At 44.6% G+C, this 57671-nt stretch carries 49 protein-coding genes and 1 riboswitch (2 of these 50 cut by a window edge); of the genes, 24 read left to right on the forward strand and 25 right to left on the reverse strand.

The features are described 5' to 3' along the window. Window positions 1–15: riboswitch (Fluoride riboswitch) on the reverse strand; it reaches 52 nt to the left of the window's first position. A gap of 81 nt (window positions 16–96) precedes the next feature. Next, window positions 97–954 carry a DUF2071 domain-containing protein gene (locus tag QTA56_RS12140; RefSeq protein ID WP_267981201.1) on the reverse strand — a complete coding sequence of 286 codons (858 nt, stop codon included), beginning with the start codon at window positions 952–954 and terminating at the stop codon, window positions 97–99. Between the two features lie 136 nt (window positions 955–1090). Here QTA56_RS12140 and QTA56_RS12145 point away from each other — a divergent pair, with 136 nt between their 5' ends. Continuing rightward, a complete protein-coding gene (locus QTA56_RS12145) occupies window positions 1091–1423 on the forward strand; it encodes a HopJ type III effector protein (RefSeq protein WP_267981202.1) in 333 nt (110 codons plus the stop codon). A gap of 49 nt (window positions 1424–1472) precedes the next feature. On the opposite strand, the gene QTA56_RS12150 is transcribed toward QTA56_RS12145, so the two are convergent. From QTA56_RS12150 to QTA56_RS12165, 4 genes are all read right to left on the reverse strand, one after another. Then, entirely contained in the window at window positions 1473–2075 is a 603-nt protein-coding gene (locus QTA56_RS12150) for a flavin reductase family protein (protein ID WP_267981203.1), read from the reverse strand. Window positions 2076–2093: 18 nt separating this feature from the next. Further along, window positions 2094–2504: a GFA family protein gene (locus tag QTA56_RS12155; RefSeq protein ID WP_267981204.1), complete on the reverse strand. Its 411-nt coding sequence runs from the start codon at window positions 2502–2504 to the stop codon at window positions 2094–2096. Between the two features lie 66 nt (window positions 2505–2570). After that, window positions 2571–3770 carry a TIGR03862 family flavoprotein gene (locus QTA56_RS12160; protein ID WP_267981205.1) on the reverse strand — a complete coding sequence of 400 codons (1200 nt, stop codon included), beginning with the start codon at window positions 3768–3770 and terminating at the stop codon, window positions 2571–2573. Beyond that, on the reverse strand, window positions 3760–4407 hold the full coding sequence (locus QTA56_RS12165; RefSeq protein ID WP_267981206.1) for a class I SAM-dependent methyltransferase: 648 nt from the start codon (window positions 4405–4407) through the stop codon (window positions 3760–3762). Before QTA56_RS12165 ends, QTA56_RS12160 begins: the two co-directional genes overlap by 11 nt. Before the next feature lie 91 nt (window positions 4408–4498). Here QTA56_RS12165 and QTA56_RS12170 point away from each other — a divergent pair, with 91 nt between their 5' ends. Then, window positions 4499–4690, forward strand: a complete 192-nt coding sequence (locus QTA56_RS12170; RefSeq protein WP_004680638.1) for a DNA gyrase inhibitor YacG — start codon at window positions 4499–4501, stop codon at window positions 4688–4690. 273 nt (window positions 4691–4963) lie between these two features. Further along, window positions 4964–6700: a hypothetical protein gene (locus tag QTA56_RS12175; RefSeq protein ID WP_267981207.1), complete on the forward strand. Its 1737-nt coding sequence runs from the start codon at window positions 4964–4966 to the stop codon at window positions 6698–6700. A 74-nt stretch (window positions 6701–6774) separates the two neighbouring features. On the opposite strand, the gene QTA56_RS12180 is transcribed toward QTA56_RS12175, so the two are convergent. From QTA56_RS12180 to QTA56_RS12200, 5 genes are all read right to left on the reverse strand, one after another. Next, window positions 6775–7419 (reverse strand): MBL fold metallo-hydrolase, encoded by a 645-nt coding sequence (locus tag QTA56_RS12180; protein WP_267981208.1) that lies wholly within the window; start codon window positions 7417–7419, stop codon window positions 6775–6777. A gap of 23 nt (window positions 7420–7442) precedes the next feature. Beyond that, window positions 7443–8459: a ferrochelatase gene (gene hemH / locus QTA56_RS12185; RefSeq protein ID WP_267981209.1), complete on the reverse strand. Its 1017-nt coding sequence runs from the start codon at window positions 8457–8459 to the stop codon at window positions 7443–7445. A gap of 69 nt (window positions 8460–8528) precedes the next feature. Continuing rightward, complete coding sequence (locus QTA56_RS12190; protein WP_267981210.1) at window positions 8529–9557, reverse strand: DUF4062 domain-containing protein; 1029 nt, start codon at window positions 9555–9557, stop codon at window positions 8529–8531. A gap of 103 nt (window positions 9558–9660) precedes the next feature. Further along, window positions 9661–10539, reverse strand: a complete 879-nt coding sequence (gene murI, locus QTA56_RS12195) for a glutamate racemase (protein ID WP_267981211.1) — start codon at window positions 10537–10539, stop codon at window positions 9661–9663. Window positions 10540–10586: 47 nt separating this feature from the next. Next, window positions 10587–11225: a DUF1285 domain-containing protein gene (locus QTA56_RS12200; protein WP_267981212.1), complete on the reverse strand. Its 639-nt coding sequence runs from the start codon at window positions 11223–11225 to the stop codon at window positions 10587–10589. A gap of 186 nt (window positions 11226–11411) precedes the next feature. On the opposite strand from QTA56_RS12200, the gene QTA56_RS12205 reads away from it, so the two are divergent. Continuing rightward, entirely contained in the window at window positions 11412–13124 is a 1713-nt protein-coding gene (locus QTA56_RS12205; RefSeq protein WP_267981213.1) for an electron transfer flavoprotein-ubiquinone oxidoreductase, read from the forward strand. A gap of 68 nt (window positions 13125–13192) precedes the next feature. Here the strand turns inward: QTA56_RS12205 and QTA56_RS12210 are convergent, their stop codons facing one another. From QTA56_RS12210 to QTA56_RS12220, 3 genes are read right to left on the reverse strand one after another with little or no spacing between them, the layout of a single operon-like run. Next, window positions 13193–13789: a LysE/ArgO family amino acid transporter gene (locus QTA56_RS12210; protein WP_267981214.1), complete on the reverse strand. Its 597-nt coding sequence runs from the start codon at window positions 13787–13789 to the stop codon at window positions 13193–13195. 3 nt (window positions 13790–13792) lie between these two features. Then, window positions 13793–14050: a sulfurtransferase TusA gene (gene tusA / locus QTA56_RS12215; protein ID WP_267981215.1), complete on the reverse strand. Its 258-nt coding sequence runs from the start codon at window positions 14048–14050 to the stop codon at window positions 13793–13795. Window positions 14051–14074: 24 nt separating this feature from the next. Continuing rightward, the gene (locus QTA56_RS12220; protein ID WP_267981216.1) at window positions 14075–14227 is read right to left on the reverse strand and encodes a hypothetical protein; all 153 of its coding nucleotides are present in this window, start codon (window positions 14225–14227) and stop codon (window positions 14075–14077) included. On the opposite strand from QTA56_RS12220, the gene QTA56_RS12225 reads away from it, so the two are divergent. After that, window positions 14226–15065, forward strand: coding sequence for a CorC family transporter (locus QTA56_RS12225; protein ID WP_004656129.1), 840 nt, complete (start codon window positions 14226–14228; stop codon window positions 15063–15065). The genes QTA56_RS12220 and QTA56_RS12225 overlap by 2 nt on opposite strands. Further along, entirely contained in the window at window positions 15062–16621 is a 1560-nt protein-coding gene (gene lnt, locus QTA56_RS12230) for an apolipoprotein N-acyltransferase (RefSeq protein ID WP_267981217.1), read from the forward strand. The genes QTA56_RS12225 and lnt overlap by 4 nt, the downstream gene beginning before the upstream one ends. Window position 16622: 1 nt before the next feature. Here the strand turns inward: lnt and QTA56_RS12235 are convergent, their stop codons facing one another. Then, window positions 16623–16961, reverse strand: coding sequence for a tRNA-binding protein (locus QTA56_RS12235; RefSeq protein ID WP_267981218.1), 339 nt, complete (start codon window positions 16959–16961; stop codon window positions 16623–16625). 242 nt (window positions 16962–17203) lie between these two features. On the opposite strand from QTA56_RS12235, the gene QTA56_RS12240 reads away from it, so the two are divergent. Then, complete coding sequence (locus tag QTA56_RS12240) at window positions 17204–17467, forward strand: DUF2798 domain-containing protein (RefSeq protein ID WP_267981219.1); 264 nt, start codon at window positions 17204–17206, stop codon at window positions 17465–17467. A 63-nt stretch (window positions 17468–17530) separates the two neighbouring features. On the opposite strand, the gene QTA56_RS12245 is transcribed toward QTA56_RS12240, so the two are convergent. The 3 genes from QTA56_RS12245 to gspF all read right to left on the reverse strand — a co-directional run bounded on the left by QTA56_RS12245 (window position 17531) and on the right by gspF (window position 19818). Then, the gene (locus tag QTA56_RS12245) at window positions 17531–17875 is read right to left on the reverse strand and encodes a hypothetical protein (RefSeq protein ID WP_267981220.1); all 345 of its coding nucleotides are present in this window, start codon (window positions 17873–17875) and stop codon (window positions 17531–17533) included. A gap of 264 nt (window positions 17876–18139) precedes the next feature. Next, on the reverse strand, window positions 18140–18604 hold the full coding sequence (gspG, locus tag QTA56_RS12250; RefSeq protein ID WP_333663018.1) for a type II secretion system major pseudopilin GspG: 465 nt from the start codon (window positions 18602–18604) through the stop codon (window positions 18140–18142). A gap of 8 nt (window positions 18605–18612) precedes the next feature. Then, on the reverse strand, window positions 18613–19818 hold the full coding sequence (gspF, locus tag QTA56_RS12255; protein WP_267981222.1) for a type II secretion system inner membrane protein GspF: 1206 nt from the start codon (window positions 19816–19818) through the stop codon (window positions 18613–18615). Window positions 19819–19979: 161 nt separating this feature from the next. Between gspF and QTA56_RS12260 the strand changes: the two genes are divergently transcribed. The 8 genes from QTA56_RS12260 (at window position 19980) to QTA56_RS12295 (ending at window position 29693) form a co-directional block, all read left to right on the forward strand. Then, window positions 19980–22205, forward strand: coding sequence for a primosomal protein N' (locus QTA56_RS12260; RefSeq protein ID WP_267981223.1), 2226 nt, complete (start codon window positions 19980–19982; stop codon window positions 22203–22205). A gap of 37 nt (window positions 22206–22242) precedes the next feature. Then, on the forward strand, window positions 22243–24060 hold the full coding sequence (locus QTA56_RS12265) for a cation:proton antiporter domain-containing protein (RefSeq protein ID WP_267981224.1): 1818 nt from the start codon (window positions 22243–22245) through the stop codon (window positions 24058–24060). A 118-nt stretch (window positions 24061–24178) separates the two neighbouring features. Then, window positions 24179–25054, forward strand: coding sequence for an Hsp33 family molecular chaperone HslO (gene hslO, locus QTA56_RS12270; protein WP_267981225.1), 876 nt, complete (start codon window positions 24179–24181; stop codon window positions 25052–25054). Between the two features lie 221 nt (window positions 25055–25275). Next, complete coding sequence (locus QTA56_RS12275; RefSeq protein WP_267981226.1) at window positions 25276–26433, forward strand: helix-turn-helix transcriptional regulator; 1158 nt, start codon at window positions 25276–25278, stop codon at window positions 26431–26433. Between the two features lie 93 nt (window positions 26434–26526). Then, window positions 26527–27606 (forward strand): Lcl C-terminal domain-containing protein, encoded by a 1080-nt coding sequence (locus QTA56_RS12280; protein ID WP_267981227.1) that lies wholly within the window; start codon window positions 26527–26529, stop codon window positions 27604–27606. Window positions 27607–27629: 23 nt separating this feature from the next. Beyond that, the gene (locus QTA56_RS12285) at window positions 27630–28148 is read left to right on the forward strand and encodes an Lcl C-terminal domain-containing protein (protein WP_267981228.1); all 519 of its coding nucleotides are present in this window, start codon (window positions 27630–27632) and stop codon (window positions 28146–28148) included. Window positions 28149–28392: 244 nt separating this feature from the next. Next, window positions 28393–29355 (forward strand): DnaJ C-terminal domain-containing protein, encoded by a 963-nt coding sequence (locus tag QTA56_RS12290; protein WP_267981229.1) that lies wholly within the window; start codon window positions 28393–28395, stop codon window positions 29353–29355. Window positions 29356–29366: 11 nt separating this feature from the next. Continuing rightward, complete coding sequence (locus QTA56_RS12295; RefSeq protein WP_267981230.1) at window positions 29367–29693, forward strand: chaperone modulator CbpM; 327 nt, start codon at window positions 29367–29369, stop codon at window positions 29691–29693. 22 nt (window positions 29694–29715) lie between these two features. On the opposite strand, the gene QTA56_RS12300 is transcribed toward QTA56_RS12295, so the two are convergent. The 3 genes from QTA56_RS12300 to rpsO all read right to left on the reverse strand — a co-directional run bounded on the left by QTA56_RS12300 (window position 29716) and on the right by rpsO (window position 33652). Next, complete coding sequence (locus QTA56_RS12300) at window positions 29716–30939, reverse strand: magnesium transporter CorA family protein (RefSeq protein WP_267981260.1); 1224 nt, start codon at window positions 30937–30939, stop codon at window positions 29716–29718. Between the two features lie 86 nt (window positions 30940–31025). Next, a complete protein-coding gene (gene pnp / locus QTA56_RS12305) occupies window positions 31026–33113 on the reverse strand; it encodes a polyribonucleotide nucleotidyltransferase (protein WP_267981261.1) in 2088 nt (695 codons plus the stop codon). Between the two features lie 269 nt (window positions 33114–33382). Next, window positions 33383–33652, reverse strand: coding sequence for a 30S ribosomal protein S15 (rpsO, locus tag QTA56_RS12310; RefSeq protein WP_004637724.1), 270 nt, complete (start codon window positions 33650–33652; stop codon window positions 33383–33385). A gap of 237 nt (window positions 33653–33889) precedes the next feature. Here rpsO and QTA56_RS12315 point away from each other — a divergent pair, with 237 nt between their 5' ends. Beyond that, the gene (locus QTA56_RS12315; protein WP_267981231.1) at window positions 33890–35188 is read left to right on the forward strand and encodes a serine hydrolase domain-containing protein; all 1299 of its coding nucleotides are present in this window, start codon (window positions 33890–33892) and stop codon (window positions 35186–35188) included. 725 nt (window positions 35189–35913) lie between these two features. On the opposite strand, the gene recD is transcribed toward QTA56_RS12315, so the two are convergent. The 3 genes from recD to QTA56_RS12330 all read right to left on the reverse strand — a co-directional run bounded on the left by recD (window position 35914) and on the right by QTA56_RS12330 (window position 45108). Further along, window positions 35914–37665: an exodeoxyribonuclease V subunit alpha gene (gene recD / locus QTA56_RS12320; protein ID WP_267981232.1), complete on the reverse strand. Its 1752-nt coding sequence runs from the start codon at window positions 37663–37665 to the stop codon at window positions 35914–35916. Between the two features lie 99 nt (window positions 37666–37764). Next, window positions 37765–41481, reverse strand: a complete 3717-nt coding sequence (locus tag QTA56_RS12325; RefSeq protein ID WP_267981233.1) for a UvrD-helicase domain-containing protein — start codon at window positions 41479–41481, stop codon at window positions 37765–37767. A gap of 3 nt (window positions 41482–41484) precedes the next feature. Then, window positions 41485–45108: an exodeoxyribonuclease V subunit gamma gene (locus QTA56_RS12330; RefSeq protein ID WP_267981234.1), complete on the reverse strand. Its 3624-nt coding sequence runs from the start codon at window positions 45106–45108 to the stop codon at window positions 41485–41487. A gap of 450 nt (window positions 45109–45558) precedes the next feature. Between QTA56_RS12330 and QTA56_RS12335 the strand changes: the two genes are divergently transcribed. Further along, window positions 45559–46065: a hypothetical protein gene (locus QTA56_RS12335; RefSeq protein WP_267981235.1), complete on the forward strand. Its 507-nt coding sequence runs from the start codon at window positions 45559–45561 to the stop codon at window positions 46063–46065. A 17-nt stretch (window positions 46066–46082) separates the two neighbouring features. On the opposite strand, the gene pap is transcribed toward QTA56_RS12335, so the two are convergent. Then, on the reverse strand, window positions 46083–47501 hold the full coding sequence (gene pap / locus QTA56_RS12340; protein ID WP_267981236.1) for a polyphosphate:AMP phosphotransferase: 1419 nt from the start codon (window positions 47499–47501) through the stop codon (window positions 46083–46085). 202 nt (window positions 47502–47703) lie between these two features. Between pap and QTA56_RS12345 the strand changes: the two genes are divergently transcribed. The 5 genes from QTA56_RS12345 (at window position 47704) to mdh (ending at window position 53496) form a co-directional block, all read left to right on the forward strand. After that, window positions 47704–48411, forward strand: a complete 708-nt coding sequence (locus QTA56_RS12345; protein ID WP_267981237.1) for a DUF8198 family protein — start codon at window positions 47704–47706, stop codon at window positions 48409–48411. 193 nt (window positions 48412–48604) lie between these two features. Beyond that, entirely contained in the window at window positions 48605–49546 is a 942-nt protein-coding gene (gene ubiE / locus QTA56_RS12350) for a bifunctional demethylmenaquinone methyltransferase/2-methoxy-6-polyprenyl-1,4-benzoquinol methylase UbiE (RefSeq protein ID WP_267981238.1), read from the forward strand. A gap of 10 nt (window positions 49547–49556) precedes the next feature. Beyond that, entirely contained in the window at window positions 49557–50237 is a 681-nt protein-coding gene (locus QTA56_RS12355; RefSeq protein WP_267981239.1) for a ubiquinone biosynthesis accessory factor UbiJ, read from the forward strand. A gap of 12 nt (window positions 50238–50249) precedes the next feature. Further along, window positions 50250–51869: an ABC1 kinase family protein gene (locus QTA56_RS12360; protein WP_267981240.1), complete on the forward strand. Its 1620-nt coding sequence runs from the start codon at window positions 50250–50252 to the stop codon at window positions 51867–51869. 454 nt (window positions 51870–52323) lie between these two features. Further along, window positions 52324–53496: an iron-dependent methanol dehydrogenase gene (gene mdh, locus QTA56_RS12365; protein ID WP_267981241.1), complete on the forward strand. Its 1173-nt coding sequence runs from the start codon at window positions 52324–52326 to the stop codon at window positions 53494–53496. Between the two features lie 213 nt (window positions 53497–53709). Here the strand turns inward: mdh and QTA56_RS12370 are convergent, their stop codons facing one another. Further along, entirely contained in the window at window positions 53710–54891 is a 1182-nt protein-coding gene (locus QTA56_RS12370) for a helix-turn-helix domain-containing protein (RefSeq protein ID WP_267981242.1), read from the reverse strand. A gap of 140 nt (window positions 54892–55031) precedes the next feature. On the opposite strand from QTA56_RS12370, the gene exaC reads away from it, so the two are divergent. Next, window positions 55032–56543, forward strand: coding sequence for an acetaldehyde dehydrogenase ExaC (gene exaC, locus QTA56_RS12375; RefSeq protein ID WP_267981243.1), 1512 nt, complete (start codon window positions 55032–55034; stop codon window positions 56541–56543). A 402-nt stretch (window positions 56544–56945) separates the two neighbouring features. Beyond that, window positions 56946–57671: the 5' portion of an FAD-dependent oxidoreductase gene (locus QTA56_RS12380; RefSeq protein ID WP_267981244.1), read on the forward strand. 588 nt of this gene lie beyond the right edge of the window; the window shows 726 of its 1314 coding nt (coding positions 1–726); its start codon is at window positions 56946–56948; its stop codon lies off the right edge, out of view.

Below are 57671 nucleotides of genomic sequence, written 5' to 3' on the forward strand. Positions count from 1 at the left end.
ATCTCCTTTGCTCTAAAATAACATAATTCTGCGACAACTCAACTGCTGTTTTTAGGCGGTGATAAGGCTGTGCATAAGGTTTAAGTTATCCACAGTTTAGGAGGAGCTGGCTAAAACCTGCTCGCCGATGACATGGAAATCCAGTTCAGGCACCACAAAGGCAAATACTTCGGCATTATCCTCCAAACCCAATTGCTGTAACAGTTGAGGGGCTTTTAGGGAAATCATCTCTGCTGCCTGAATCTGCTGAAACTGTATCGGCATTTCAATATCGCCCTGTGACAGCCGTTGTGGCTGGTCGACCCATTCAGCCCATGCATGATCCTGATCAACAAGGAAATGTACCGCCTCATCCCATGAGGTAAACACGTTCTGCCATGAGTCTGGCAGGCGTTTTTCCCCTGTGATTTGTACATTGCTGGCAAATGAGTAGGCAGGATCAAGCATGATGTCAGTATGAATGCTTTTTTGCTGCTTATGATACTGATGCTGAAATATAAGTGCATACTGGGCAGGCATCACATCACTGGCCAAACGCCCACCCAACACATATAGATACTGGTCTAACATCACCTGTTCAAATATCACCGTCTTGGGATGTGAGTCATCCAGATAAAACCGCCAATTGCTTTGCTGGGGGGATGGCATCCATTTTCGTAGCCTGCCTAAAAACTGGAATCCAAAATGATGGTGCTGATAGGTCAAAATTGTAAAAATGGTTTTGCCCTGTTTCTCCCACAATGTCACCTGTTGAGGATAGCGTTGCCGAACCTGTTCAGCATCTACCAGCCATGACAGATAAACAATATTGCTGACCCGACTTTGCAAACGCATAAATGGCAACACTCGCATCAACATACGGCGCAGTTGCAACAACACACCACAGGCGAGCAGTCTGGCTAAAAAATTGAAAAATAGTGTCTGTCTTGGTGGTTTAAAATCATGGCGATTCATTATTATTCAGTAGGTTAATTCTTTCCCTGAGCATAAACTGCCTGTGTTGCTGCGTCCAGTTTAATTCCCGTCCTCTTCAATTCCATTGATTCAATGCTATGATGCTGCCATTCATTTGATGAACAGGGAACTGAATATGACTCAAGAATTATTGGCACAATTAAAAGATGGTTCTGCAAAGTTTGCAGATGTGTTGGCATTTATCGAGGCGCGTTATCAACATACGCCAACCGCTTTTCAAAATGGCGCGCAGTTTAATGCGGCAACTGAAAATCAGGGCAGTGCCAAAGTGTTCTCTTTTGCCAAACTTAAGGGTTTAAGCCAACAGGATACCCTCAATTTGTTTGCGGAACATTATGCCTCTGTACTTGCCACACCTGAAGCAAGCGACCACCAGAATATCCGCCAGTTTATGCAGAATGGCTGGGATGGTGTGAAGTTTGAGGGTGAAGCTTTAACAGCAAAGTAATAAAAACAGGAGGTGCTAAAGCCTCCTGTCTTTTTTAATCTATTCTATTTTAAGGCCTTTCCAGTTTGCGTAGCTCAGTGGTTAAACTATAAAAATCTCCACCCATTTTGCCTACGCTATCCAACTGCTGCTGGTTGATCATCGTCCCATTCCAAAGACGGTCATCGACATAAATAGACTTCACATCCAGCAAGGCAACCGTTCCACCTGATGGCAGGCTACTCAATTGAATCACTTCCCTTAAATGACATTCATAACGAATGGGAGAATCTCTCACTGCCAACGCTTCAACACTATTGCCAGCACATGACTCAATCTCAGCAAAATCAAACTCACTCTGCTCAGGGGGAAGCAAGGCACAGGATAAATTCATCTTTTCCATTAACTGGGAATTCACAATATGTACCACACATTCCCTGGTCGCAATTAAATTTCTCAAGGTGTCCTTATCCTGACCACTTTGTGGATTGACCTGTGAATACCACAGGATCGGAGGATTACAACTAGCCACATTGAAAAATGAGTAAGGGGCAATATTGTCAATCCCATCAGCGGATCGGGTACTGATCCATGCAATTGGACGCGGCGTGACTCCACCGACCAGTAAACGATAGGCTTCGGTTGGACTGAGGGAGACTGTATCAAAAATCATGGGAATCACATTGAGAGTTTAAGGACGTTCAGCATATTGCGGTAAATCATCGGCAATACAATCCCATTCAGCTTTAGAAGCAACAAAGATATGCATAGTCGGCTTTTGTTGTAGCTGAGTATCTAAAGTACCAATTCTCAAACGATAAAGCTCTGGCTGTGTATCACGCGAGCTGATCAGCGGTGAACCACATTCACCACAAAACCAACGGTACACCCCCGACACTTCAAACTTTTTAATTAGGTTTTCACCCTGCACAATTTTAAAATCTGCACTGTGAATCGGGGCATTGGTAGCAAAGGCTGTGCCATTGGCTTTACGGCAGCGTTGACAGTGGCATTGCACAATCTCGCCAATTTCACCATGAATCTCATAATGGATGCCATTACATAAACAACTTCCGTGGTAAATAGGGGTAACTTGAGACATGCCCATTATCCTAATTAAAGTTTTCTAAAAACTAGCATTTTTGAAAGCTCAACAACAAGATAAATATTATATGGCTGCATTCAATAGTTGATGTACGCCTTGCCCTGCCGCTCGCCCTGTGGCAAAACAGGCCGTTAGTAAATATCCACCTGTCGGTGCATCCCAATCCAACATTTCTCCACAGCAAAAAAGATAGGGATTAGATTTTAATTGCAATTGTGAAGATAAGGCTACTTGCTTTACCCCACCTGCACAGCTAATCGCTTCCTCAATTGGGCGGAAACCATCCAGGGCAATGCTTAACTGTTTGATCTGCCTTGCCATCATTTCAGGCTGTGACCACAGATTTTTATCCACCACTTCTCGTAGTAAATTGATCTTCACATGGTCCAAACCTGCCTTACGCCAAATATTGGTAATGGACTGCTTTTTATTGCCCTGCAATTTCTTTTTTAATTGTTCAATCGTAATATCAGGGAGTAAGTCCAGATGCAGTTGCAAGAGCTGATTCTGGGCTGCAAGCTGTCTTAACTCACGTCCCAGTTTATAAATAACTCCACTTTCCAAACCATAATGCGTCACCACAATATCGCCATGCGTTTGCTGGTCAGGCTGTACCCATGCATTGACACGCTTGAGTGGCTGACCAAAACAGTCCTGCATAAACGGTGACCAAGCCTTTAAAACACCGACATTACTGGCCTGAAATGGCTTAATTTCATTTGAGGATAACCAGTGTTGCCAGCCACCATCGCTGCCCAACTGCGGCCATGACACTGCACCACAGGCCAAGACAATCGTGTCATAACTTTTTGTGAATGTTTGCGTTTGATTTTCAACGGTTAATTGATTACCAGACAACGCCACACAACGATGGCGATAATGAAATTTCACGCCATCCGCCATTAGACGTTTTAACCAAGCCCGCAACAACGGTGCAGCTTTCATCTCCACAGGAAATACCCGCCCAGAACTGCCAATGTAGGATTCAATGCCCAGACCTTGCATCCAGTCCTGAATCCATTCAGCATCCCATTGCCCAATCCAGGGGCCTAGCCATTCAGCATGGTCATAACGCTGTATAAACGTTTCGACAGGCTCGGCATGGGAAATATTCAGTCCCGTTTTGCCTGCCATTAAAAACTTGCGTGCCACTGATGGTTTTTGCTCATAAACCTCAATATCGTAATCGTATTGGCTCAGCACTTCAGCCGCCATCAATCCTGCTGGGCCTGCGCCAATAATCGCAATACGCTTATTCGCCATCAGGCTGCCCTTGTATGTTCCGCCCCTGCAACGGTGCAAAATCATCAAAACAGGTCTGGTAGTCCTGTGGTTTAGTGATCAGCAACTGTTGGCACAGTTCACCACGCTCCAGATACTTGATCTCAAAATGGGTACGGGCTGAGTCTGTTGCAATCTTTTGTTTTTCATAAGGCAATTTCCACACATCAATGAGCTGTTGCTCTGCTTCGTCAATATATGCTGGAATGTTGCTCGCCAGCGTAATCGTACCATTCGGTTTTAGGCGGGAAATCAGGAATTCGAAAAATGGCATGTTCAACCAGCGTTGTGCTGGATTATGCGGCTCTGGATTGGGATAGAGAATAAAAAACTGTTCAACCTGTGCTGGAAACAGGGCATGCACCACCCAGGGCAAGGCATCGGCATGGATGGGATTTAAATGTTCACGCGGCTCCAGTTGATGCTGTTTCTGCATCGCCACAAACTTTTCTCTGGTTCGTTCAATTGCATACAAGGTTGCCTGCGGATGTTCAGCAGTGAACAACAAGGCATGCCTGCCTTTTCCAGCCCCAATCTCCACGCAGATTGGGATATCTGGAATCGGCTGAAAATCACGTGGTGCCTGCATGCGTTGTGCTTGAAATTGACGAATCAACATAATCCCATCAAACTATCTATAAATCGGCATAAGTCTAACAACTCACCTGACGTTTGCCTAATCTATTTACTTGCTGCCTTAGGAATTTTCTATGCCCCGTACCTTTCCCTGCCCTCGTTGTGGCCAGCCAAGCACATGGGAAAATAATGATTTTCGTCCATTCTGCTCAGAACGCTGTAAATTGATTGATCTGGGTGCCTGGGCAAGTGATGAATATAAACTCCCAACTCAGGATGCGCCTCAGGCGGATCTCAAACGCCATGAAGATGATTATGAGGATTAATCATCTTCCTTATTTAAAAGGATAAGAATAGGATTCACTACTTATCCCACGCCTGTTTTATAAAAATAATTATTAATAAAAACTTACATATTTTAAATATGAGAATTACATCACAGTAATTTACTTTTTTATGACCTTGTGCAAATCTTGATTCCATAAGCCATATGAACCAATCAACTATTACAAATTACATATCGCGCTGGTTTATTTTTGACCATTTTTATAAGAAGTCAGCGTAGTGAATAAAAAATTTAAATTTATCAGGAAGTGACAATGAATAACTATATTCCCTACCAGCTTAAGGTGTTGGCAACACAGATTGATCCCAATTTAGACATCCATTGGCAAGATGCATTACAGGCTCTGTTTTCCAAGGCATCTCCAGCAGAGTGGGAAAATATCTGTCAAGATATTTTGCAACTTAAAAAAATTCACTGGAACAGAAAAGAGCATACTTTTTCATATCTGGCAAAACATGACTTTCATTTGCTCACTGAAAAGATTGCGTATGCACATATCAAGCTACTGACCACCAGAATTGCAGACTCTCTGGATAAGCTGAGGAAATATAACGACATCCATGACATTTCTGACTATCTGGAGAATATTCTCAGCCAGATTCACCAGATCGACACTGAAGATGATTTTGACCTACAGGAACAAAAGAAACTGATTTTAAGGGAGTTCATCTACGCCGCAGCCCAAATCATTTTGGCAAAGCAAGAAATCCACCTGCCAGCCAACCAAAGGCATATAGATACAGCGGTGATCAAGACTTTCATCACCGAAGTGTTCCTCAAACAACAGCTTTTAAAATATACATTCAATATTCTTCGCTCGCATCAGCTCAGGGAGGAAAAAGACCATATCCTCAAATACTTTTTATATAAACAGCAGAAGTCCAGACAACTGGATATTGTCAAAACCTCAAAATATATCTTTGCACTGGCACCCAGCCCAGAAAGCCAGATGAACACCTTTTCCATTCGCCGATTCTTACAGGAGGAAAAATTTGAGGCATGTGAGAACATTTACGTCAACTCAGCCATCCTGCATTTGGATAAGATTGAGGATGAGGCACATCTTGAGCAATTCCAGTGGCAGGTTGGCCGAATTGTGACGATTGATGCACAGGTCAACCATTATGTGTCCGATATTGTTCGCAACATCGAACTGTATACCCATAAAACCCTGATTCCCTTTCTCATGGAACCACTCAACCCAAGTGGTGTATTTCTTGAAAAACTGGTTGAGCAACGGCTGATTGATTTTGAGCAGAAGTTATGCACCAACATTCTTGAGCCGATTGCAGATGCCCTAAAACATGCGGTACACCACATAGATGAATGCAATTATCTCTATATCAGTGTGAAGCAGACTTTGGATGAGCTGATCCGCCATTTCACCGAGTTTCAGTCACAGCCCTCGATCATCTTCAACAAACAGGTGATCCTGTTCATTGCCCGACTCAAATCCTATGCCACTTTGTTGCAAAAAAGACATTCCGATGTATTTACCGTGTTTTCTTATGATGAATGGAAAAAACATCATACTGAGGCCCTGGAACCGACCAATATCCTAAAGGATATTAGTATCAGCTCCCTACAGGAGTACAAAGATGCCTTTTATGAGCTCAAGGAAAATCAACGCCAGCTGAAACAGAGCTCGTCTTTTTTAAGCAAGCTGCTGAATAAACCACAGAAGATCAAGGACAATATTCTTAAACTCAAGCAGAAAACCTCTCAAATCAAGAAACATGCCCATCAGGAGATTATCCGTATCCAGCGTCGTTTTCCGTCCCTGACAGTGTATCTGGAATTTGAGTCACTGATCTCAGTCAACCACAAAGAACGGCACTATGCATTTCCAACGGGAGACAATGGAATTACCCGCCTGCCCATTCTGATCCAGATCCCAGAGGACAAGGCTTCTTTTGACTTGCAGACCATTTGTAACCATTTAAATTTTGACCTGAATCTGGCCAACCAAAAATGGTTAGAAACGGTTTAATGGTTGCATCTAAGGAGTTCAGCATTTCTTCTGTATAAACGGAATCCTTTATACAGAAGAATTCATCATTCAGATTAGCCTGCTTTGCTTGCCACAAAAGGATTAAATTTCTTTTCATAACCAATGGTGCTCATTGGCCCATGCCCTGAAATAAATTGCGTGTCATCAGGCAAACTAAAACATTCACGCTGGATGGAATCCAGCAATTGCTGGTGATTTCCTCTAGGAAAATCAGTACGCCCAATCGAACCCTTGAACAGGACATCGCCCGTCCATAATAAGCCATGTTTGGCATTGTAGAACATTACATGGCCTGGGGTATGACCAGGCGCAAAACGCACCTCAAACTCATCCTCACCCAGTTTCAGCACTTCACCACCCTCTAGCCACTGATCGACCTTGACGGGTTGTGGAATCGGGAAGCCATAACGTGCCGAAACTTCCTGAATCATGTCTAGCCAGAATTGATCCTCTTTATGTGGGCCAATCACAGGCACTTTCCATGTACCAACCAGCTCACCGACCGCGCCCGCATGATCAAGATGTCCGTGGGTGAGCCATAACGCTTTCACATGCAGACCCAAGGCTTCGACTTCTTTTTTCAGCACTGCTGCATCACCGCCTGCATCAATCAAAATCGCGTCTTTGGTTTCACTGTCCCATAAAATCGAGCAGTTTTGTTGAAAGGCAGTCACAGGGACAATTTTGACTTGTAGCATAAAAACCTCTGGCTAAAACGCAGTTAACGGTGGGCTAAGGTATGGGTTAGGGCATCAAGATTAGCCTGAACCAGACTGGCAAGCAAATCAATATGTGCCTGATCGGTATTCAGCGCAGCAATATAGGCATATTCACCACCGCCCGCATGCTGGAAAATCTCCTTATTCTGCATCGCCAACTCTTCCAGCGTTTCCAGACAATCCGCCGAAAATGCGGGACTAATCACCTGCACGGACTGAACCTTTTGCTTACCCCATTGTTGTAATAACTGATCGGTATAGGGCTTGACCCATTCCTGTTTTCCGAAACGTGATTGGAAACTAATCGCCCATTCCTCATCTTTCAGATGCAAGGCATCTGCAACTAAACGGGCAGTGATTCGGCAACGGTCGGCATAAGGATCACCCTTGTCCGCATAAGGCTGGGGAATGCCATGAAATGACATCAATAACTTTTCAGGCTTGCCATGTTCAGCCTGATAGTTGAGAACACTATCCGCCAATGCCTGAATAAACAGCGGATGCTGATAGTAATCCTTGATGAGGGTCAGTCCTGGCAAATGACGCTGCTGTGGAATCCATCTGGCAAAGGCATCATACAATGGTGCAGTTGAGGTGGCTGAATACTGGGGAAATAGCGGTAACAGAATCACATGCTCTTGCGGTGTTTTTTCCAGTTGTGCCAAGACATCATAAATGCTCGGTTGCCCATAAGTCATCGCAGGGACAACCGTGAGGTCAAACTGATGATTTTCTTCCTGCAAACGTTGCTTAACCAAACGTGTTTGTTCAAGCACAATTTCCCGCATTGGGGAATCTTTGGACCAGACCGATGCATAAGCTTCGGCAACCCGCTTAGGTCGAAAAGTCAGTACAAACAGATGCAGGATAATCCACCACAGTAATTTGGGGATTTCAATGACACGGGTATCGGATAAGAACTGTTTTAAGAAACGACGTACTGCTGGCACAGTGGCTTGGTCTGGCGTACCTAAATTTGCTAAAACCACAGTCACTTTGGGTTTTGGTGTCGCTGACATACATCGCTTCCGCTATAGCTGAATTTCTCCAGCTACTTTAGCAGTTTTACCGCACTTTTTTAAATTGGATTAATGCATGGTCTTAAACTGAAAAACCCGATTACTGTCCAGTATGTTGCTTTCCAGAAGTTTCTGCCCTTTTGCCGTCAGTTGCCACAGCATACGTTGGCGGTCATCCCGTCCTGTCGGCACAATCCACTCATTCTGGCGCATCTGCAACTTGATTTCATGCAAGGCACGGATATTCACCTGTGCACGAGATACCGCATGCGCCCTTGGCATTTCCTTACGTGCATCATCCAGACCCGTTTCATTGAGATATTCGTTCATGCGCTTGGAAAAATATTCTTCAGGCGTTGGAATCACAAATGATGAACCAAGCACATTCAGTAATTGCGCCCAGGTCATTTTGCGGTGTGGTTTGACTTCCTTGAAATTACCATCCTGATAGGCATGCATACGGTATTCAAATGCATACACTTCATGCATGGATACCTTGGGTACACTGGTAAGTGGATCAGCTTCCCGACTGCCCATTTCAGTTTCAAGCTGTTTAACCTTGGCACGCAAGGCATCAATTTCATCCCGCAACACCTGGGTGTTTTGTGGACGAACCCAACCCACCACAGGATAGCGTTCCAGCATTTGTGGCATACTGGAGCGAACGGCAAGCTCCAGATCCCTTAAGCTACGATAAGTAAAAACCTGATCAACTTCATGTTGCAGCTGTTTTCTAAACTCTTTGAATTTTTCTTTTAACTCAGTTTTGTGGTCATGCAGCTTTGCTTCGCGTGATTCTGGCTCTTCATGCATAAACACAATCACGGGTTTCTGTTTGGTCATGGCATAGATATATTCCAGATGCATATAGCCCACACCTGAAACAGACTGCTCACCATACTGGCTACCCAGCAAAATCACCACGTAATCACAGTCATCAATCTGTCTGCGGGCAATGGAGGTGCTCAAGGGTGTACGCTGTTCCAAGCCCCACGAAAAGAACCCCATTCCAACCAGCGTTTGGGCCAAAACCGCCCGTTCTGGTTGCATTTCATTGCCAGACGTAGAAATAAAAACCTGATAACGAGTATCTTGCATAGGCTAGGTCCCAATTCACTTATCAATAACCCTTAAGCCGTTTCGCTTAAGCCTTATCAATAATAACCCCAATAAAATCTTGAATATGAATCAACTGACGCGTTTAGGCGCCCATATCATCCAAATTCTGAATCGTCCATGTTAATTGTTCTGGCATGAGATGCTGGAGTACCGATTTTAACTCAACAGCATTATGACCACTGGCATAACATTCAATACGTGTAACATTATGACTTATTTTGTCACATAATAACCTATTTTTTATCAAAATATAGGCTGTTTGTCGCGCAACTGCCTGTCCAGAATCAATTAATTTTAACTTTTCATCAAAAACCTGATGAATTGCATCCCTTAAAAAAGGATAGTGAGTACATCCCAGCACTAAAAAATCCGCGCCCTGCTCCACCACAGGCTGCAATATATCCTGCAACACATCCAGACAGGCCTGGCCCATTTGCTGTCCCGCCTCAACAAAAGGCACCAGTTCCAGACTGGTGACTTTTAAAACCCGTACGCCAGCAGGTTCGGCAAACCTGCTCATCACATCCTTGATGAGCTGTCCGCGAAAGGTTGCAGGTGTCGCCAGCACAGCCACCACTTTCGAACGTGTTTGCAGCACGGCGGGCTTTAATGCAGGCACCAATCCCACAATCGGAAAATGCTCGCCATAGTAGTCACGTAGGTAGTCCAGACTAAATGCCGATGCAGTATTGCATGCCACCACCGCAATCTTACAGCCCTGCCGATACAGCCACTCAATCGCACGCGCTGTTAATTGTCGAATTTCCTGATCTGAACGGGCCCCATAAGGCACATGCGCGGTATCGGCATAGTAGAGAATCCGTTCGTTGGGTAAATGTCGGGCAATCTCCTGCGCAATCGACAAGCCTCCAATGCCTGAATCAAAAACCCCAATCGGCGCATCAGAGGATGCATGTGGCATGGGGTCAGCCAATACGGGCAGGGATTGGACAGCAGTCATACAAATACATTAACACTGTGGTTTCTTCACTCTTTTAAGCTTAAACCTCAGGTGCTTAAATGCAAGACCAAATCACCACTTTTTAATGTTAAAACCGTCTCACCCTGTGCATTTTCAGACAAACTGCCATAGTTTACAAGGTGATAAAAACTTTGACGCTGAATCAGGGCATTCATTCCAAAACGAACATGCACATAAGGACGTAATTCATCCTCTCCTGCTTCATTTGGATAGGCACGCATAAAAACTGGGTGCCGCCCATCCACAATCACCACATCCTGATTGCTGGTGGTGAGCTGCAAATAGCGCTTGCCCTCTATCTCAACCTGATCCACCTGGTTGATCAGCAACGGTTCATCCTCAACCTCAATTTCAATCTGCTCAACAGGTGTTTTCAGGTAAAACTTTCCATCCTCTTTCCACAGCACCTTGCTAAACAGGTCGAGCAAAGCCTGCCGCTTGACCAATTGACCTTCGTGCCACCATTCTCCATTGGCTTTTATCTTTAGATCCATTTTGCCGCAATGCTTTGGATGCCACTGGTCTAAAGGTGGAATTGACCTTTTGTGACTTTGCTGTACATCTTTTACATATTGTGCAATGCTCATTAAGTTTTTATCATCAGAAAACACGATTTTTCCCTTATTTTGTAGCGAGTCTGGTGGAGAATCATTTTCATTTATCATCGTTTATGCCTAGCTGACGAGAAAATATGACCGCTCAGCCAATTGGCGAGTCCAAGGTTTAAAACTATACTATCCCAAACGTTTGCAAGTACAATAGTGTCTTTGTGCTTGGCAATACAGAACACTCATGGCAGCACCGAATCGCAATATTACGGTTGCCACCCTTAAAAATATGAGGAGTCCTACATGGAACACATCGAACGTGAAGCGATGGAGTTTGACGTAGTGATCGTAGGTGCAGGACCTGCGGGTTTATCTGCTGCGATTAAAATTCGTCAACTAGCGATTGAAAACAACCTACCTGACCTTTCTGTGTGTGTTGTTGAAAAAGGCTCTGAAGTAGGTGCGCATATCCTTTCTGGTGCTGTACTTGAACCACGCGCCATGAATGAACTGTTCCCGAACTGGAAAGAAGAAAGCGCGCCACTCAATGTTCCTGTAACAGGCGACGAAACCTATTTCCTGCTTTCTGATACCAAGGCACAAAAAATGCCGTATTGGATGGTGCCAAAATCAATGCATAACGAAGGGAACTATGTAATTTCCCTGGGTAACGTTGTTCGCTGGTTAGGCCAAAAAGCGGAAGAGCTTGAAGTTTCAATTTTCCCTGGCTTTGCCGCTTCTGAAATTCTTTACCATGAAGATGGTACTGTAAAAGGTATCCAGACTGGAGATATGGGCATTGGCAAAAATGGTGAGCCAACGCATAACTTCACCCCTGGTTATGAACTTCATGCCAAATATACCTTGTTCGCAGAAGGCTGCCGTGGCCACCTCGGTAAGCGCCTGATAGCAGGCTTTGCGCTAGACAGCAATTCTGATCCACAACACTACGGGATCGGAATTAAAGAGCTTTGGGAAATCGATCCAGCAAAACACAAACCAGGTCTTGTAATGCACGGTGCTGGCTGGCCACTGTCTGAAACAGGTTCTGCTGGCGGCTGGTGGCTCTACCACGCTGAAAACAACCAGGTGACCTTGGGTATGATTGTGGATCTGTCTTACGAAAATCCACATATGTATCCATTTATGGAAATGCAGCGCTGGAAAACCCACCCAACCATCAAGCAATTCCTTGAGGGTGGTAAACGCATCTCTTACGGCGCACGTGCGGTTGTCAAGGGCGGTTTTAACTCATTGCCTAAATTGACTTTCCCAGGCGGTTGCCTGATTGGTGATGATGCAGGCTTCCTAAACTTCTCTAAAATCAAGGGCTCGCACACTGCCATGAAATCAGGCATGTTGTGTGGTGAGGCGGTATTTGAAGCGATTGCTGCGGGTGTTGCCAAAGGTGGTGATCTTGCGATTGCACGTGTACTTGAGGGTGAAGACCACTTTGCTAAGGAACTCACGGCTTATACCGAGAAATACAACAACTCTTGGTTAAAAGAAGAGTTATATAACGCACGTAACTTTGGCCCAGCAATGCACAAGTTTGGTCAATGGATCGGTGGCGCATTTAACTTTATTGATCAAAGCGTCTTTAAAGTGCCATTTACCCTGCATGACTTGAAACAGGATTATGCTGCGCTTAAAACAGTTGATGCCTCAACGTTCAAGCCAAATTATCCAAAACCAGACGGCAAGTTGACCTTTGACCGTTTATCTTCTGTGTTTATTTCAAATACAGTGCATGAAGAAAACCAGCCTGCCCACTTGAAACTGACCAATCCTGAAACACCAATTCAGGTGAACCTGCCAAAGTGGGATGAGCCTGCACAACGTTACTGCCCTGCTGGCGTATACGAAGTCATGGAAAATGATGATGGTTCTAAACGCTTCCAGATCAACGCAGCCAACTGTGTTCACTGTAAGACCTGTGACATTAAAGACCCATCACAGAACATTACCTGGGTAACCCCTGAAGGTGGTGGTGGTCCTAATTACCCTAACATGTAATTAGTATCCAAATATGTAATAAAGAATATAAAAAAACCAAGCTTCGGCTTGGTTTTTTATTTATGTCATTAGCGGAGCAATGAAAGCGCAATCATCCACATCACTATGCCGATCACCACATCAAGAATTTTCCACGCTTTAGGATTGGCAAAAATCGGCCGAAGTAAACGTGCGCCAAAACCCAAACCAAAGAAGAAAATAAAAGAAGCTGACACTGCTCCAGATGCAAAAGCCACCTTATCCATATATTGTGCTGAAATTGAGCCCAACAATACGACTGTATCCAAATAGACATGCGGATTTAACCAGGAAAAACTTAAACATAGGATTAGAGTCTGCACCAATGTTGTTGTAGGCTGTTCTGAGGCAACTAAACCATTGTTAGCTTTATAGGCATTATAGAAACTGCGCAGTCCATAGAAAAACAGGAAAATGGCGCCAAAATATTTCATGGCCTGAATAAGCCAGACCTGCTGGCTTAGAAGCGAGGCAAAACCAAATACACCTAGACAAATCAGAATCGCATCAGACAATGCACAAACCAGACACACCCAGAACACATATTGCCTCAATAGTCCCTGCTTCAACACAAAGGCGTTCTGCGCACCGATGGCTAAAATCAATGAAAAGCCCAACAACAAACCTGAGAAATATGTGGCAGCCAAACCTTAACCTTTCTGTACCAAATAGCGATATTCAGTATTGCTATTCTCATCAAGGCTTTCTTCTTTAAGCAAAAGCTCATGCCCTAAATGCATACAAAATTTTGGAATATCCCAAGATGTAGAAGGGTCAGTTGCCAATACTTCCACAATGTCACCTACTTTGGCTTTTCGGATAGCCTGATGCAGCATCATCACAGGTTCAGGGCAACGTAAACCTCTTGTATTGATTTGCACAGCAGGAAGTTTTGGTTGTTCAGACATCGTAAAACTCAATTATTCGAATTTTCACATTTTAGCACAAAGCAATCCCATAGAAATCACCAGCAGCTTTTTGAAAAACTGTACGTTTTTTACATAGTATTCTTGATGCATATCCGCTTTTTCTTCGGTATGATGAAAATCATCTAATTGATATAGAGAGTCTTTAGGAAAGATCATGGTCGAGGAATCCAGTCCGTCGTGGGGTATGCGTGGCTTAAGAAAATGGTTAGGTACCGCACCTGAAACCCGCGATGAATTACTCAAGTTAGTTCAAGACTCACGTCGCTTTTTAGAGCCAGATACTGTTGCCATGCTTGAGGGTGTTCTCGATCTGCCAGCAACAAAGATTCGAGAGGTCATGACGCCACGTACAGCGATTATCAGCTTACAGGAAGATGACCAGTTACTTGATATTCTGCATGTACTCATCGATTCTGCACATTCACGCTTCCCTGTGTTTTCAGCAGATCAAAGTGACAATGTGGTGGGTATCCTGTTGGCCAAGGACCTATTGCCTTTCTTAACTGAGCGTAATGTCAAGGTAGATATACGTTCACTGATGCGCCAGCCTGTGTTTGTACCTGAAAGTGCACGCTCAGACCAGGTGCTGCGCATGTTAAAGAATACCCAAACCCATATTGCCATCGTGATTGATGAGTATGGTTCAACCTCTGGCTTGGTGACACTTGAAGACATTCTCGAAGAGATTGTCGGTGAAATTGAGGATGAGCACGATATTGCGGATGAAGAAGCGTTATATATCGTCCCTGACAATGACCCAACCACAGCCAATACCTGGATTGTGCAGGCACTTACACCAATCGAACATTTCAACACTATTTTAGATGCTGATTTTTCTGACGATGAAGTTGAAACTATGGGCGGCTTACTGCTGCAAGAAATTGGTTTAGTCAGCGATTTACAGGGTCAGACCATTGAACTTGGCGATTGGCAATTCACCATTATTGAAGCAGATGCGCGCACCATTCATCTGATTCGAGCTGTCCGTCAATGATAAGCTATTTTGAAAAGCTGTTAAATTCATCTCAACCTCAAAAACAGCTCCCTCTTATTGTTCCACTGTTGATTGCACTGATCTCAGGCGCAATCTTCAGTCTGGCACTTGCACCGTATTATTTCTGGTGGCTGGCGATTCTGTCGCCAGCTTTGCTTTATGCGGTGTTACGCCAGCGTAGTCCACGCCAAGCCTTTGCACTGGGCTGGGCCTATGGTTTTGGTTTATGGTTTGTGGGGGCATTTTGGCTCTACACCTCCATCCATACCTATGGCGACACCAATGCCTTTTTAAGCATCCTGATGATTGTCTTTATGGCAACCGCAATGGGCTTATTTACCGCTTTTCAAACATGGGCTTATCGACGGTTTTTTCCAGAAACACCACTAACCTTTGCACCGCTCTGGGTGATGTTCGAATGGGCAAAAACCTGGGTATTTACAGGTTTCCCGTGGTTGTTTGCTGGATACGCATTTACTGAACGACTGCTGGATGGCTATGCGCCTTTATTTGGCATTTATGCAGTTTCATTTGTCGTCATTGTGTTGGCATGTGCGCTGGTCGAAATTTTAAATCGACGCTGGTTTTGGGCCATTCCCTCCGCCTTGCTGGTGCTAGGGGCCTGGGGTGCTGGATTTATCCAGTTTGTTCAGCCCAAAGTTGCCAAACCACTGAGCGTGTCCCTGATTCAGGGCAATATTCCTCAAGACCTGAAATGGCTGACTGAATACCAGATCAAGACTTTGGAGATTTATGCAACCCTGACCCGTGCCGAATGGGGGCGTGACCTGATCGTTTGGCCCGAATCTTCAATTCCAATGTTCCAGACCGATATTCCTGAATTTTTGGATGCCATGGCGGCTCAGGCAAAGAAAACTGATACAGCCTGGGTGACGGGTATTCCATACTGGGATGTGACAAAGTCACAACAGGTGGGTGAACCACTGTACTACAACAGCCTCATGTCTTCAGGTAGTGATTCTCACGGTTTGTACAAAAAGCAACGCCTCGTACCTTTTGGGGAATATATTCCATTGTCAGGTATGTTGAAATGGGTACTGCCTGCCATGCAGAATGATGTCAGCATGAGTGGTTTCTCGCGTGGTGAGGCCAATCAGAAGCCACTGATCGTAAAAGGTCATGCACTTGCAGCCGCAATTTGTTATGAGGTCGCCTATCCAAACCTGACTCGCCGCAATGCATCCAATAGCGATTTTTTAATCACGGTTTCAAATGATGCTTGGTTTACAGGAACGGCTGGTCCCTGGCAGCATCTACAAATGGTACAGATGCGCGCCAAAGAAAATGGCCGCTGGTTTATTCGTGCTACCAATACAGGCGTGACTGCGTTTATTGACCACAATGGCCATATCGTGAAACAGGCACCTCTGGATGAAGAGTTCGTATTACGTGGTGATTTGCCCGCAATGCAGGGGCAAACCTTATATAGTCGTTTCAGTGATTATCCAATTCTGATCTTCTCCATTCTTCTATTGGTTGTAGGCTGGATTTATCGTCCACGTAAAGTTGATGTTTCCTTTAAGTCACGCCGATAAGCTACAGTAATTTTGTTCCCAGAGGCACATCAAACTCTGGGACACAAAGTGCAACTTCCCCATCCGCATTATGAAAGCCTGTCACCAGACATTCTGACTGAATGGGGCCAATTTGCTTCTTCGGAAAATTCACCACCGCCACCACCAGCTTCCCGACTAGGTCTTCAGGTTGGTATAACTTGGTGATTTGTGCACTGGATTTTCTGATCCCAAGCTCCTCACCAAAATCGACCTGTAGAATATAAGCTGGCTTTCGTGCTTCCTTAAAAACCTCCGCCTGAATAACTCTTCCTACACGTAATTCAACCTTTGCAAAATCATTCCATTCGATCTGTTGCATCTTTCCCCTCTTCTCTTGCATCGTCAGTTGAAGCATAGCGAATTTAACTGCCCCAATAAATACACCTGTTTTTATTTCCAATCTGGATACTTCATGCTAAATTAATGCTGCTGATCATAAAGCCGTAAACGTTTACGTCAATCAACGTGCCAACATATCTCCAACAAGGCTTGGAGCTATGACATCAAGATATTTTTATATTTTGGTCAGGCACTGGCGTTTGTTGGTTTACGGAGTAAAAAATGCAGAGTTCAAAATCTTCTTCCTTTAATTTTCAAAAGATCCCAAGTCGGTACGCTTCCATCGTTTTACCTTTCTTCCTCTCCATTATCATGACTTTTATTGTTTCATGTATTAGCACGTTGCGAAGTATGGGCCTCGAGCAGTTTTCCTTTCATACCTGGATATCTGCCTGGGGAATTTCATGGCTCATTGCGTTTCCTGTCTTGTTGCTGGTATTGCCTATCGTTCGTAAAGTCACGATGCTACTGGTACGACCCGCTTAAATTTGGAGAATAAAAAAACGTAGATTTCAAATCTACGTTTTTGGCCCTAACTATTCAGGATATTTAAAATACAACAGATAAGTGCACGGATAAATATGCAACCAGACTCGATAAAAATAACATCGGAATATAGCGGTAGGCTTTAAACAACAATTGCTCATATTTGGAAATCATCTCCTGATTATCCCATACCGTTGTTTTTAAGGCACTTAGGAAACACAGCACAAACCATGCGCTCAACATGCTCAATGCAAAAAAGCCAATCATGATCTGGCTACTGCCCTCTGTGGTCTGCCAAAGGCTTAAGGCCCCCTCACTAATCGGCAACAGGCTTAAAATGAACAACACAGACTTAAGCATTGTCCAATGAAACTGATTCAGTTCATCCAACATAAAAAATGCTTTCATCTGATGACTCCATACTTGATTTAAATGGTCTGGATTTATTATGCAAAGCTTCGATATAAAGAGAAAGTCTATTTCCCTACATAGTTTTTATTTCTTGTAACCATTAAATATGGGAATAATTCTTATTATAACTTTCAAATATCATTCATTTTAATAGTTCTATATTTTTCAAAGTATTATATTTTATATATGAACTAAGAAACATTATCACTTCACTCCTGATTTATTTTATTTAAAAAGTGAAGTGATATTTTTGATTAGATATTATGGCTGATAATAAATATCAGCATCATTACCCTCGCCGCCCTCTTTACCATCCGCACCAAAGGAATATAAATCAAATGGACGGCCTTCACGGCCTGGAATCACGTACTGCAAGTCATTTTCCCAACTGTCTTTAGGGTAGCCACCCTTGACATAGCCACCTGGCAACCAATTCTTTGCAGAGGCAGGTTGGTTCACCAGAGCATCCAGACCACCATCCTGCATGCTTGGATAACGGCTATTGTCCAGTTTGTATTGATCCAGTGCGCCAGCAACACCTTTCAGTGTGATCTTGGTGGTGTCCACCTTGGCTTTTTCACCACGCCCCATCACGTTGGGTACAATCAGCGCAGCCAATACACCTAGAATCACAATCACCACCATCACTTCGATTAGGGTGAATCCAGATTGTTTATTCATCATTTTGGTCTGTGTATTGTGCTTATTCATTTTCATCTCAAACATCAAATTTCCTAGATCATATTATTCATATTAATAATTGGCAACATGACCGCAATCACAATCACCAATACAATTGCTGCCATAAAGATCAGCATCAGTGGTTCCAGCAATGCCAGCAAGGTGGAGATAAAGGTTGTGACTTCCCGATCCTGCATGGTCGATGCCCGATCCAGCATGCGGTCCAGTTCACCCGAAGCCTCACCACTCCGAATCATTTGTACCATCATTGGTGGGAAATAACCGCAACGCTCCAATTGTGTTGCCAAATTACCACCTTCTGTTACACGTTCCATCGCCACTTCAATCGCATCGCGAATCACCCAGTTATTGCTCACTTCCGCGCCAATGCGTAATGCCTCAACCAAAGGTACGCCCGAACGGGTCAGGATTGACAGCGTACTGGCAAAACGCGCCGCATTTATACCACGCGAAAGTTTACCAAACAGTGGCAACTTGAGCGTTAAACGGTCAAATGCATAATGCCCTGCTGTGGTTCTGAGAAAGCGGGTAAACAGGATGATGATAATCACGGCAAGGATGAGCATCCCTATCCATGTATGACGAATAAAGGTACTGGCTTTCATCAGCAGAACCGTAATCCACGGCAACGCTTCCTTACTTTGCTCAAAGGTTTTGACAATTTCAGGCACTACATAGGTCATCAAGCCCATCACAATCCCAAATGACATCAGCATGAGGATAATTGGATAAATCATCGCGCCCTGAATTTTCTTCTGCATGGCAAAGCGGTTTTCAGTGTAGTCTGAAAGCTGGTCTAAAATCAGGTCCAGATGCCCCGAACGCTCACCTGCCGCAACTGTGGCAATATAGAGCTCAGGAAAACGACCAGATTGCTGCATGGCCTGAGCCAGTGAATGACCTTCCAGCACTTTGGAACGCACAGCGATCAACAGATTCTGTACATGGGCCTTTTCGCTTTGCTTACTGACCGCACGCAAGGCTTCTTCCAGCGGAATACCTGCCGCAACCAAGACTGAAAGCTGACGGGTCATCAATGCCAGGTCATAGGCACTAAAACCCTTTCTAAACCATGAGCGCTGTTGCTGTTTGTCTTTTTGCTCAACCGCATCGACCGCAAGCGGTGTCCATGCTTTATCTCGTAACTGTTGACGGATTTGGCGCGCGGAATCTCCCTCAAGCACACCTTTATGTTGCTTTCCTGAAGCATCAAGCGCAGTAAATTGATAAGCAGGCATGGTTCTGTTCTAATTGTCCCAAAATAGTTGTCGTTACCGTTATATCCGTGTATGAGATGGGGAACGAGTGTTCCGCAAGAAATTCATCGACATAATGCACAGCACTTTAGCATAATTCAACAACATGCAGTCATGCCATTTTACACCTGATTGAAGCCTATATGCCGAACCAAAATTCCAGCGCCATTGTTTACCGTATTCGGGTTGCCATTCCTGTCTATATTTATGACACGTTTGACTATACGGTCAGTGCCGAGCAATATGCGCAGGCACAAGTTGGCGCACGCGTTGCGATTTCGTTTGGACGGCAGAACCTGGTTGGGATCATCACTGAAAAGGTTGATCCAAACGAAGCATTTACAGGTCAATTTAAGCTTAAAGCCATTACCGAACTGCTCGATCAGGAAGCAATTCTAGACCAACAAGTTTTAACTTTATTGACATGGTCAGCACAGTATTACCAGTTCCCGATTGGCGAAGTCATGCAAAGCGCCTTACCCACCTTACTCAGGCAAGGCCGTGCACTGGACATCCTGTTTCATCAATGGAAAATCGTTCCCAATGATGACCCTAATGGATTATTGAAACGCTCGCAAAAACAATATGATGCCTACCAGATTCTCAAGCTGCATCCACACGGAACCACAGAGAACATTTTAAACCTGAGTGGTGTGGAAACTGCGACACTCAAAGCACTGGAAAAAAAAGGACTGGTGCAATGTCAGCTTGAACCGCACGATTTCACGCCCATGCCTGTACAATTGGCACAAATGCCACTCACCCCCAATCCTGACCAAAAGCAAGCCATTCAACAGATTTTAAAATCGCTGTATCACTATCAGGCTTTTTTACTGGATGGCTTAACAGGCAGTGGTAAAACTGAAGTTTATTTGCAGGTCATGCATGAGGTGTTAAAACAGGGCAAACAGGTGCTGGTGCTGGTGCCTGAAATTGGCCTGACCCCACAAACCGTTGCCCGTTTTAAGTCTCGCTTTCACTGTGATGTGGCTTTGCTGCATTCAGGCCTGAATGACTCAAAGCGCCTACAGGCCTGGCAACATGCCCAGACGGGTAAAGCTTCAATTGTGATTGGCACACGCTCAGCAATTTACACACCACTACCCCGTTTAGGTTTGATTATTCTGGATGAGGAACATGACCTTTCCTATAAGCAGCAGGAGGGATTCCGCTACCACGCCCGTGATGTGGCACTGTATCGTGGGCACTTGCAACAATGTCCCGTAATTTTGGGGTCAGCCACGCCAAGTATTGATAGCTATCATTTGGTTGAATTAGGTAAATTGCATCTGCTTGAACTGAGCCAGCGTGCTGGCGTTGCGAGCCTACCCAGAATGCATGTGATTGACCTGAAAGTGGCAAAAAAACAGCATGGCATCAGCCAAATACTGATTGAGCAAATCAGGCAGACACTGGAACGCAAGGAACAGGTACTCATCTTTCTCAACCGCCGTGGCTATGCGCCTGTGCTGATTTGTGAAAGCTGTGACTGGCAGGCCAATTGCCCACATTGCGATGCCCACTTTACTGTGCATTCACAACCCTATCATTATTTGCATTGTCATCATTGTGGCACCATTCAGCGTTTGCCTGAACACTGCCCTGAATGTCAGCAACACACGCTGAAAAGTCTGGGTGCAGGGACAGCAAAAGTTGAGGAACACCTGAATGAGTTGTTTCCGCATCACGATGTGATTCGGGTGGATCGTGACAGCACCAGTCGGGTGGGGAGCTGGCAAAAAATCTATGACCGTATTCAGCAAAACAAGCCAACAATTTTGCTGGGTACGCAAATGCTGGCAAAAGGACATCATTTCCCCCACGTCACCCTGGTCGCCATTCTGGATATAGATGCAGGATTATTGAGTGTCGATATCCGTGCGCCTGAACGTACCGCCCAGTTGATTGTGCAGGTTGCAGGTCGTGCGGGCCGTGGCGAACACAAGGGCCATGTCTATTTACAAAGCCTACGCCCTGACCATCCCATGCTGACTACACTGATTGAGCATGATTATCGAACTGTGGCCAAACAAATGCTGGCTGAACGCAAAATAGCGTTATTGCCACCCTATCGTTATGCTGTGCTGGTTCGGGTTGAATCCAGAGATAGAGAATATAGCCAACAATTCCTGTCTGAGATTGCCCAGCAATTCAGAGCGATGGCAGCAGACAGTGTTGATATTTGGGGCCCTATTCCTGCACCGATGGAACGTAAAGCAGGTCGTTATCGGGCGCATATGGTGATTTTGTCTGCTGATCGGGCAAAACTGCATTTTTATTTACGTCAATGGTGGCAACAAGTGGTACATTTACCTCGTCAGCATCAGCTGAGACTGTCGATTGATGTTGATCCACAAGAGTTTAGTTAGAACTCAATATGAGAAACATAAAAATTTGAGGCATTAGATGTCCTTACTGCTACAAATCATTTTGTTATCGCTTGCGACCTTAATCTTTGCACCATTGGCAAAACGCTATGCCTCAACCTCTATTTTAGGTTATCTAATCGCAGGACTGTTGCTGGGTTCTGGTGTTTTTAATCTGATTGATGATGCAGGGCTAATCAGTCAACTGACTGACTTGGGCATGGTCATGTTGATGTTGTTTCTGGGCTTTGCCTTTAAACCGCAACAACTTTGGAGACAGCGTAGAAATCTCATCATCAATAGTGGATTGCCACTGCTACTCAGCATTATTTTCGTGGTCAGTGCCAGTTTTTTCATCCTACAGGATTTTCTAAAAGGTATGATTCTCGGCTTGGCACTTGCCCTGTCATCGGTCACTCTTGTACAACAACTGCTTCAAAATAAAATACAAATCAACAGTAAATTGGGGCAGACTGCACTACCCAGCCTACAGTTACAAACGCTGTTTGCAGTGGTTCTAATTGGCTTGTTTCCCCTACTGGAAGAGACTGCATCGACCCAGCATGGAATCGCCTATTTCGCCGCGATCATTGCCACCATTTCAGGTTTGTTTCTCGCCAGCCGTTATCTGGTTCGTCCTGCCTTTCGCTTTTTGGCACATCGCCACAGTATTGAGCTGATTCCAGTTCTGGGATTATTGATTGTTCTTTCAGTGCTTTTAATCATAGATATTCTCAACATCCATACACTGATTGGCGCTTTTCTGGCAGGCATCTTACTGGCAGAGACTGAGTTTAAGGTGGAAGTTGAACGGATAATCTCCCCGTTTAGAGATGCGGCAATCGGGTTGTTGTTCCTTGCTATAGGACTGGGACTTTCCCTCACTCCCCTGCTACAGTCACCTTTATTCATTCTGGGTTCCATCCTTGGATTATTGCTGATTAAGGCAACTGTGATTGCGGCAAGCAGTTATTATCAGCACCGTTCTGCCAAGTTCAGCCTTGGACTGTCCATCCTGCTGGCACAAAGCGGTGAACTGTCTTTTATTCTGCTAAAAATCGCTGAAACCGAACAGTTACTCAGCAAAGAGATTTTGCAACCGACCTTGCTGATCATATTTGGTTCAATGCTGCTCACTCCACTGCTTTATTGGATAATGAATGCCAAAATCTTGCCCTTGGTGCAGAAAAAAGCTCCTGAACATTCTCAGGATGTGCCACAGCATCCCATTCTGATTGTGGGCTTTGGACGTTTTGGACAAGTAATTGCACGCGTATTACATATGCAAGGTAGGCAGTTCAGTGTGATGGACAGCAATCAGCCTGATGCCGATTTTATTGAACAATATGGACACCATTTCCTGGATGCCGATGTCACCAAAGTCGAAAATCTGCGTGCGGCGGGCATTGAATATTGCAAACTACTGATTATTGCCATTGATGATGTTGAGGACAGCATGAATCTGGCGCGCCATCTTTGTTTAAATTATCCAGACCTGAGCTTACTGGTGCGTGCGCGTGACCGACATCATGCCCATTTATTGCATGATTTAGGCATTCAGCATGTTTGGCGTGAAACCTATCTGTCTTCACTTGATATGGCTCAACAGGCACTGGTTGAAACTGGATATTCAATTGAGGATGCACAGGTAAAAATCAGCCAGTTCCAGCAGCAGGATCAACAGTTGCTGAAACAGTCGCCTTGGTATCATGATCAGTATGAAACAATGGACAATTATCCCAATGCACTTGCTGAACTTGAGTATTTGTTTGAAAATATGAAATTTGTTTCTCCTGAACGCCTGCCTGATGATCAGGCGACACAAACTGATGCAAAATCGCCGCATGAAACATCTTGAGTTTTGGCAAAGCGCCACCATTATTGACTGCATACCCCCATTCACCCACTTGTGCAGCCATTCAGGCTTGGCAAGTCAAAGCGTTGTTTGTGCGCTGTACGGAATACTGGAGAAAAAGATGTCTGATTTACGCCAACGCTTTTATATTGAAGACTGCCCTGTTCGCGGTGAGGTGGTTCATTTGGAAGAAACGCTGCAAACCATTTTGGCACAACGTGAATATATGCCTGCGGTGCAAAGCCTGCTGGGTGAAATGCTCAGTGCCACCGCCTTACTGGCAAGTACCCTTAAAATCCGTGGTCGTATCAGCCTGCAAATTCAGGCCAATAGCACATTCAAGTGGGCAATGGCGGAATGCAACCACTTGGGTGAAGTGCGCGCACTGGCGGATTATGAAGATGACCCAAGATTTGTAGAGGGTTCGGACAGCCGTACTGTCCTTGCGTCACTCAGCAGTCCTGTTCTATTTATCAATATCGAGCCTGAGCATGGCGAACGCTATCAGGGGATTGTGCCACTGGATCAACCAACACTGGCAGGTTGCCTGATGCAGTATTATGACCTGTCTGCACAGATTCCAACACATATTGTTCTGGCAACCAACAGTAAACGTTCGGGTGGCTTACTGATTCAGTTGCTGCCGCGCAATGATGAGGAAGAGCAGAAACTGGTGGATGAGGATTTATGGCCACGTCTGACCATGCTGACTGAAACACTAAAACCAGAAGAGCTGACCGACCTGCCAGCCAACGAAATCCTGTACCGCCTGTATAATGAAGAAGAAGTACGTTTACCTGATGTTGAGCAGTTAAAGTTTGGCTGTACCTGTTCCAAAGCACGCTGTGCCAATGCCCTGATCCAGATTGGGGTGGATGCAGTACACGAAACGCTGGAAGCACAGAATCCAATTCAGATGGATTGCCAGTTCTGCAATACACGCTATGAGTTTAGCGCCGAAGAAGCTTTGGCCCTATTTGGTGAGCATTTGAGTTAAGCTGTTTATAAAGCCTTTATATCATGATGTAAAGGCTTTCGCTGCATTGACCTAAGGAGATGATCCAAAATCTTAATGATTATAAAGAAATATCAATAATACAGACTATTAAAAACTTGTCACTTTTTTACGTTTTCCAACAACCCTGTATTTCCCCTATCAGAAAAAATCATCCTTTGGTATTTTAATCAGAGGAATAGAATGAGTGTAGTTATAAATACATGGATCGTTACAGCCAACACTATAACAGATTAGTCGAATTAATTTATCAGATTCCATTAAGCCTAAATGGATGGAAAAATTTTGGTGACCACTTAAATCAAATTTTAGATTCATCTCTTGTACATTTGCTCGCTATGGATTTTAAACGTCAGGCTCTTTCCTACAGTTACGCAGTAAGTATTATGCCAGAGGCACTTATTGCAAGCACTGAAGTGCACTATTTACACTACCCTGTAGAAGCAGATCCCCGTTGGACAAGTTTTCTTGCACCAGAACGTAAAGGATGGTATCAGTGCCATCATCACTTAAGTGATGACTATGTTGCTCATTCTGATCTTTTTCAACATGTGTTTTTGCCTATTCAGGTGCGCTACACCTCTGCACATGAATTAATTTTGGATGAAAAAATTTGTGTTTTATGGGGAATTAGCACTTCATTAGAGAGGCAACCTTTAACTGAGGATGAGCTTGCATTTTTAGATCGGCTTTTGGTGCATTTAAAACGAGTTGTAACTATTCAACGCCATATTTTTGAATTTTCTTCCAAGGCGATTATGGGCTATGCCCTGATTGATAAACTCGCACAACCAATCATGTTGCTAAATCTCACAGGAGAGGTATCACACTGCAACCTCGCCATGCAACAGCTACTTAGTCAAATGAAAACAATTAAAATTGAAAAAAATTATTTAAAATTACCTGAACCTTATCAGGAAAAGTTTAGTGAAAGTCTAAAATATATTGAATTTTCACATAAATACCAACAACTTTTACCAGAGCAAAAACTAGAAAATGGCTGTATTAAAATCATCAATCAAGAGAATGACATTTTGTATATCTTTGTCAGCGCTTTGCTCTCTGAACAGGAAATTAGAGCATTCGGTATACGCCCACAAGTCATGTTGACATTTTATTCATCAAAGCAATCTGTCACGATTGATTTTCATCTCTTATATGCTGCATTTAATCTAACTCCTGCTGAATCACGGATCACTTTAGATTTATTAGATGGGTTAGCACCTAAGCAAATTGCGCAAAAAAATCTGGTTCAGGTAGATACCATACGTAAACATATTCGATCAATCTATAAAAAAACAGCCACCAACCGACAAGCCGATTTAGTTAAGCTCCTATTAAATATGCCACGTTATTATTAGTGTACATATCATGCTTATACCCAATATTGGGAATAGACATATTAAAGCCCGTTTCTCACAATCATAAGTAATTAAGTTTGTGAGAATAGAGATATGAACAAAAAAATATTATATATGCTAATGTGTAGTAGTGCTTTGGGCATAGCAAGTTGTGGTGGGGGTGGTGATAACAATACATCATCAAATAAAGATAGCAGCAATTCAACTCAATGTAGTAGTTCACAATATCTTGAAAATAGTCAATGCAAAGATAAGATCGCCCAGAACATTACTTATTTTAATTTACCTGAAAGTATTGTGATTGGAAGCTCATATCCACTTTATGCAAAGTTAAGTTCAGAACTTACGGCAACATTTACCAGTCAAACCATAGATGTATGTACCATCATAAATCAAGAGAAAGTGCAAACCATTGCAGAGGGTACGTGTATTGTTCAAGCATCTCAACCTGGGAATTCAAAGTTTCTTTCTGCTCCATCAATACAAAAAACTATAACGATTAACCCTGAAAGCCTTTTGACTAGAACTGGCGTAACATTATGTGCGAATCAAGATTACAATGAAATACCATGTCATTTAATTGAAACATTAGGGGCGTTTTTTGGGTTGGGGCAAGATGGGGAAACCAAAATAGGAAAAGAGTTGAGTTATACTTTATTAAATAATAATGGTTCAGAATGTATAAAAGATAATGTAACAGGTTTAATATGGGAAAAGAAAACTGATGACGGAACATTAAGAGATAAAAAATGGCTATATACTTGGTATGATCCAGAGATTTCTTCAAATAATGGTGAACCAGTCGTTAAAGATACTGCTGAATTTTATAGAGACTATGACAATAAATCAATCCGCATGGGTAATTCTCCCTCTTATACAAATGATCAAAAAACTGATGGTTACTCCTGTGGAAAAACCATTAGTAAATGTAATGCTCAAGATTATATAAATGAGTTAAATAAAATAAAGTACTGTGGTTATAGTGACTGGAGAACACCTACACCTCAGGAATTCTATTCAATTATGGATTACTCTGGAAAACAATCTGAAAACCCTAGATATGGAATAAGTGGTGATTACTGGACTAATATGAAATACGTTTACTCTGAAATAAATACAGGAGTCGTCGACCATATCCCACCTTCTACTGCCCCAGTTCATGCAGTACGTTAAAACATATCATCAGGAGAAATAGAATGAAAAAAATCGCTCTTATTATATGCTGTTATTTTGTATCTTCCAGTCATACTATATATGCGCAAACCTGTAAAACAGGAGCGATAAAATCGACTCCAGATACAAACTTTGAAATTATAGGTGATGGCAGTGAAGTTAAGGACAAAATCACAGGACTCATATGGCAACGCTGTTTCGCTGGACAAATATGGAATGGCAGTGAATGTATAGGGGAAGCAAATCAATTCCAATGGTTAGATGCTTTAAAGGAAACCAGAAAATTGAGGAAAGGCTATAGATTACCCAATGCAAAAGAAGCCATGAGTATCATTGAACATTCCTGTATTTATCCAGCATTTAACACAAAAATTTTTATGGATGGAAAATGGACTCAGGATATTCAGCTTACTCGCTCTATTTGGACATCAACACCAAATGGAGAGAAGCATATTTATACTGTATGGAGTGGATGGGGAAAATTAACCTCAACTCAAAAAACCACATTAAATGGTGTTAGAGCCGTACGAGGTGGCTGGTAATTTACTTAGTGCAAATTGCTTTTTTAATTGATAAACAATTAAGGATGATTAATTCATCCTTATTTTCATTCAAACTCATGTCAATAACCAATAATAACTGAGCAGTAAATAGCTGAGTAAAAACCATATCTCATCCATGCCATAGATTTGTTTTTCAGCAACAATATCCCCACATATTCCCTCTTTTTTTTCTCCCTCAATCGTCAAATAATAGAATGAAAAGCAATAGATAAGACGATAAAGAATGCCAAAAGATTATTATGAGGAACTAGGGGTTACACGCGGTGCCTCTGCCGACGAAATCAAGAAAGCCTATCGTAAATTAGCAAAGAAATATCATCCAGATATTAGTAAAGAAGCAGATGCTGAAGCCAAAATGCAGGCGATTAATGTCGCCTACGATACCTTGGGTGACGCCACTAAAAAGGCTGAATATGACCAGATGCTGGATCATCCACAGGGCTTTGCTGGCTTTGGCCAGGGTGCGGGCGGATTTGGTCAGGGCACGGGTGGTTTTGATGGTTCCCAGTTCTATCGCCAAAGTTCAGGTGATGGTGCTGACTTTAGTGGTTTTGAAGACTTGTTTGGCCGTTTTGGCGCAGGTTTTGGTGGTGGGCAGCAGCGTTCGCAACGCCAGCAACGCAGTTATAAAGGTGAAGACCAGCATGCCAGCATTCAAGTTGATTTAGACATTGCCTATCACGGTTCGACCCAGCAAATTACCCTACAGATTCCGACCTACAATGCCTATGGTGAGCCTGAAGTACAGCGCAAAACGCTGGAAGTCAAAATTCCAAAAGGCATGAAAGAGGGTCAGCAGATTCGTCTCAATGGGCAGGGCCAGAGTGGCATCAATGGTGGTGAAAATGGTGACCTGTATATTGAGATTCAATACAGGGATACAGACCGCATCCATGTGGAGGGGGCCGATGTCTACCAGACCATTGATGTAAGCCCGTGGGAAGCGGGTCTGGGCCAGAGCATTGAGGTTTTCACCCTTGCTGGGCAGTTAAAAGTCAACCTGCCTAAAAATGCCAAGAACGGTCAGCAACTTCGCTTAAAGGACAAAGGGATTCCAAACAAGACCGCAGGTCATCTCTACCTGATCATCAATATTGTGTTACCGCCAGCGCACAGTGAACAGGAACAGCAGGCCTATCAGCAGTTTGCCGATGCCTTTTCCACTTTCCGACCTCGTGCCTCATAAGGAGCAAGATCATGACAACCATTCAATACAAAGAAATTCAATATAACGGTCACTGCCAGGTTGAAATCATTGATGAACAATTGGCACTTGATCTTGAGCATTTTGCCGAAGCCTGTGGTCAAAGCACCGACTGGGTACTCAAGCTGATCGACTACGACATTTTGCAGATTCAGGTTGATCCGCAAAGCCACCAGTTCATTGGTGAAGATGTTGCCCGCGCCCGTCGTGCCTACCGTTTACAGCGTGACTTTGATGCCAGCCTATCTGCAGTTGCGGTGATGCTGGACCTGATTGATGAAGTGCAGCAACTCCGCAGGCAGTTAAAACATTTTCATTGAGTTTGGGAAATGACCAAATCCACTATTTAAGTTTGGTCATTTTCTCAACCTCTTTGAGGGTTTGTTTAATCGGTTCATAGTCCAGAAACCAGAGCAGATTCAGGTTGCGTTGTTTATGCTGCTGTGCCAGTAGGTCAATGACGCTACGCTCACCCCGCCCCACCAGATGCTGCTGATAGAAATAATACAGCAACAGCACTGTACTCAACAGCATCACCGCCAGCATGATCCAGAACCCGACAGGAGACTTTAATCCTGGAATAAACTCAAAGTTCATTCCGTAAATTCCCGTCAGCAAGGTCAGGGGTGCGAATACGGCGGTGATGATCGCCAAAATCCGCATATTTTCATTGGTCTGGTTGGCAATCGCCGAAAAGTGTAAATCAATGGCTGATTGAATGGCGTTTCTCAAGCGCAAGGTATGCTTTTGCACACGCTCCACATGGCTCATCAGGTCATTCAGCCGAACCAGAAGAATGTCCTGGGTTTTGTGTTTATGTTCACTGACCACATGATGGTAGTTGTCCACCAGCTCATCCCGAAATTCCTGCAAGGTCTCAATCTGTTCCTCACACAGGTTTTCAATCTGCTGGAATGCCATATCCTCATGGAACAACTGATGCCATTGCTTAAAACGGCGGTTGCCCTGCAACAGTTGCTGTTGCCAGTATTCAACACGGCGTGTCAGTGGGGTGCGCAGGTTTAAGTAGCCATCAATCATGCTGTTGAGCAGGCGCAAACAGAGATCCGCTGGGGTACTGGCCAGTTTACGCGGTTTATTCTGCTCCTCAATCGCCCGCCCCATAATGGTCTGGATGCGTTGGATATAGCTTTCCACCGCCTTATTGCCCTGCTCCCTTAAACTGATCAGGACATTGGGGGTGAGGATAAAGCTCATCGGTGTGGTGGCCAGGCCAAAAACACTTTCATGGGATTCCAGCGGACTGTCACTTTCATAAATCTGGTCGTCTGGGCTAATCAGTTTGCGGAACACCAGCAGGTCATATTCCTCGACACTGTCGAAAGCACAGGGATGTTCGATATTGAGCAGGTCGCGCATATGAAACTCATTCAAAACCAGCCCTGTGTGCTCATAAACATTGTTCTGCCAGGATTCTGTATGGTTGACCAGATCCTGTCTTAAACTATCCACCCACAAAAATTCCAGCGTATGCTCTGATTGTTCTTCGGCACTAATAAAAATCGTATCTTCACTGTTATGACGATAAAAATAATAAAGCTGCATAACCCTGATATTCATCTAAATCCTAAAAATATCATGCCATAAAAAAGCCCGCACAAGGCGGGCTTTTTGTCAGTCGATTGCAGCGGTTACGCTTGCTCAATGTCTTTCATGGTTAGCTTGATACGACCACGGTTATCCACATCGGCAACCTGAACCTTAACGTCCTGACCTTCTTTTAATACGTCAGTCACGTTGGCAACACGTTCATTTGAAATTTGTGAAATGTGAAGCAGACCGTCTGTACCTGGCAGGATATTCACGAATGCACCGAATTCAACGATACGAATCACTTTACCTGTATAGATTGTGCCTGGCTCAACTTCAGCAGTAATCGCCTGAATCTTGGCAATCGCAGCTTTAGCAGCAGCCTTGGTTTCACCAAACACACGCACTGTACCATTGTCTTCGATATCAATCGCAGCCTTGGTTTCCTCAGTGATTTGACGAATGGTTGCACCACCCTTACCAATCACGTCACGAATCTTGTCTGGGTTGATGCTGATCACTTCAAAGGTTGGCGCATTGGCGCTGATTTCCGCACGGGCACGTGAAATCACCTTGTTCATTTCGTTCAGGATGTGCATACGACCAGCAAATGCCTGATTCAATGCAACTTCCATGATTTCTTCGGTAATTCCTTCAATCTTGATGTCCATTTGCAGTGCAGTGATCCCGTTTGCAGAACCCGCCACTTTAAAGTCCATATCGCCAAGATGGTCTTCATCACCCAGGATGTCAGAAAGCACTGCGAAACGCTCGCCCTCTTTCACCAAGCCCATTGCGATACCCGCAACTGGTGCCTTAAGTGGAACACCCGCATCCATCAGTGCAAGTGAAGCACCACATACAGACGCCATTGAAGATGAACCATTCGATTCAGTAATGTCTGAAACCACACGTAACACATACGGGAAACGGTCAACTGGAGGAAGTACCGCCTGTACACCACGACGCGCCAAACGGCCATGACCGATTTCACGGCGTTTAGGGCCAGATTCACGACCTGTTTCACCTACAGAGTATGCAGGGAAGTTATAGTGCAACATGAAGCTGTCAGTCTTCGTTCCAGCCAAGGTATCAACCATCAACGCATCACGTGTGTTACCTAGAGTTGCAGTCACAAGTGCCTGAGTTTCACCACGGGTAAACAATGCTGAACCATGGGCACGGCCCAACACGCCAACCTGAACATCGATACCACGAACTGTTTTAGTGTCACGACCATCAATACGCGGTTTGCCAGACAAGATGTTGTCACGAACGGTACGGTACTTAAGGTCTTCGAACAGGAAGTCAACTTCGTCCGCGATGCCATCAACATCTTCTTCAGGAATGAACTGCGCTTTTGCTTCTGCATAAAGCGCATCCAAAGCCGCATAACGGTCTTGTTTTACCGCAATGGTATATGCCTCTGAAATTTTTGCTTCAAACGCTTCTTTCAGTTTTGCACGTAATTCTTCATTGTGTGTTGGCGCAACCCACTCAGATTCTTTCGCACCAACGGCAGCGGCAAATTCTTTAATTGCCTGTACTGCAATTTGCATTTCATCATGACCAAACAGAACCGCACCCAGCATCTGGTCTTCTGAAAGCTCTTTCGCTTCAGATTCAACCATGAGCACTGCTGATTCTGTACCTGCAACCACAAGGTCAAGATCAGACTGTGCAAGCTGTTCAAGCGTTGGGTTAAGAACATATTCACCATTGATCAAGCCAACACGCGCACCACCAATTGGGCCACGGAAAGGTGTGCCCGCAATAGACAATGCAGCAGATGTCCCCAACATTGCAGCAATGTCAGCATCCATGGTTTTGTCAGAAGAAACAACTGTTGCCGTTACCTGGATTTCGTTGAAGTAACCTTCTGGGAACAACGGACGAATTGGACGGTCAATCAAACGAGAAATTAAAGTTTCTGCTTCAGAAGCACGGCCTTCACGCTTGCCATAGCCACCAGGGATACGACCAGCTGCATATTGTTTTTCTTGATAGTTAACAGTTAACGGGAAGAAGTCCTGCCCCGCTTTTGCTTTTGGCTGTGCAACCACCGCAACAAGAACAGTCACACCACCCATTGTGATCAACACTGTATTTGCCTGACGTGCAACACGACCCGTTTCTAAAACAACCTGGTGCTGACCAAATTGGAATTCTTTACGAACGATATTAAACATTGACATGTATTATATTTTCCTGGTTTCTTTTAAAAAGTTATTCTAGTGAGACCCCTAAGGTTTGGCATTCAGACCACAACTGGCGTGTGGATAAATGACAAAGCTTAGAAGCCATCGCACCAGATCAAAATTTTTAAATAAATTTAAACACAAAGAAGGAGCGAACATGCGCCCCTTCTAAAAATCGCCTAACTTAAATCAGGCGAAACTTTGTTTTCAGCGTTAAGGCATTGCAACATGCGAAATACCGAAAATAAAGCCAAATCGAATTAACGACGTAAACCTAATGCGCCGATCAAAGCAACATAACGGCCGTGATCTTTACCATTTAAATAGTCAAGTAGTTTACGACGCTGGTTTACCATACGGATCAAACCACGACGGCTATGGTGGTCATGTTTATGCTCTTTAAAGTGACCTTGCAAATCATTGATTTGAGCAGTCAACAAAGCAACCTGTACTTCTGGTGAACCTGTGTCGTTTTCAGCACGAGCAAATTTAGCGATGATCTCTGCGCGATCTGCGTTAGTTAAAGCCATTCGATTTCTCCGAGATGCTTAAAAAATAAAATGATAATGATCAGTTGCAAGCAACTGATTGCCGTGCATCACTACAGCAAGTCGCCTATTTTAAGTGATCTATGGCTATATTGCAAAAATGTTTTTATTTCGTCATTTAGACAATGACAATTGTCAGAAAAACAGGCAAACTATTTACCAATTCTGTTTTCAGTTTGTAACAGAAATGAAAGAAAACGAAAAATTAGCGAGGGAATCGTGAAAATCTTATCCACCAATACCTGTTATGTACCAGATGACCTCAATCAAGTCATTCGTTCCAAAGATGAAGTTGCAGCTGAATTGGGCGGCATGACGGAAAAGCAGGTCCAGAAGATTTGGGATAGTGTTGAATGTCTTTATAAAACGGGGAACTATCCTTTAATTACCTTATGTCTACGTAGACAGGGACAAATCCTGCTGAACCGTAGTATTGGTTATGCTCAGGGCAACTCTCCCGATGGTCTGGCGACAGATGCCAAGATCGGCACACCAGATACCCCCGTTTGCCTGTTCTCAGCCTCTAAAATGGTCACGGCAATGCTGGTGCATATGCTGGATGAGCGTGGTGACCTAAACCTGCTTGATCCAATTAGCTATTACATACCTGAATACGGGGTCAATGGCAAACGTCGTGCCACCCTGTTCCACCTGTTATCACATCGCGGTGGAATTCCACGGATTGAGGGTGAGGTCACCCCTGAACTGCTGTTTGATGAGAAAGAGATTTTAAAGCGTCTGTGTGCAGCCAAGCCCGTTTCACCATCAGGCACCCATCTTGCCTATCATGCCGTGACCGCAGGCTATATTCTGGGTGAGGTGGTAAAACGTGTCACAGGACAAAGTGTGCGTGAATATTTGGCTGAGCATATTGAAAAGCCAATGGGTCTGGATTATTTCAACTATGGCCTAAAACCTGAGTACCGTGCGGATGTTGCACTGAACTATGCCACTGGCATGCATCCAAGTTTGGGTACTGATCGTTATTTAGAGCATGTGCTGGGTGCTGGACTACAAACGGCTGTCGACATTACCAATGACACACGTTTCATGGACACCATCTGCCCTGCTGGCAACATCTACACCAGTGCAGAGCAGTCAGGACGTTTTTTTGAAATGTTGCTCAGCGGCGGTGAGTATCAGGGCAAACAGGTCATGAGTGCCAAAACCGTTTTCCGTTCCACCTTACCGACCTCTGGCGTCAGTATTGACCGTAGTTTACTTGCGCCGATGCGTTATGCTCTAGGGCCAATGCTAGGCAGTAACCCTATTGGCTTGTTTGGCCCAATGACGGGACAGGCGTTTGGACATATTGGCTTCTCAAATATTTTATGCTGGGCCGATCCAGAGCGTGACATCAGTGTGTCATTACTCACCACAGGAAAATCTGTGGTTGGTACCCACTTGCCCGCACTGGCAAAAACTTTGTACCAGATCTCAAGCAACTGTCCAAAAATCCCGAAAAACCAGCGCCGCTCATTATTTGCCACTGACCGTAGCGAAAATGATCTGGTTTAATCAGTTGAAAAACAACTACGCACAAAAAAGCCCAAGTTTTCGCTTGGGCCTCTGCGCGTAGTTTTTATTATTCTAGTTTTGATTTATTTTTATTCTTTATTGCTTGTTATTTTTTCATTCAGACCCTCTGAACGTTCCACAATATTATGATTTTTATGTTTCCTTTGGTTACATCTTCTTCCCTCTATACTTACTATTCTGTCAAAATTAATTATGGAGAAAAATAGCATTTTTCTCATCTCTTTGTAAGCAAAAACGTACGGTTCTGTATAACATTTAACTTAACAATCCAGAAAAATTGTTAGACAACAATATTTTACTCTCAGATGATGCCGTTATTTTTCAACAGATAAATGTCTATACACAAAACAGTGCAAATGAGCTATCACAATAATTGATTAAGTATGGTCCAAACGATATTGGTTAAAATAAAACCAATATTTATCATAATGTTATTCATTCAATATGGATAAAAATAAAAAAGCCCTGTAGTCTCTCCCAAAACTACAAGGCTTAGCGGCTGTAAGTTTCCTCTTTTATCACTTACCTCACTGTAAGTTCGCTGTCTTTTAGACTTTCTTATTATCGTTTTGCGATTTACCTAGCTTTCCGTGCTAGGCTCTTTGTGTGTACATAATCTCAAAAACACTCAGCTTGCTCTAGCGACAATATCTCGAATCCTTGTAAGCTTTTTCTTACAAAACAGTGAATTTTAAAGAATAAGTTTATAATCCAGCAAAATTGATCTTTTGTACTAAACCACTGCGGCGAACTGTTCGAATTGTAAGCGCCTGTTGCAAGGTGCCTGAATCGGCCAGAATACTGACCACTTTTTTGGCGCGTGTTACCGCGGTATAAATCAGTTCCTGACTCAGTAATTTCTCTGCGGGAGCATCCAGAACAATCGCGGTATGGGTAAATTCAGAGCCCTGTGACTTGTGAATGGTGAGCGCAAATGCAGTTTGCATGTTCCGAGGTAAGCGATGTGCAGCAATCCATTTATCCAGACTTGGAAAATACACCTCAAACTGCTGAGATTGGCTTCTATGTTTAAAACAAATGCCAATGTCTCCATTGGAAATTCCAAGCTGATAGTCATTGTAGGTCATCATCACGGGGCGGCCCACATACCAGTCGCCCACCGCAATCTGTTTAAGCTGCTGGTTGAGCCACTGTTCAGCATAGCGGTTCAGTTGCTGCAATCCCAGTTGACCATGTCGAACGGCGGTTAAAATTCGATAATCATCAAATGCCTGTATCACCTGCTGGATATGCGGTTCTGGTTCATCCGCCTGCACATAGTGTTGCAGTGCCTCAACATAGCCCTGAAATCCATACATCAGCTTTTGTTGATAGGGTTCAATTTCGAACTCACCATACTTGGGCAAATATTCCAGTTGAATAAAATCTGGCATCTCTTTGGATAATGCAATGGGTTGCAAGCTGGTAGGCGCAGCAATCTCCTGTTCCAGTCTGGTCAGTACCTGAGCATGTTGTGTTGGCTCCTGCTGGGCCTGAATAAATCTTGCCAGCTGTCCAATTTTTGCCTCACCCGCAAAACGGCGGCTTTTTTGCAACTGGACACGGTTTTCAGCCAAGCCCTTCACCTGCTGCAAGTCTGCCAGTACAGAACCCACATCCACAGAAGCAAGCTGATTGGCATCCCCCAGTAAAATAATGCGGCAGTTTTCAGGCACCGCTTCAAACAACAGGGTTGCCAGATTCAAGTCCAGCATGGAGGCTTCATCCACCACTATCACATCATAGGGCAAAGGCTGCTTTTGGTGAAAACGCGGGATCTGCCGATTACCCATACCCAACAACCGATGCAGGGTCTGGGTGCTTTGGTGGCGCAGTTCATCGGTGACCAATCCCGACTCAAGCAGTTTTGGATCATTTAATGAATGCTGCAAAGCCTCCTGCATACGCTGGGCTGCCTTGCCTGTGGGTGCCGCCATCGCAATGCGCAGGTCAGGAATCATCTGGTTCAGTACCGCGATAATACGCGCCAGCGTATAGGTTTTGCCTGTTCCTGGCCCACCTGTAATGATACCCAGCCATTGCTGCATCACCATTTTAAGGGCGGCCTGCTGATGTTCATCGCTGAGCAAGTGCTGATAAGGTGCCGTATCGACCAACTGAATCGTTTGTCGCTTTAATCGACAAATCTGATCAGCTAGGCGTTGTTCCAGTTGCCAATATCGGTATAATGCCAAGCCCTGCTGATCGTGGACGCATGGGGCAACCTGAGTGCCTGCAACATCGCTGCAAACCACCAGATCACCCAGTGCCTCAAGCTGTGCTGGATTTGCCTCAACACAACTGTCGCCTTGCAGGCTGGCCTCAATCAGTTGCTGTAAGATTTGCGCTGCACCATCTGCCTGAGCCGATTGGGAAAATGGTGCCTGTGTGAGGTAGTTACTCCACATCTCAAGCCAGCCTGCCGTTGCTGACTGATCATTTACTTGTTTGTCCACAGAGTTATCCTCAAACTTACCCACACGCTTGTCCACAAGGTTATAAACACATTTATCCACATGATAAACTGTTGTTTAATCTAAATTCATCACTTTTATCTACATTGGTTTGCCCATTTTATCCTCAGAGAAGTATCCAAGGATGGCATCCAGACGCAAGATAAATTCATCATCAGGTTTCCAGTACAGACAGCCCTGCTGCGCCTGTCCATTCATGCCACGCAAATACAGATAGGATGCCCCACCCAGATGCTGCTCAATCTGGTAATTCTGTAGTTTCACGCTTAGGTAGCGGTGCAGTGCCACCAGATACAAGGCCGCCTGTAACCAATAGCTCGACAGCGACATACTGTCCGCAATCTGGCTGGGCTGGTAATCTGCCTGTTCAGCGCCCAGATAGTTACTTTTATAATCGGCAATGTGATAACGCTGACCATCGAAATAGACCAAGTCGATTGAACCATTCAAGTAGCGGGCAGATTTCGCCTCCAGCAATTCAGGCATGCTGATGCCATATTCTGTGAACAGTTGCTGTACGCGCTGCATGGCCAGCACACGATCCGACAAGGCCAGATAAAATGGACATTCCGACAGATATTGTCCTGTCAGCAATTGTTTTAATTGAAAACCCTGATTCAGTGGCGTGGCCAATACCTCACCCAGCCATGCCGCGATCCATTGGTATAGTTGCTGCTCTGAGTTTTCCTGTGCTGGAAAATGATTCTGGTATTGATCCAGCAAGTCAAACCATAAGCCTTGATAGGTATTCTTAAAACGGCGGCGAATTTCCTCAACCCATGTTTCAGGTCGCTGAAAATCAATCTGCTCAAAAATCTCATGCAGGAAATTTCCAGCCAGTGTTCCTTTCGGAAAATACTGCTTAATCCACGCGATTGGTTGGGAAACAGGCGCAGATGCTGTCAGTATAACGTTTAGCTCATCTTCAGCCTGATCAAAGTTCTGCTCAATATTGGCCAGACGATCCGCATGACTAGCCTTGTGTCTTAAATGCTGTGCCAGATAACTGAAGCTGGTCTTGCCCCGTGCATAAAAACGCTGCATAGGTAAAGGCTGTGCGGAAAGTGGAATTCTTTGTTGGGTTTGCTGGCGGTGCAATGCCTGCGGCCGTTCCAAAACCAGAGCTTCATCCAGACAGTGTGGATGCTGGAATGCCCCACCCTGATTTTTCCAGAATGCCAATCCTGAAAGTTTGTTCTTATCGCCCTTTTCAGGTTCGAACACCGCATAGACCCGATGACTGGCACGAGTCAGCGCCACATACCACAAACGGTTCTGCTCAGCCTGCGCCCGTTGCTGGTGCTGATCCAGCTCATTCTGTTGCAGAAAGTTTTTATCCGCAATCGCCACCACACGCTGTGTTCGTGTTTGCCCTGTTTCTGGCAGCTGGATTTCTGTGGTTGAGAAATTTAAAGCCTCTTTTTTTGAGTCTGGTGCTGCTTTATTTGCTCCAAGCAAAAAGACGATTTTAAATTCCAGACCCTTGGACTGGTGGATGGTCATCAACTGCACCCCAGCTTCACTGGAAAGCTTATGCTCCAGCTCCCATTCACGGTCACTGGGGGAATTGAGCTGCTTTAAATACCAGTGATAGAGGTTTTGTGCCCCCTGCACATGCTCGCTGTGCTGGCTCAGGATATCAGTGAGATGGCGCAGATTGACCACTGCCCGTTCATTGTCCTTGCTTTGCGTTGCAACTAGTTGCTGCCAGATACCAAACTGATTCAGACAACGTTGCCATGCCACCAGAAATCCCTGATTCAGCCACATCTCACGGATGTCATCGAATTGCTGAATATAATGGCTCAAGCCCTCTGGACTTTGTTCCAGTGCCAACAGTCGAGTTAAATCAAATCCAAACAGTCGACTCAGCAAGGCACGCTTTAACTTGGCCTCATCATAGGGATGCAGCAAGGCCGTGAGTAAAGCGCCTATATCCTGAGCAATCTTTGAATCAAACACACTGCGCTTTGAGGGGCGATTGACACGGATTCCCAAGTGTTCCAGTACATACTGCACCTCGTCCAGTTGTCGGTGGCTACGGGAAAGCACCGCAATATCATCTTCACAAATGGCTTTGCGTACCTCACCATCCAGGCATAGCTGCTGTAAATGTGCCTGATTCAGCAAGCTTTGAATTTTCCATGCGACTTGAGTAGCTTGCTCATTGCCCTCTTGCAGTTGCAACCAGCGCAACGGCGCGGGATTAGGCTTTTCATTGTCAATCAGGGCAGGATGTGGACGCGAACCAGCCTGAATCGGGTCATAGATCACCTGCTCGCCAAAATCCATTTGCCGCTGAAACAGCACATCCACCACTTCAACCAGTTCTTTGACCGAACGGTGGTTGTGGATCAATTTATATTCACGTCCCTGCTTGGTCATAATATCCTGATAGGCATTCAGGAATGTCAGCATGTCGCCACCACGGAAGCCATAAATCGCCTGTTTACGGTCTCCGACCATAATCATGCAACCTTTTTGGTAACGCTGTGGATGCCGCCAGATGCTTGCCAGCATATCATCCTGATCCTGATTGGTGTCCTGAAACTCATCCACCAGAATCAATGGATAACGTGCCTGTACAAATACCGCAAAATGTTGTCCCTGCTCTCCCTTTAAAGCATCTGACAAGGTTTTAATCTGCTGGGCAAAAGTAGTTTCACCCTTTTGTTGCAGGATTTGCGGTAGTCGCTTCTTTACCTCAACACACAAATAAGCCTTTAAATAAACCTGTAGCTGCTCAAACTGTTGCTGGGTCTGCTGGATCGCCTGAAATAATGCCTGTAGTTGTAATAGGGTTGGATGCTGATAAAAGCCATCGGCGATTTCAGCAGGGCATTTTTTAAAAATCTTTTGATTGTCCAGCCTATCCAGAAACTTGAATACCGCATCACGCGCATCAGCAAAATAGGCATCAAAAATCTGGATGCTTTCAGGCTGTTTTAAGGCGTTCAATAAGCTTGGGCAATGCACTGTAAATAAGGTATGAAAGGCATGATTACGGAATGTCGTACCATTAATATGTGAATAATAGGCTCCATCTAGATGAAAATAATCTGCCAGTGTATCAAGGTCGATCTGGGTGGCCTGTTGTTGCCAATACTGTAACTGCGCCAGTTCAATCCCTGGCATGTCAGGCAACTTAAATTGTGCCGAGCTAAAATTGAGCGAGCTTTCCACCATGCCGATAAAATGCTCAACACTTTTTAGCCCGCCCACGCTATAAAGTGCATCAATCACCTGTTGTGGCTGCGACTGAATCCATTCGCGCAACACATCATGGATCAGTTGGCGGGTATAGCTCTTGGCATCCTCAGTAATTTGGGCACGTTCAATCTTTCCACTTTCAAAGGCAAACTCGCGCAACAGCTTCTGGCTAAAACTATCCAGTGTCCCGACAAACAGCTCATCCAGTTGGTCAATCACAAGTTTTAGCCGTTCACAGGCATAGGCGATACGTGGTGCAAAGGTTTTTAACACATGCTGTTTCAGTGGATCAGCTTCCTGCTCTGCCTGCATGTGAATATCAGTTTCCAGTACGCTGCGTAACGGTTCCAGATACTGCTGAATCTCCACCAGACGCAAACGGATACGGCTTTTTAATTCGGCAGCGGCAGCACGGGTAAAAGTGGTGGCAATGACCTGATTCGGCAAGTATTTTTCCAGAAAAATCCGCACCATCAAACTGGACAAGGTATAAGTTTTGCCTGTTCCAGCCGAGGCTTCGATCAGGTGCAGCCCCTCAAACTGAATATCCCGAATCGGTTGATAAGACACTGAATATTGTGAGTTCATGTCTTACTCCACACGTAAAAATTCGAAAATAGGTTGATACAAAGCGTAGGCATAATAATCACAGGCATATTGTAATAAGGCGGTGGCATCTTGTTCTTGCAGAATAAATTGCCAGTCATGATGCAATTTACACGCTTCATTTTGAGTCATGTCAAAACCAGAGAAATCACCTGTATCATTCCAGTCTTTTAAAACCTGTTTTTGGCTGTCTTCAACCAGAACCCATCGAGACTCCTGCTCAACCCATGCACAGGACTTACCTTTTTCCATTGGCTTCAAAATCAAGGCTGCGGGTAAGACCACAGGCTGTTGCTGCGCCTCTTGCCACAGTCGCAACCAGTGGTTTAAATAGTGTTTCGCCTGTTCGGAACCCAATCCCTCACAAATCACGGTCTGGTCACTAAATACCACGATACGGCGTTTTTCTGTAGCGGAGTCATCGTTCAGCACAGCCAGCCACAACAAATATTCCAGCCAGAGCTTAACAAAACGTTTAGCCCGCGCACTCGACGCTTCTACACTGACCCAATCCTGTACATTCTGTTTTGGCGTGACACAGACCATTTGCAGTTGTTTTGAGATACGCCAGACCCGTTGTGTGGTTGGTGTCGGGGCTGCCGCATACTGCTGTAAACGTTCAAGCAAGCGCTGTTGCTCCAAGCGGCTTTGCTGCCATGCACTGTGCTGTACCTTTCCAACAGGAAGCTGATCCTGCAAAATGCCAGCCGAGGTCTGCTCATCCTGCTGCTGTAGAAAATGGCGAATAGCATATTTCCCCAAACCATCCAGCAACAATGGTTCAGTTTGATCCACCAGTTCAGTTGCCGTTAAATTTTCCACCCCCAAGGTTTTTAAATACAAACGCGCTGGGAACGCCACATCCTGAATCCATTGCTGGCTATTTAGAATCAGCATCTCATCATGTTCAACAGGATAGCGGGTATTCACCCATGCCTGCCGTTCCCCTTTGACCTGCTGAATTTGCGATGCGACATTAAACCAGTGGTCCTGATAACGGACATGGCCCTGTTCCGCCATAAAACCCAGTGGATCAAAAGGCTGTAGCCGATGGATATGATAAAGTGGATAAAGTTGTGGGGGGATGTCATCAAATGCAGTCTCTTCCTCAGGGAGAGATTTAGAGAGGGAGGGCTTTACAATCAACGCCAAATGATCCCGAAAGGCCTGCAAAATACTGGAGGGTTCACGCACCTCCCCATCATTGACATCAAAGCCATTATAAAACAGCCAGAGCTGTTCCTCGGCCAAAAGCACCGCATCCAGAAAAGCCCCCTGATCATCTTCTAAACGAGAACGGTCACCCAGTTGCTGACGTAACGCATCCATTAAGTCAAAGGGAATATGCGCATCCCTATTGGGGAATTTACCTGTATCCAGATTAAGCAGCACAATCAGGCGATAAGGAATCGGGCGAATCTGTCCAATCTGGCTAAAGGTGATTTGCCCTGTTGGCTCAACCTGTGCCGACTGGCTTTCCAGCGTCCGTTGAATTTCCTCAATGATATAAGGCAATGGCAGTGTAATCTGGCGCAAATGGGTTTCAGCATCATCATAATAACTTGCCAAAGTCAGCATCCGTTCCTGCTTCTGTACAATCTCACGCACGGCCTTTAGGGCAACAATATCAGCTTGCTCAAACTCCTGAATATCATCCTTGAGCTTTTTCAGCCAGTCCTCAACAGGTGACTGCTGTCCCAACTCATGCGCAATCAACCAATTGCGTCGGAGAGATAAATCCTGATAAATCTGGATCAAGATCCCAATCAGCTCAAAATCATCTGGCTGTACCTGTGCATAGCTCAGTATATCCTGTACCAGCACATGCGCTGGCACGGCAATTCCCAGTGCCAGACGATCCAGCGCAAATTTAAAGCTATAGCGATAGTCCTGGTCATCAGCACTCAAGCTCTGTTTTAAATGTTCAGCATCCAGACCACGCTTAAAGCCTGCATCACTCAACAAGGCCAGCATCCGTTGTGCCTGGGTATAATCCAGACCATAACGCTGTTGTGTCGCTGACAGATTGAGCCAGTCGGCAAAATCATCATGGGCAAAGCGTCCCTGTGTCAGTTGTAAACGCCCCAACACCGCACGCCATGCATTTAAGGCATCCAGTGATGCCACGCCTGCAATCTTGACAGGCAGAAACACTTCATGCTCATTGGGGACAGCAGGAAATACACTACGGATTAATGGCTCAAGCTCAGCCAGATTGGGTGCAAGCACCAGCACATCACTGGGACGGCGAGCAACGGAATCAGGCTGTGACAACCAATATATCAACTGTTCCTTTAACACCTCAAGCTGGCGCAAACTGGAATGGCAGACATGCACCTGAATCGAATCATCATCGAGTGCAAGCTCATATTGTTCCGCTTTAGGTTCAGCCAGATAAAAAATATCGGACTGGACCTTACCCAGCAGGGTTTCGGGAAACTGCTCCACAAAGGCATCGACCCATTTCCCCTCCTCACCTGTGGCAAGTTGAGAAAGCAGCGAGAAATGGTCACGTGCCTGTTTGCCCAACCGAGTCAATAAAGGATGTCGGGATTCTCGCGCCTGAGAATTAAAAAACAGGGTGAACTGTTCAAAAAAGGTCTGGATTTCAGTATCGGTGGCATTAGGATTTTTGGCAATAAACCGTTCCTTAACGCCCAAGTCATAACGCTGCTTCCACAGTGGATCGACACTGTCTGCCCAATATTCCTGCGAGGGGTTATAGTGCAAAATCAACACATCCAGATACTGCCCTAGACGACGCAAGAATTGCAGTTGGCTGGGTGGCAAGTCCAACAGGGTAAATACAATCACCTGATCTGGAAGCTGCGCCAATGCACGCTGGCGGGTCTGTGGATTGTCCAGAACCCGCCAGAAATCGGCATCAATACTTTGCATCTCCACAAAGTCGGCATGAAAATAGTTTTGCCATAGCCAGCGCTGCCAGGCTTCCAGTTGCTGGGTCTGGTTTAAGCTAAATGCGGAAACTTGCTGGTCAGTTTGGGAGATTAACCGTTCAATATCCAGAGGATGATCTAGCCCCCATGCCGCCAGCCAGTTGCCTGCACAGCGACAATTTCCCTTGCATCCCTGTTGGCAATCGCCACGATAAAGCATGTAGTTGTTAAACAGTTGCGAAACCTGCTCCGCCACCCAGTACAACATGCCCTGTTTTTTAAGCTGTTTTTCTGTGCCCTGCTGCAACTGGTCGGCACTGTCATAAATCCGTTGCACAATCGAATACAGCGGATGCTCTAGCGCAAGGCTATTTTGCTCTGCCTGAATAAAGGGTTGGAGCGCCTGATAAATCCGCCATTTCAGGATCAGCCGTGGAATATTGGCCTTGCGCACCTGTTCTTTATTCTCCAGCACTTGTTGATAGGCATACCACTGGAAACCACGAATTTTCTGGTGAAATTGATAGTTGGCGGTCATACCCTGCTGCTCGGCAATTTTCTGGGTCAGCCACTGCTCCTGGGCAGGACTCGGCACAATAAAATGCTGGGTTTTAAACACCTGAAACGGGGAGGCACTGGGTTGGGTAATGGAGGCCATCACACCTTGCAATAACACATCAAGGCGTTGACTCTGAATAACATGAATACCCATCCGTTAATACAACCTCATCAATAAACGACTATTTTGATACATGAAAATGTACATAATCATTAGGGTCAGTTGACACTTCACAGATGCTTGCGACAGAGGACATTTTTAGACGGTACAAGGCATGACTTATGAGATTTAGCCATTCTAAATGAATAAGGCATAAAGCAGTAACGGCAAAAAATGTCCCTGTCCCGTAGGGTTATCGCTAAAACTGCCCCAAACTTCGTTATGAAACTTGACAAGGGGATCGCCCTTGCCTGCGTTTCATGCCTTGTTTGTGTGGTTTTAGCCTATAACGCAAGGCATGGCTGAAATATCAACTGACCCTACTATACAACTTCATATAACTATGTCACGTTAAACACAGCATGAAATAAAAAATTTGTTTTGAAATTCACCATTCAATACGGTTGAATATACGATCAAGGGATAGACTTTAGGTATAACTTTATGAAAATTGAAAAAATTCCTGATTCAATTGACCCAGGTTTAAATCTGGAACAAATCCGTGATGAATGTCTGGCACGTACCAAAAAAACCGCCTACTACTCTGCGGGTGCGGCCATTGTCCCCATTCCATTTTTCGATGTGGTGGTTGATTTAGGTATGCTCACGCAGATCATACCTGATATTAACGCACGTTTTGGCCTGGCACCTGAACATATTAGCGTTTATGACCCAGAGACCAAGAAAGTTCACTGGGATGAACTGCGTAAACGTGGCTTCGAGTTCTCAGGTTTTGTGGTGGCACGTACTGCAATGAAAAAATCATTTAATGGTTTTTTCACAAAGATTGCCACCAAACAGGTGACTAAATTCATTCCGCTGGGTGGGCAACTGGTGGCGGCCAGTCTTGGCTATTTTATGATGCGTAAAATCACCGAAGCACATATTCAGGACTGCTACACACTTGCAAAACGGATTCAGCAAAAAAGCCGTAGTACGATTGTAGCGTAATAATAGAATAAGGCAGATTAATCTGCCTTAAGCTGTTCCAGAATCGCCTTTAACACTTCAATCCGTGCCGTATTCTTATCATCCGTCGCAATCACATGCCATGGCGCATAGTCGGTAGAGGTACGTTCAAACATATCCGCAGCGGCTTCAAGGTAGTCATTCCATTTATCACGGTTACGCCAATCCTCCTCGGTAATCTTAAAGCGCTTATGCGGGGTTTGTTCACGTTCCTTGAAACGGACGGCCTGCTCATCCTTGCTAATCGCCAGCCAGATTTTGACAATCACCGTCTGGCTGTCCACAAGGTTCTGTTCAAAACGGTTAATCTCATCATAGGCACGTTGCCATTCAACCACTGAGGCAAAACCCTCAACACGTTCCACCAGCACACGTCCATACCAGGTCCGATCAAAAATCGTGATCTTGCCGCCATCATTCAATCGTGTCCAAAACCGCCATAAATAGGGGCGACGTAATTCATAGCGCTCAGGCGCCGCAATGCTATGAATTTCATATTCACGCGGGTCAAGCTTTTTCACAATCCGCTTAATGGCGCCCCCCTTGCCCGCAGCATCCATTCCCTCAAAGGCAATAATGACCTTGCGTTCATCATAGCGCAGGGCATCAGCCACTTTTTTAGTCAGTTTATTGAGTTCTTCCTTATAATCATCTTTAACCAAACTCTCTTTGGAGGGTTCCAGCAATTGTTTCGGGATTTTTGCCTGTTGCCATTTTTCAGTAATTTTGGTCTGGTGATCAGGAAGTTCCTGAAGCGTTTGCAAAACATATTGTGCAAAGCACTGGTCGCGGTACTTTTCATCTTCCCCATTAATGACAAACCAGTCATCCGTGAACCTGTGGCTCAGGTTCTGCAAGGTATCGTATTGTTTCTTATTACGCCAATCCAGACCATGCAGTTTATGCCAGTGCTGTTCCGAGGCATCAATCTGGTCCAGCCGTTTTTGCAATGATTTCCATGACAGGTCAAACCAGACCTTAACCACATGCACATGGTTATGTTGCAGGTCATGTTCAAACGCACGCATTTGCTCAACATATCCATCAAACAACGCCTCATTTAATGGCTTGGACACATGCATTGCTGTTGCCAGCAAGTCACTGTACCAATTGCCAAACATCACCACGATCTGCCCTTCGGCAGGTATAAAAGGTGTATAGGATTGCCAAAATGTCTGGTTATTTGTCAATAGCTTCGGGGCATCCGCTTTGACTTTCAGGTAACGTGGATCAAGCCACTCACGCAACTGCTTGACCGCCTCACCCTTGCCCGCCAGTTCAATGCCACTAACCAGGATCAGGACACTTTTCGCATTGTTCTTGCCCCGACTGTCTTTCAATGCATACTGGGCTTCTATCAGGTCCAGCGAAAGCTCATCTTCATCACGTAATTCAAATTTTGGTTGTTGGGTACTCATGTTTTGCTCTAAACGGCTCATTATTAAAAATAAGTATAGTGAAATCGACCCAGCACCAAGAAAGCCCCTTGTACAGTTTCTGTAGACAAAATGAGTGCATGGACATACTGACCGATTGTTGGACATTTAGGGTTTATGCTGTCATGGTTCTCAGTTATGATGCGCCCTATGATTTTATGGTTTACTTCAATTAAGTCCGATTATGTCTAAACTCTCCGCATTTGATGACCTTTTACAACAATACAATGCTTTCAACTATCATGCAGATCCAGCCCTTGCCCAACGTTTGCATGACGTCCAGAGCTGGATAAAACAACGTCTTGGGCATAGCCATCAAGAACTATTCAATCAGCCAGAAAACCAGATCATGGCGCAATATTTCCTGAAACGTTTATATGGTGGCCCTGATTTTGACGCACTCGCAAAACAAATCGAACGCCTGCTTAAGTTTGCCCATAAAGTAGAAGGCCTAATTCCTGCCAATGCCATCAAGACAGGCACCAAGTCGGTGAGTCTGGCGGTACTGGCCACCCAGCTTGATGAGCAGGTTGCGAAGCAAATATTGGCGGACTATCCACTGGACACCCCATTAACCGATGAAATCATGCGCCAGACATTCCTTAAACTGGAACAGCATGACGCACGTTATGAACAACTGGATTTGCTGGATGAACTGGGTGTGACGCTGGATAAATATATGCGTTCCACCATGATGTATGCCGCGTTTAAAATGTGTAAGGGTGTGGCGCATAAACACCAGTTTGATGGCATGTATGAGTTTATTCAGGAAGGTTTTGATGCCATGAAGCCAATGAAGTCGGCGGCGGCATTTATTAAGACCTTTACCGCAAAAGAACGCGAGATCATTGAGAAAGTCCATTCAGGGCATCCAGATCCTTTCCGCAGTTAAATGCTGGACTACTCCAATCCCTCTACCAAGAGGGATTTTTTTCATCTTCACATAAAAAATTAAAACACTTTTTGGAAAGTGACTTTCTGTATATTATTCATAACAATGATATGCTAAGCCCTGTAAAAAAATACAAAATCTGTCATGATGCATGCTGATTCGTGCCGCTAGAGCGAAAGTTTAGGAGAAAACAATGTCTAACGAAAACCAACAGCCCACCCCAGAAGTTGAGCAAAACCCAGGTTCAGACAAAGTCAGTCCTTTCCTCAGCACACCGCTCCCGCAGGGAGCACCACAAGGTCAACAACAATCTTTACAACAGGGTTTGACTTCAGCACCAACAGGTTCCGTACCAAAATACAACCTGCCGCGTGGTGCCAATACAGGCAATGTTGGCGCAACCACCCATTTTGGCTATCAAACTGTCAGCAGCGATGAAAAAGCACAGAAAGTGGCGGAAGTGTTCCATTCAGTGGCAAGCAAATACGACATCATGAATGACCTGATGTCATTTGGTATTCATCGTATATGGAAACGTTTTGCCATTAACATGTCAGGCGTGCGTCGTGGACAGCATGTACTGGATATCGCGGGTGGTACAGGCGACCTGGCTAAAGTGTTTAGCCGCGAAGTTGGCCCGAATGGTCATGTGGTGCTTTCAGACATCAATGAGTCCATGCTCAATGTGGGCCGTGACCGCCTGATTGATGCGGGTTGTACCAATGTGGATTTTGTGCTTGCCAATGCAGAAACGCTAGAGCCATTTGCAGACAATAGTTTTGACCTCGTCACCATCAGTTTTGGTTTGCGTAATGTGACCGATAAGGATGCAGCACTTGCAGCCATGTACCGTGTGCTTAAGCCAGGTGGCCGTTTACTGATCCTCGAATTTTCCAAACCTGTGTTTGAACCATTTTCAAAGCTCTACGATCTTTACTCATTCACGGCCCTGCCAATCATGGGCAAACTGGTTGCAAATGATTCTGAAAGCTATAAATACCTTGCTGAATCCATCCGTATGCACCCAGACCAGCGCACCTTAAAAGGCATGATGGAAAATGCGGGCTTCCAAAGCTGTGACTACCACAACCTGACAGGTGGTATTGTTGCTGTTCACCGTGGATTCAAACTTTAAGGCTTAGGATATGTGGTCGATTTTAGCACTGGGTGCAGTCGAACGTATCATTCATCAGGTGATTGATCTGGATGCGATTACCCGTATTCAGCTCAATCAGCTACAAGGTCAATTGTTGCGGGTTGTGATCGATCATCCACAGCTCTCGGTTGATGTTTTTTTTGATGAAAATAAAGTTCGTCTGGAACCTACCGTGACGGGACACAGTCAAAGCCCATCAATATTTGAACAGCGTCCATATGATGTTCAAAATAAAATTACAGATGCCACAGCCACCCTGCATGTCGCCAATGTAGTCGAATTAGCCAAACTCCTGCTCAGTGATATGGACCAGATTGGCAATATTCCACTGCAAGGTGACTATCATTTATTGCAGGATATCCAGCGTATCATGCAGCAGGCAGAACCCGACCTTGCCGCACATCTATCTCCGTGGATTGGTCCTCAGCTGGCGCATGAACTGGGTAAGATACAGCTTGCACCCAAACACCTGAAACACTCATTGCAAAGCCACCTGTTCTTTGTTGAAGATGCATTAAAAGAAGATAGCGGTTTATTTGCCCCACGCTGGCAAATGGATGGCCTGAATCGGGAGACCCGCCAGCTCAATCAGGAAATAGACCGTCTAGAAGCCAGATTCCAGCAATTACAGGCCCAATTCCATTCACACCAGCAACCCACACAAAACTAGGTAAGATTTTATATGATTCCGCATGTTAGACGGTTATTTGAACTTTGGCGCATTGCAGCACACTATCGCCTTGACACCTTATTTCCTGCGGAAGAATTACCTGTAAAAGCCCAACATGCCTTGGGTGTGATTAAAATGCATCCTGCGGCTTGGTCAAGCCGTGAAAAAAAGAATCCGCTTAAACTCAAGGAAGCACTGGAAGAGATGGGGCCTTTGGCGATTAAGCTGGGTCAACTCCTGTCTACCCGTCGTGACCTGATTCCACCAGAACTCTTATCGCAACTGGTGCTGTTGCAAGACCGTGTAAAGCCCTACGACACCCAGTTGGCCAAACAGCGGATTCAGGAATCCCTCAAGGCAGATGTTGGCACCTTGTTTGCCCGTTTTGATGAACAGCCACTTGCCGCTGCCTCAATTGCACAAGTACATACCGCCGCATTACACGATGGCCGTGAAGTGGTGGTCAAAGTCACCCGTCCTGATATTCGCAACCAGATTCTTCAGGACTTTGAAATTTTGGCATGGCTGGGTGACTGGCTGGAAAACCGTCTGGAAGCTGCCCGTGCGCTGCACCTGTCCGAGATCATTCAGGACTACCGTCAGATCATTTTAAATGAGCTTGACCTGAGTCTGGAAGCGGACAACACCCGCCGTATGCGTCATTACTTTACAGGTTCCAGCATGATGTATGTGCCTGAAGTCTATATGGACAGTAAAGACGTGATGGTCGCTGAACGCATTACGGGCGTACCGATTTCCGATATTGCGACCTTTGACCGTTTAGGTATGAATCGTGCGGACTTGGCAGAAAAAGGTTTGACCATTTTCTTTACCCAAGTGTTCCGTGACAACTTTTTCCATGCGGACATGCACCCTGGCAATGTCTTTGTCGAAACCATTAACCCAAGCAATCCACGCTTTATTGCGCTGGACTGTGCCATTATGGGTGAGCTGTCCAAGTCTGATCAGATGACCGTTGCACGGATGTTGTTGGCCGTGATGAACAGCAACTTTATGCAGTTGATTCAGATTGTGCATCAGGCAGGCTGGATTCCACCAGGAACCGATCAGGATGCACTGGCACGTGAAATGCGTCGTACCGTTGGCCCTATGGTGTCCAAGCCGATGGATCAACTGGATTTTGCAGGCATCCTGATTCAGGTGATGGATATTGCACGGCGTTTCCATCTGGAAATTCCACCACAACTCATGTTGCTGTTAAAAACGCTGGTTCATGTTGAGGGTCTGGGTACTGACCTTTACCCACAACTGGATATCTGGAAACTGGCAAAACCGATTCTCACCGAATGGGTCAAGGCCAATATGAATCCAGTGAAAAATTTCAAGGAAATTGGTCAGCAAATTCCTGATTTATTATTAGGCGCACAGGACTTACCGAGCCTGTTGATTGACAGTCTTAATGGCTTGAAGAATCAATCCACCTGGCATGACAAACAGCTTAAAGAAATTCAGCAGATGCGTTTGCAAATACAGCAGCAGCAACGTCGTAGCTGGATGTTTGGCAGCACCATGTTGATTTTGCTGACCATTGCCATTATTACCCCGTGGTTTGTCTCAATTGTCTTAATTGTATTGAGTAGCTTGTTGGCGCTGTGGCGTATTATGAAATAAGCTACACCTGCCTATAAACAAGGGACTTTTTAGCTTCAAGTGTGATGGGGTGCTATTGGCTCCTCATCATTGCCACTCAATCAATATAAAGATTCAATTAACAGCACTTTTATCGTTATGTTTTAAATGTTCATATCAAATAACCAATATTCTAATCTGTCTCAATTGAATAAATAATTTATACATCCCAATCCAGCTCATGACAACCAAATTTAGTATCTGATTTTATTAATAATATTATTTTTATCAACTCTAGTTTTAAACTGTTTCCAAGAAAACCCTATCCCCTGTTGTGTTGGATATCCGAACCACTTCTCCTGTTTCCAATGCCGCCTCATTTATTTATTGGTAGGTTTTTGGTAGGTGGGAAAAAATTTTAACCCTCCCATACTAGGCCTACAGTGATGAGATCACTGAATAACAAACAATGGATTATGGAAGAAGGAATCACTCCATGGCTTTTAAGAATATTGCAGATCAAACAAACGGTTTTTATATCCCTTGCGTGTCACTTTTTGGCCCTGGCTGTGCCAAAGAAATTGGAACTAAAGCTCAAAACCTCGGTGCGAAAAAAGCCTTGATTGTAACGGACGAAGGCTTATTTAAATTTGGTGTAGCCAATACCATTGCAGAATATTTAAAAGATGTTGGCGTAGACAGCCATATCTTTGCTGGTGCAGAACCCAATCCAACAGATATCAATGTACATCATGGTGTACAGGCCTATAATGACAATGGCTGCGATTTCATCGTTTCTTTAGGCGGTGGTTCCTCACATGACTGTGCCAAAGGAATCGGCCTGGTAACAGCTGGCGGTGGACATATCCGTGATTATGAAGGCATTGATAAAAGCACTGTTCCCATGACACCGTTGATTGCAATCAATACAACGGCGGGAACAGCATCTGAAATGACCCGTTTCTGTATCATTACCAACACTGACACCCATGTAAAAATGGCAATCGTCGATTGGCGCTGTACCCCACTGATTGCAATTGACGATCCTAAACTCATGGTGGCCAAACCTGCTGGCTTGACTGCCGCAACGGGTATGGATGCTTTAACACATGCGGTAGAAGCCTATGTTTCCACAGCAGCAAATCCAATTACCGATGCATGTGCAGAAAAGGCGATTGCCATGATTAGTCAATGGTTACGCCCTGCTGTTGCGAATGGCGAAAATATTGAAGCACGTGATGCCATGAGTTATGCACAGTACTTGGCAGGTATGGCATTTAACAATGCATCTCTCGGTTATGTTCATGCGATGGCACATCAATTAGGTGGTTTCTATAATCTGCCGCATGGTGTATGTAATGCGGTACTGTTACCCCATGTCTGTGAATTCAACTTAATTGCCTGTCAGAATCGTTATGCAAAAATTGCAGAATTGATGGGTGTAAATACTGACGGATTTACTGAAACTGAAGCGGCTTTTACAGCCATTGACGCCATTCGGGAATTGTCATCTTCAATCGGTATTCCATCTGGTTTGAATGAACTCGGCGTGAAAACTGAAGATCTTGCAATCATGGCTGAAAATGCACAAAAGGATGCATGTATGCTGACCAACCCACGTAAAGCGACTCATGCCCAGGTTGTGGAGATATTTAAAGCTGCACTCTAATCGTTCTGTTAAAAGTAAGTCACAGCCTCCGAGAAGTGGCTTACTTTTTTTGTGGGAATAGCAAACTGGTGATATTCCCACTTTTTTTATCCCTATAAAAACTGTGATCGTAGTACACAACCATTGAATTAATACACTGATATATTTAATTATTAAATAAAACTGAAATTAGAATTTCAAAGATAATTTTTCGCAGAATACTAAAAACAAGCTTCAAAACATATCTTTAAACTTATTCAAAGATAAATGCGCAGGATGATCTGAAGGCAATAACTCCATCAGGCGTTCAACTGCATCTATTGCTTCGGGGAAGTGAGCAACATGCTTCAATAACAAATCCGTTTCTGTGGTTTTAAAGATTGCATCACTTAAACGCGACTCCAGACAATCCCGCCATGCGCATAAAAAAGGGCTTTCCGTCTTAGCCAAAAATACCCCTTTGTATACCTGTAACGCAGAAGCCACATATCCAGAATCAAGCGCCTGTTCAGCCAAAAGAAAATCAGCCTCCACATCGGCCAATAAACGATAGGGCCGTGAACCTAGCATCCCACCCAGAATATCCCTGAGTTGTGACATTTCAGCTTTTAATGTGCCAATGCTGACTTTACGCTCACCATATAGAGCTTGATGTAATTTTTCTAAATTTAATCCATTTGGACAAAGCACCAAAATTGCCAAAATCTCAATTTGACGTGGTGTAAGAACCAATGACTTACCATTAAAGAAGATTTGTGGGGTTGAAAAAGCACGGATATATAAATGTTGTCTTTGCTGATCAATAAGTGCGGTTTGAATGATGGAGGCACAACGTTCTGCCGCCAAAACCCCTAAACTGTTGTGTTTTTTCCACGTGGTTGATAAATCGACCACACCCAATACCTGTTTGGAATAGGGATCAATAATTGGAGCTGCATAACAGACCCAGTCATGGATGGACTCCATATAGTGTTCATTGGAAAATACACAACTGGATTGTTGGGTTTTTAGCGATAGAGCCAAAGCATTGGTTCCAACCACCTCCTCTGCCCACTGCCCACCTGCAATGAAATGTACCTTTTCAGCGGCACTTTGCATTTGTGTACTTGAGGCAGTCCATATAATCGTACTTCCCACATCACCAACAGCGATCACCATCGAGGATTGTGCAGCAATATGGCCCAGTTCACTGGAACAGGCATTTAAAGCCTTATCCAGACTGGTTTTATTTTTTTTATTGTGGTTGAGCAAAGGTGCCGCCAAACGCTCTTTTGGAATTGAGGACAATACTGATCGCTGCCAAGAACTCGCGATACTCTGCTCTAACTTCTCAGCACTTTGGGGAGACAAACTATTTTGTTGCTTTAACTGATCAATAGACTGTCTTTGCCGTATGAGCTCTTGCTTTGTAAACATTTGTGCATCCCTCACGTCTGAGCATGGTTTCCAACCTTTCTCCAACCTTCACCCTTATATCCTAGTCAAATAGCGTACAAAAGTACCTTATACCAAAGCTGTAGACGCTTAAGATCAATTATAAGCAAAGGAATATATATATGCGTTACATCGATCCGAATCAACCAGATTCCAAAGTCCAGTTTAAATCACAGTATGAAAATTTTATTGGTGGCGAATGGATAGCCCCTGTCAGAGGAGAATACTTCGACAACGTTTCACCTGTCGATGGCAAAGTATTTACAAAAATCCCGCGTTCCTCGGTTGAAGACATTGAACTTGCACTTGATGCAGCCCATAAAGCAAAGGCTGAATGGAATAAAAGCTCCCCAACAGTACGTTCAAATATCTTGCTCAAAATTGCCGATCGCATGGAGGCAAACCTTGAAATGCTTGCGGTTGCGGAAACCTGGGATAATGGCAAGCCAGTTCGTGAAACATTGGCAGCTGACATTCCACTGGCAATCGATCATTTCCGTTATTTTGCAGGTTGTATCCGTGCACAGGAAGGCGGCATTTCAGAAATTGATGACGATACCATTGCCTATCACTTTCATGAACCATTGGGTGTCGTGGGCCAGATCATTCCGTGGAATTTCCCAATTTTAATGGCAGCATGGAAACTTGCTCCCGCACTTGCGGCAGGAAACTGTGTGGTTTTAAAACCTGCCGAACAAACCCCAGTCGGAATTTTACTGGTTCTTGAACTCATCCAGGACCTTTTACCAGCAGGCGTACTCAATGTGGTTAATGGTTATGGTGCTGAAGTGGGTCGGCCACTGGCAACCAGCCCACGTATTGCCAAGATTGCATTTACAGGTTCAACCCAGGTTGGACAGTTGATTATGCAATATGCGACAGAAAACATTATTCCAGTCACGCTGGAACTTGGTGGTAAGTCTCCAAATATCTTCTTTGAAGATATTATGGACAAGGAAGATGATTTTCTGGACAAGGCACTTGAAGGCTTTGCCATGTTTGCACTGAACCAGGGTGAAGTGTGTACCTGCCCATCTCGTGCATTGGTTCAGGAAAGCATTGCAGATGCATTTTTAGAAAAAGCCATTGAACGTGTGAAACGAATCAAGGTTGGCCATCCTTTAGATACTGAAACCATGATTGGTGCCCAGGCGTCCCTAGAGCAACAAGAGAAAATTTTACGCTGCATCAGTACTGGCCGTGAAGAAGGTGCTGAACTTCTTACAGGTGGTAGCGCCAGACAAGAAGTGGGTGAAGGTTTTTATATCGAACCAACCGTTTTCAAAGGGCATAACAGTATGCAAATTTTCCAGGAGGAAATCTTTGGCCCTGTCCTGTCAGTCACGACCTTTAAAGACTTTGATGAAGCGATTCAAATTGCCAATGAAACCATTTATGGTTTAGGTGCTGGGGTCTGGTCTCGTTCGGCGCATACCTCATATCGTGCGGGCCGTGCTGTTGAAGCAGGCCGTATATGGACCAACTGTTACCATATTTATCCTGCACATGCGGCATTCGGTGGTTATAAGAAGTCAGGTATTGGTCGTGAAAACCATCGCATGATGTTAGACCATTATCAACAAACCAAGAATCTTTTAGTCAGCTACTCAACCAAACCAGCTGGATTCTTCTAATCACGACATCCATGTCATTCTTTTTGAAAAGGGCGAATGTATATGACATTTGCCCTTTTTATTTATTCACTCGACCACGATCCACCTACGTTGCAACGATGTTTTCAAACTCATTGTAATTAGGCGGCACATAGAATTTTAGCAAGGCATCCTTTCTGATTTAATAAATTAAAATCGTATAAATTTTCGGATTACTTTACTTGAATCCAATTTTTACTTTTTACATTTAAAATAGTTAAAATTTTTAACTCATCCCAACTTTAATCTTTATTGGTCAAACTAGTTATTGTTCTTCCACCTCAAAATTGATTTGCCAGCTATTATCAAACGTTGGGAAGTGGCATAGGATTAAGCTGCATTCTCTTTAAAAACAACCCAATAACGACTGCATAAGAACAAACAATGAAAACACCCCATTTTGCGATTATTGGGGCGGGTACAGCAGGACTCGCCACTGCCATTTTACTTGCCCGTCAAGGTCATTATGTCACCATTTTTGAACAGGTGGATGAACTCGCGCCTGTGGGTGCAGGTTTATTATTACAACCTGCTGGCCTGGCAGTTTTTGAACATCTTGGCGTACTCGACCATGCCTTAAAACTTGGAGCAAAAGTGACAGGCTTGGAGGGAAAACTTGCCGATCAGCGTCTTTTGGTCAATAGCCATTACCATCAGGCTGGAAATCATCTTTACGGTTTAGGCATCCATCGTGCCACCTTATGTCATGTGCTGATGCAAAAGCTGGCTGAGTATTCCAGCCAGATCAACTGGAGAATGGGACATGGCGTTGATCAGATTCAGGAAAGTGCCCATGAGGTTCGACTCATCGGGTCTTACCAACAACAGAAATTTGATGCCTGTTTTGATGCTGTCCTGATTGCCAATGGTGCCCGCAGTCAATTGCGTCCTCAAGCTTGGGTTAAGGTTGATCAGGCTTATCCGTGGGGTGCTGCATGGAGCATTGTGCCTGAATGTCCTGTATTGGACTCTGAAATCCTGCATCAATTTTATGATCGTTCCAAGATCATGATGGGGATTCTACCGACAGGCGCAATCCCCTCTGCACCACAGCAACGACTTTCCAGCATCTTCTGGAGTTTACCCACCGCACAATTGCAATCATTTTTA

Source organism: Acinetobacter thutiue, assembly GCF_030385805.1.
GTDB lineage: Bacteria > Pseudomonadota > Gammaproteobacteria > Pseudomonadales > Moraxellaceae > Acinetobacter > Acinetobacter corruptisaponis.

Excerpts from the sequence above, each read along its gene's own strand:
- QTA56_RS12140 (WP_267981201.1), bottom strand. The coding sequence starts at position 954 with ATGAATCGCCATGATTTTAAACCACCAAGACAGACACTATTTTTCAAT.
- QTA56_RS12145 (WP_267981202.1), top strand. The coding sequence starts at position 1,091 with ATGACTCAAGAATTATTGGCACAATTAAAAGATGGTTCTGCAAAGTTT.
- QTA56_RS12150 (WP_267981203.1), bottom strand. The coding sequence starts at position 2,075 with ATGATTTTTGATACAGTCTCCCTCAGTCCAACCGAAGCCTATCGTTTA.
- QTA56_RS12155 (WP_267981204.1), bottom strand. The coding sequence starts at position 2,504 with ATGTCTCAAGTTACCCCTATTTACCACGGAAGTTGTTTATGTAATGGC.
- QTA56_RS12160 (WP_267981205.1), bottom strand. The coding sequence starts at position 3,770 with ATGGCGAATAAGCGTATTGCGATTATTGGCGCAGGCCCAGCAGGATTG.
- QTA56_RS12165 (WP_267981206.1), bottom strand. The coding sequence starts at position 4,407 with ATGTTGATTCGTCAATTTCAAGCACAACGCATGCAGGCACCACGTGAT.
- QTA56_RS12170 (WP_004680638.1), top strand. The coding sequence starts at position 4,499 with ATGCCCCGTACCTTTCCCTGCCCTCGTTGTGGCCAGCCAAGCACATGG.
- QTA56_RS12175 (WP_267981207.1), top strand. The coding sequence starts at position 4,964 with ATGAATAACTATATTCCCTACCAGCTTAAGGTGTTGGCAACACAGATT.
- QTA56_RS12180 (WP_267981208.1), bottom strand. The coding sequence starts at position 7,419 with ATGCTACAAGTCAAAATTGTCCCTGTGACTGCCTTTCAACAAAACTGC.
- hemH (WP_267981209.1), bottom strand. The coding sequence starts at position 8,459 with ATGTCAGCGACACCAAAACCCAAAGTGACTGTGGTTTTAGCAAATTTA.
- QTA56_RS12190 (WP_267981210.1), bottom strand. The coding sequence starts at position 9,557 with ATGCAAGATACTCGTTATCAGGTTTTTATTTCTACGTCTGGCAATGAA.
- murI (WP_267981211.1), bottom strand. The coding sequence starts at position 10,539 with ATGACTGCTGTCCAATCCCTGCCCGTATTGGCTGACCCCATGCCACAT.
- QTA56_RS12200 (WP_267981212.1), bottom strand. The coding sequence starts at position 11,225 with ATGATAAATGAAAATGATTCTCCACCAGACTCGCTACAAAATAAGGGA.
- QTA56_RS12205 (WP_267981213.1), top strand. The coding sequence starts at position 11,412 with ATGGAACACATCGAACGTGAAGCGATGGAGTTTGACGTAGTGATCGTA.
- tusA (WP_267981215.1), bottom strand. The coding sequence starts at position 14,050 with ATGTCTGAACAACCAAAACTTCCTGCTGTGCAAATCAATACAAGAGGT.
- QTA56_RS12225 (WP_004656129.1), top strand. The coding sequence starts at position 14,226 with ATGGTCGAGGAATCCAGTCCGTCGTGGGGTATGCGTGGCTTAAGAAAA.
- QTA56_RS12220 (WP_267981216.1), bottom strand. The coding sequence starts at position 14,227 with ATGATCTTTCCTAAAGACTCTCTATATCAATTAGATGATTTTCATCAT.
- lnt (WP_267981217.1), top strand. The coding sequence starts at position 15,062 with ATGATAAGCTATTTTGAAAAGCTGTTAAATTCATCTCAACCTCAAAAA.
- QTA56_RS12235 (WP_267981218.1), bottom strand. The coding sequence starts at position 16,961 with ATGCAACAGATCGAATGGAATGATTTTGCAAAGGTTGAATTACGTGTA.
- QTA56_RS12240 (WP_267981219.1), top strand. The coding sequence starts at position 17,204 with ATGCAGAGTTCAAAATCTTCTTCCTTTAATTTTCAAAAGATCCCAAGT.
- QTA56_RS12245 (WP_267981220.1), bottom strand. The coding sequence starts at position 17,875 with ATGAAAGCATTTTTTATGTTGGATGAACTGAATCAGTTTCATTGGACA.
- gspG (WP_333663018.1), bottom strand. The coding sequence starts at position 18,604 with ATGTTTGAGATGAAAATGAATAAGCACAATACACAGACCAAAATGATG.
- gspF (WP_267981222.1), bottom strand. The coding sequence starts at position 19,818 with ATGCCTGCTTATCAATTTACTGCGCTTGATGCTTCAGGAAAGCAACAT.
- QTA56_RS12260 (WP_267981223.1), top strand. The coding sequence starts at position 19,980 with ATGCCGAACCAAAATTCCAGCGCCATTGTTTACCGTATTCGGGTTGCC.
- QTA56_RS12265 (WP_267981224.1), top strand. The coding sequence starts at position 22,243 with ATGTCCTTACTGCTACAAATCATTTTGTTATCGCTTGCGACCTTAATC.
- hslO (WP_267981225.1), top strand. The coding sequence starts at position 24,179 with ATGTCTGATTTACGCCAACGCTTTTATATTGAAGACTGCCCTGTTCGC.
- QTA56_RS12275 (WP_267981226.1), top strand. The coding sequence starts at position 25,276 with ATGGATCGTTACAGCCAACACTATAACAGATTAGTCGAATTAATTTAT.
- QTA56_RS12280 (WP_267981227.1), top strand. The coding sequence starts at position 26,527 with ATGAACAAAAAAATATTATATATGCTAATGTGTAGTAGTGCTTTGGGC.
- QTA56_RS12285 (WP_267981228.1), top strand. The coding sequence starts at position 27,630 with ATGAAAAAAATCGCTCTTATTATATGCTGTTATTTTGTATCTTCCAGT.
- QTA56_RS12290 (WP_267981229.1), top strand. The coding sequence starts at position 28,393 with ATGCCAAAAGATTATTATGAGGAACTAGGGGTTACACGCGGTGCCTCT.
- QTA56_RS12295 (WP_267981230.1), top strand. The coding sequence starts at position 29,367 with ATGACAACCATTCAATACAAAGAAATTCAATATAACGGTCACTGCCAG.
- QTA56_RS12300 (WP_267981260.1), bottom strand. The coding sequence starts at position 30,939 with ATGCAGCTTTATTATTTTTATCGTCATAACAGTGAAGATACGATTTTT.
- pnp (WP_267981261.1), bottom strand. The coding sequence starts at position 33,113 with ATGTTTAATATCGTTCGTAAAGAATTCCAATTTGGTCAGCACCAGGTT.
- rpsO (WP_004637724.1), bottom strand. The coding sequence starts at position 33,652 with ATGGCTTTAACTAACGCAGATCGCGCAGAGATCATCGCTAAATTTGCT.
- QTA56_RS12325 (WP_267981233.1), bottom strand. The coding sequence starts at position 41,481 with ATGAACTCACAATATTCAGTGTCTTATCAACCGATTCGGGATATTCAG.
- QTA56_RS12330 (WP_267981234.1), bottom strand. The coding sequence starts at position 45,108 with ATGGGTATTCATGTTATTCAGAGTCAACGCCTTGATGTGTTATTGCAA.
- QTA56_RS12335 (WP_267981235.1), top strand. The coding sequence starts at position 45,559 with ATGAAAATTGAAAAAATTCCTGATTCAATTGACCCAGGTTTAAATCTG.
- pap (WP_267981236.1), bottom strand. The coding sequence starts at position 47,501 with ATGAGTACCCAACAACCAAAATTTGAATTACGTGATGAAGATGAGCTT.
- QTA56_RS12345 (WP_267981237.1), top strand. The coding sequence starts at position 47,704 with ATGTCTAAACTCTCCGCATTTGATGACCTTTTACAACAATACAATGCT.
- ubiE (WP_267981238.1), top strand. The coding sequence starts at position 48,605 with ATGTCTAACGAAAACCAACAGCCCACCCCAGAAGTTGAGCAAAACCCA.
- QTA56_RS12355 (WP_267981239.1), top strand. The coding sequence starts at position 49,557 with ATGTGGTCGATTTTAGCACTGGGTGCAGTCGAACGTATCATTCATCAG.
- QTA56_RS12360 (WP_267981240.1), top strand. The coding sequence starts at position 50,250 with ATGATTCCGCATGTTAGACGGTTATTTGAACTTTGGCGCATTGCAGCA.
- mdh (WP_267981241.1), top strand. The coding sequence starts at position 52,324 with ATGGCTTTTAAGAATATTGCAGATCAAACAAACGGTTTTTATATCCCT.
- QTA56_RS12370 (WP_267981242.1), bottom strand. The coding sequence starts at position 54,891 with ATGTTTACAAAGCAAGAGCTCATACGGCAAAGACAGTCTATTGATCAG.
- exaC (WP_267981243.1), top strand. The coding sequence starts at position 55,032 with ATGCGTTACATCGATCCGAATCAACCAGATTCCAAAGTCCAGTTTAAA.